Origin of the sequence: Pseudomonas sp. HMSC057H01 (assembly GCF_001836405.1) — a bacterium.
Lineage (GTDB): Bacteria > Pseudomonadota > Gammaproteobacteria > Pseudomonadales > Pseudomonadaceae > Pseudomonas > Pseudomonas aeruginosa.
In genome coordinates this window covers 1-56360 of record NZ_KV828426.1, presented here as the reverse complement: position 1 = coordinate 56360, position 56360 = coordinate 1, and the positions used below count along the sequence as shown (strand labels likewise).

At 66.4% G+C, this 56360-nt stretch carries 51 protein-coding genes and 3 pseudogenes (1 of these 54 running past the window's edge); 27 read left to right on the top strand and 27 right to left on the bottom strand.

The genetic code is table 11. The annotated features are described in order from the left end of the window. From HMPREF2581_RS08665 to HMPREF2581_RS08590, 16 genes are all read left to right on the top strand, one after another. Nucleotides 1-1698, top strand: partial view of a PhoX family protein gene (locus HMPREF2581_RS08665; protein ID WP_003108746.1) — the 3' portion only. It extends 321 nt beyond the left edge of the window; 1698 of the gene's 2019 nt are visible here — the last part of the coding sequence; the start codon falls outside the window, past its left edge; the stop codon is at nt 1696-1698. Between the two features lie 78 nt (nt 1699-1776). After that, nucleotides 1777-2331 (top strand): DUF4442 domain-containing protein, encoded by a 555-nt coding sequence (locus tag HMPREF2581_RS08660; protein WP_003119967.1) that lies wholly within the window; start codon nt 1777-1779, stop codon nt 2329-2331. Between the two features lie 599 nt (nt 2332-2930). After that, complete coding sequence (locus HMPREF2581_RS08655) at nt 2931-3344, top strand: NADH-quinone oxidoreductase subunit A (protein WP_003090452.1); 414 nt, start codon at nt 2931-2933, stop codon at nt 3342-3344. A 10-nt stretch (nt 3345-3354) separates the two neighbouring features. Then, on the top strand, nt 3355-4032 hold the full coding sequence (locus HMPREF2581_RS08650; RefSeq protein ID WP_003090455.1) for a NuoB/complex I 20 kDa subunit family protein: 678 nt from the start codon (nt 3355-3357) through the stop codon (nt 4030-4032). Nucleotides 4033-4112: 80 nt separating this feature from the next. Continuing rightward, the gene (gene nuoC / locus HMPREF2581_RS08645) at nt 4113-5894 is read left to right on the top strand and encodes an NADH-quinone oxidoreductase subunit C/D (RefSeq protein ID WP_003090458.1); all 1782 of its coding nucleotides are present in this window, start codon (nt 4113-4115) and stop codon (nt 5892-5894) included. A 1-nt stretch (nt 5895) separates the two neighbouring features. Further along, nucleotides 5896-6396, top strand: a complete 501-nt coding sequence (gene nuoE / locus HMPREF2581_RS08640) for an NADH-quinone oxidoreductase subunit NuoE (protein WP_003090460.1) — start codon at nt 5896-5898, stop codon at nt 6394-6396. Beyond that, nucleotides 6393-7739, top strand: coding sequence for an NADH-quinone oxidoreductase subunit NuoF (nuoF, locus tag HMPREF2581_RS08635; protein ID WP_003138934.1), 1347 nt, complete (start codon nt 6393-6395; stop codon nt 7737-7739). The genes nuoE and nuoF overlap by 4 nt, the downstream gene beginning before the upstream one ends. Before the next feature lie 131 nt (nt 7740-7870). After that, the gene (gene nuoG / locus HMPREF2581_RS08630) at nt 7871-10588 is read left to right on the top strand and encodes an NADH-quinone oxidoreductase subunit NuoG (RefSeq protein WP_003138932.1); all 2718 of its coding nucleotides are present in this window, start codon (nt 7871-7873) and stop codon (nt 10586-10588) included. Then, a complete protein-coding gene (gene nuoH, locus HMPREF2581_RS08625) occupies nt 10585-11580 on the top strand; it encodes an NADH-quinone oxidoreductase subunit NuoH (RefSeq protein ID WP_003090465.1) in 996 nt (331 codons plus the stop codon). Before nuoG ends, nuoH begins: the two co-directional genes overlap by 4 nt. 11 nt (nt 11581-11591) lie before the next feature. Further along, complete coding sequence (gene nuoI / locus HMPREF2581_RS08620; protein ID WP_003090467.1) at nt 11592-12140, top strand: NADH-quinone oxidoreductase subunit NuoI; 549 nt, start codon at nt 11592-11594, stop codon at nt 12138-12140. An 11-nt stretch (nt 12141-12151) separates the two neighbouring features. Beyond that, a complete protein-coding gene (gene nuoJ / locus HMPREF2581_RS08615) occupies nt 12152-12652 on the top strand; it encodes an NADH-quinone oxidoreductase subunit J (protein ID WP_003090473.1) in 501 nt (166 codons plus the stop codon). 45 nt (nt 12653-12697) lie between these two features. Beyond that, nucleotides 12698-13006 (top strand): NADH-quinone oxidoreductase subunit NuoK, encoded by a 309-nt coding sequence (nuoK, locus tag HMPREF2581_RS08610; RefSeq protein WP_003090475.1) that lies wholly within the window; start codon nt 12698-12700, stop codon nt 13004-13006. Continuing rightward, on the top strand, nt 13003-14850 hold the full coding sequence (gene nuoL, locus HMPREF2581_RS08605) for an NADH-quinone oxidoreductase subunit L (protein ID WP_003138929.1): 1848 nt from the start codon (nt 13003-13005) through the stop codon (nt 14848-14850). The genes nuoK and nuoL overlap by 4 nt, the downstream gene beginning before the upstream one ends. A 27-nt stretch (nt 14851-14877) precedes the next feature. Next, entirely contained in the window at nt 14878-16407 is a 1530-nt protein-coding gene (gene nuoM, locus HMPREF2581_RS08600) for an NADH-quinone oxidoreductase subunit M (RefSeq protein WP_003090479.1), read from the top strand. A gap of 7 nt (nt 16408-16414) precedes the next feature. After that, on the top strand, nt 16415-17875 hold the full coding sequence (nuoN, locus tag HMPREF2581_RS08595; RefSeq protein ID WP_003090482.1) for an NADH-quinone oxidoreductase subunit NuoN: 1461 nt from the start codon (nt 16415-16417) through the stop codon (nt 17873-17875). Nucleotides 17876-17989: 114 nt separating this feature from the next. Next, nucleotides 17990-18799, top strand: coding sequence for a class I SAM-dependent methyltransferase (locus HMPREF2581_RS08590; RefSeq protein WP_003138925.1), 810 nt, complete (start codon nt 17990-17992; stop codon nt 18797-18799). 206 nt (nt 18800-19005) lie between these two features. Here the strand turns inward: HMPREF2581_RS08590 and HMPREF2581_RS08585 are convergent, their stop codons facing one another. The 3 genes from HMPREF2581_RS08585 to HMPREF2581_RS08575 form a co-directional block, all read right to left on the bottom strand. Further along, nucleotides 19006-20064 carry an AI-2E family transporter gene (locus tag HMPREF2581_RS08585; protein WP_003090487.1) on the bottom strand — a complete coding sequence of 353 codons (1059 nt, stop codon included), beginning with the start codon at nt 20062-20064 and terminating at the stop codon, nt 19006-19008. A gap of 159 nt (nt 20065-20223) precedes the next feature. Then, complete coding sequence (locus tag HMPREF2581_RS08580; protein WP_003138923.1) at nt 20224-21909, bottom strand: methyl-accepting chemotaxis protein; 1686 nt, start codon at nt 21907-21909, stop codon at nt 20224-20226. A gap of 113 nt (nt 21910-22022) precedes the next feature. Next, the gene (locus tag HMPREF2581_RS08575; RefSeq protein ID WP_003108736.1) at nt 22023-23348 is read right to left on the bottom strand and encodes a Na+/H+ antiporter family protein; all 1326 of its coding nucleotides are present in this window, start codon (nt 23346-23348) and stop codon (nt 22023-22025) included. 258 nt (nt 23349-23606) lie between these two features. On the opposite strand from HMPREF2581_RS08575, the pseudogene HMPREF2581_RS33805 reads away from it, so the two are divergent. Next, a pseudogene (locus tag HMPREF2581_RS33805) lies at nt 23607-24893 on the top strand (HAMP domain-containing protein); the annotation flags it as partial. 321 nt (nt 24894-25214) lie between these two features. Next, a pseudogene (locus HMPREF2581_RS33800) lies at nt 25215-25751 on the top strand (methyl-accepting chemotaxis protein); the annotation flags it as partial. Nucleotides 25752-25755: 4 nt separating this feature from the next. Here HMPREF2581_RS33800 and HMPREF2581_RS08565 read toward each other — a convergent pair. The 5 genes from HMPREF2581_RS08565 to HMPREF2581_RS08545 all read right to left on the bottom strand — a co-directional run bounded on the left by HMPREF2581_RS08565 (nt 25756) and on the right by HMPREF2581_RS08545 (nt 28782). After that, a complete protein-coding gene (locus HMPREF2581_RS08565; protein WP_003097699.1) occupies nt 25756-26064 on the bottom strand; it encodes a hypothetical protein in 309 nt (102 codons plus the stop codon). Nucleotides 26065-26154: 90 nt separating this feature from the next. Then, a complete protein-coding gene (gene carS, locus HMPREF2581_RS08560; RefSeq protein ID WP_003097701.1) occupies nt 26155-27492 on the bottom strand; it encodes a two-component system sensor histidine kinase CarS in 1338 nt (445 codons plus the stop codon). Then, nucleotides 27489-28160, bottom strand: coding sequence for a two-component system response regulator CarR (carR, locus tag HMPREF2581_RS08555; protein ID WP_003090494.1), 672 nt, complete (start codon nt 28158-28160; stop codon nt 27489-27491). The genes carS and carR overlap by 4 nt, the downstream gene beginning before the upstream one ends. Beyond that, on the bottom strand, nt 28160-28474 hold the full coding sequence (locus HMPREF2581_RS08550; RefSeq protein WP_003097704.1) for a PepSY domain-containing protein: 315 nt from the start codon (nt 28472-28474) through the stop codon (nt 28160-28162). The genes carR and HMPREF2581_RS08550 overlap by 1 nt, the downstream gene beginning before the upstream one ends. After that, complete coding sequence (locus HMPREF2581_RS08545) at nt 28474-28782, bottom strand: PepSY domain-containing protein (RefSeq protein WP_003090497.1); 309 nt, start codon at nt 28780-28782, stop codon at nt 28474-28476. Before HMPREF2581_RS08545 ends, HMPREF2581_RS08550 begins: the two co-directional genes overlap by 1 nt. A 214-nt stretch (nt 28783-28996) precedes the next feature. On the opposite strand from HMPREF2581_RS08545, the gene HMPREF2581_RS08540 reads away from it, so the two are divergent. From HMPREF2581_RS08540 to HMPREF2581_RS08530, 3 genes are read left to right on the top strand one after another with little or no spacing between them, the layout of a single operon-like run. Next, on the top strand, nt 28997-30079 hold the full coding sequence (locus HMPREF2581_RS08540) for a patatin-like phospholipase domain-containing protein (RefSeq protein WP_003138917.1): 1083 nt from the start codon (nt 28997-28999) through the stop codon (nt 30077-30079). A gap of 26 nt (nt 30080-30105) precedes the next feature. Continuing rightward, the gene (locus HMPREF2581_RS08535; protein ID WP_003131077.1) at nt 30106-30999 is read left to right on the top strand and encodes a hypothetical protein; all 894 of its coding nucleotides are present in this window, start codon (nt 30106-30108) and stop codon (nt 30997-30999) included. Next, the gene (locus HMPREF2581_RS08530) at nt 30983-31249 is read left to right on the top strand and encodes a YfeK family protein (protein WP_003090500.1); all 267 of its coding nucleotides are present in this window, start codon (nt 30983-30985) and stop codon (nt 31247-31249) included. The genes HMPREF2581_RS08535 and HMPREF2581_RS08530 overlap by 17 nt, the downstream gene beginning before the upstream one ends. On the opposite strand, the gene HMPREF2581_RS08525 is transcribed toward HMPREF2581_RS08530, so the two are convergent. Genes HMPREF2581_RS08525 through hmpA form a run of 3 tightly spaced genes read right to left on the bottom strand, consistent with a single transcriptional unit; the run spans nt 31250 to nt 33922 of the window. Then, nucleotides 31250-32443, bottom strand: coding sequence for an NnrS family protein (locus tag HMPREF2581_RS08525; RefSeq protein WP_003138915.1), 1194 nt, complete (start codon nt 32441-32443; stop codon nt 31250-31252). Beyond that, a complete protein-coding gene (gene ppyR, locus HMPREF2581_RS08520) occupies nt 32430-32687 on the bottom strand; it encodes a psl/pyoverdine operon transcriptional regulator PpyR (RefSeq protein ID WP_003090502.1) in 258 nt (85 codons plus the stop codon). The genes HMPREF2581_RS08525 and ppyR overlap by 14 nt, the downstream gene beginning before the upstream one ends. A gap of 53 nt (nt 32688-32740) precedes the next feature. After that, on the bottom strand, nt 32741-33922 hold the full coding sequence (gene hmpA, locus HMPREF2581_RS08515; protein WP_003138913.1) for an NO-inducible flavohemoprotein: 1182 nt from the start codon (nt 33920-33922) through the stop codon (nt 32741-32743). Nucleotides 33923-34076: 154 nt separating this feature from the next. Between hmpA and norR the strand changes: the two genes are divergently transcribed. From norR to mvaU, 3 genes are all read left to right on the top strand, one after another. After that, nucleotides 34077-35630, top strand: coding sequence for a nitric oxide reductase transcriptional regulator NorR (gene norR / locus HMPREF2581_RS08510; RefSeq protein ID WP_003090504.1), 1554 nt, complete (start codon nt 34077-34079; stop codon nt 35628-35630). A gap of 100 nt (nt 35631-35730) precedes the next feature. Beyond that, a complete protein-coding gene (gene queD / locus HMPREF2581_RS08505) occupies nt 35731-36087 on the top strand; it encodes a 6-carboxytetrahydropterin synthase QueD (protein ID WP_003090505.1) in 357 nt (118 codons plus the stop codon). A gap of 307 nt (nt 36088-36394) precedes the next feature. After that, a complete protein-coding gene (gene mvaU / locus HMPREF2581_RS08500) occupies nt 36395-36748 on the top strand; it encodes a histone-like nucleoid-structuring protein MvaU (RefSeq protein ID WP_003090506.1) in 354 nt (117 codons plus the stop codon). Nucleotides 36749-36823: 75 nt separating this feature from the next. Here the strand turns inward: mvaU and HMPREF2581_RS08495 are convergent, their stop codons facing one another. The 12 genes from HMPREF2581_RS08495 to HMPREF2581_RS08440 all read right to left on the bottom strand — a co-directional run bounded on the left by HMPREF2581_RS08495 (nt 36824) and on the right by HMPREF2581_RS08440 (nt 47003). Beyond that, complete coding sequence (locus HMPREF2581_RS08495) at nt 36824-37120, bottom strand: VF_A0006 family four-cysteine protein (RefSeq protein WP_003097713.1); 297 nt, start codon at nt 37118-37120, stop codon at nt 36824-36826. A gap of 263 nt (nt 37121-37383) precedes the next feature. Next, nucleotides 37384-37968, bottom strand: coding sequence for a GspMb/PilO family protein (locus HMPREF2581_RS08490; RefSeq protein ID WP_003138910.1), 585 nt, complete (start codon nt 37966-37968; stop codon nt 37384-37386). Then, a complete protein-coding gene (locus tag HMPREF2581_RS33295; RefSeq protein WP_003162130.1) occupies nt 37968-38351 on the bottom strand; it encodes a hypothetical protein in 384 nt (127 codons plus the stop codon). Before HMPREF2581_RS33295 ends, HMPREF2581_RS08490 begins: the two co-directional genes overlap by 1 nt. 646 nt (nt 38352-38997) lie before the next feature. Then, a complete protein-coding gene (locus HMPREF2581_RS08480; RefSeq protein ID WP_003138906.1) occupies nt 38998-40077 on the bottom strand; it encodes a type II secretion system minor pseudopilin in 1080 nt (359 codons plus the stop codon). Beyond that, the gene (locus HMPREF2581_RS08475; RefSeq protein WP_003138903.1) at nt 40067-40657 is read right to left on the bottom strand and encodes a PulJ/GspJ family protein; all 591 of its coding nucleotides are present in this window, start codon (nt 40655-40657) and stop codon (nt 40067-40069) included. The genes HMPREF2581_RS08480 and HMPREF2581_RS08475 overlap by 11 nt, the downstream gene beginning before the upstream one ends. Then, nucleotides 40654-41079, bottom strand: a complete 426-nt coding sequence (locus HMPREF2581_RS08470) for a PulJ/GspJ family protein (RefSeq protein ID WP_003138901.1) — start codon at nt 41077-41079, stop codon at nt 40654-40656. Before HMPREF2581_RS08470 ends, HMPREF2581_RS08475 begins: the two co-directional genes overlap by 4 nt. Further along, nucleotides 41079-41489 carry a prepilin-type N-terminal cleavage/methylation domain-containing protein gene (locus HMPREF2581_RS08465; protein ID WP_003110088.1) on the bottom strand — a complete coding sequence of 137 codons (411 nt, stop codon included), beginning with the start codon at nt 41487-41489 and terminating at the stop codon, nt 41079-41081. The genes HMPREF2581_RS08470 and HMPREF2581_RS08465 overlap by 1 nt, the downstream gene beginning before the upstream one ends. Next, nucleotides 41458-41892 (bottom strand): type II secretion system major pseudopilin GspG, encoded by a 435-nt coding sequence (gspG, locus tag HMPREF2581_RS08460; RefSeq protein ID WP_003090519.1) that lies wholly within the window; start codon nt 41890-41892, stop codon nt 41458-41460. The genes HMPREF2581_RS08465 and gspG overlap by 32 nt, the downstream gene beginning before the upstream one ends. A gap of 53 nt (nt 41893-41945) precedes the next feature. Next, nucleotides 41946-43133, bottom strand: a complete 1188-nt coding sequence (locus HMPREF2581_RS08455; protein WP_003138899.1) for a type II secretion system F family protein — start codon at nt 43131-43133, stop codon at nt 41946-41948. Between the two features lie 4 nt (nt 43134-43137). Then, on the bottom strand, nt 43138-44865 hold the full coding sequence (locus tag HMPREF2581_RS08450; RefSeq protein ID WP_003090521.1) for a GspE/PulE family protein: 1728 nt from the start codon (nt 44863-44865) through the stop codon (nt 43138-43140). Beyond that, complete coding sequence (locus tag HMPREF2581_RS08445) at nt 44855-45658, bottom strand: ABC transporter permease (RefSeq protein ID WP_003131067.1); 804 nt, start codon at nt 45656-45658, stop codon at nt 44855-44857. The genes HMPREF2581_RS08450 and HMPREF2581_RS08445 overlap by 11 nt, the downstream gene beginning before the upstream one ends. A 592-nt stretch (nt 45659-46250) precedes the next feature. Further along, nucleotides 46251-47003: a class I SAM-dependent methyltransferase gene (locus HMPREF2581_RS08440; protein ID WP_003138896.1), complete on the bottom strand. Its 753-nt coding sequence runs from the start codon at nt 47001-47003 to the stop codon at nt 46251-46253. 225 nt (nt 47004-47228) lie between these two features. Between HMPREF2581_RS08440 and HMPREF2581_RS08435 the strand changes: the two genes are divergently transcribed. The 3 genes from HMPREF2581_RS08435 (at nt 47229) to HMPREF2581_RS08425 (ending at nt 50579) form a co-directional block, all read left to right on the top strand. Continuing rightward, entirely contained in the window at nt 47229-48203 is a 975-nt protein-coding gene (locus HMPREF2581_RS08435) for a quinone oxidoreductase family protein (protein WP_003110096.1), read from the top strand. A gap of 22 nt (nt 48204-48225) precedes the next feature. Next, on the top strand, nt 48226-49155 hold the full coding sequence (locus HMPREF2581_RS08430) for a LysR family transcriptional regulator (protein ID WP_003090525.1): 930 nt from the start codon (nt 48226-48228) through the stop codon (nt 49153-49155). Between the two features lie 182 nt (nt 49156-49337). After that, the gene (locus HMPREF2581_RS08425) at nt 49338-50579 is read left to right on the top strand and encodes a dienelactone hydrolase family protein (RefSeq protein ID WP_003113399.1); all 1242 of its coding nucleotides are present in this window, start codon (nt 49338-49340) and stop codon (nt 50577-50579) included. A 7-nt stretch (nt 50580-50586) separates the two neighbouring features. Here HMPREF2581_RS08425 and HMPREF2581_RS08420 read toward each other — a convergent pair whose 3' ends face one another. From HMPREF2581_RS08420 to HMPREF2581_RS08405, 4 genes and pseudogenes are all read right to left on the bottom strand, one after another. Continuing rightward, nucleotides 50587-51549 (bottom strand): threo-3-hydroxy-L-aspartate ammonia-lyase, encoded by a 963-nt coding sequence (locus HMPREF2581_RS08420; protein WP_003090528.1) that lies wholly within the window; start codon nt 51547-51549, stop codon nt 50587-50589. Nucleotides 51550-51711: 162 nt separating this feature from the next. Next, nucleotides 51712-51903, bottom strand: a complete 192-nt coding sequence (locus HMPREF2581_RS08415; protein WP_003090543.1) for a hypothetical protein — start codon at nt 51901-51903, stop codon at nt 51712-51714. Continuing rightward, complete coding sequence (tse5, locus tag HMPREF2581_RS08410; protein ID WP_003138894.1) at nt 51900-55853, bottom strand: type VI secretion system effector Tse5; 3954 nt, start codon at nt 55851-55853, stop codon at nt 51900-51902. Before tse5 ends, HMPREF2581_RS08415 begins: the two co-directional genes overlap by 4 nt. Before the next feature lie 49 nt (nt 55854-55902). Continuing rightward, nucleotides 55903-56360 (bottom strand): annotated as a pseudogene (locus tag HMPREF2581_RS08405) (type VI secretion system tip protein VgrG); the annotation flags it as partial.

The following is a 56360-nucleotide window of genomic DNA, read 5'->3' as shown; positions in this document are numbered from 1 at the left end:
TTCATACCCTGGGGCACCCCGATCAGCGGCAGTTATCCGGGCTTCCTCGACGACGCCAGCAACAGCGCCCAGGACCAGGCCGAACAGATCGGCATGCACCACGACGGCATGCACTTCTTCCCGATCGACGCGCAGTTCGGCTTCGGCGGCGGACACATCAGCAACCATGGCCTGCTGGTGCTCAACCATGAATACATCGACGCGCCGCTGCTGCACACCAATGGCCCGACCGTGGTCGATGGCAAGCGCACCGTCGCCGATGAAGTGCGCAAGGAAATCAACGCCCATGGCGTTTCCGTCGTGGAGATCCGTCGCAACGTGCGTGGCGAGTGGAATGTCGTGCCGTCGCAACGAAATCGCCGGATCACCGCCGCCACGCCGATGCGTATCGCCGGCCCGGCGCGCGGCCACGAACTGCTGCGCACCCGCCACAGTCCGGACGGCACCCGCACCCGCGGCACCCATAACAACTGTTCCAACGGTTTCACCCCCTGGGGCACGTACCTCACCTGCGAGGAGAACTGGGTCGGCTATTTCTCCACCCAGGACAGCGAACTGCCGCGCGAACTGACCCGCTACGGCATTCGCAATACCAGCCGTTTCGGCTGGGAGACCCTGGCGGGCGACGAGTTCGAGCGCTTCGACGCCACCCGCAAGGGCAAACAGGCTCAGGACGACTACCGCAACGAACCGAACAACTTCGGCTGGATCGTCGAGATCGACCCGTTCGACCCGCAATCGGTACCGGTCAAGCGCACCGCTCTCGGCCGCTTCGCCCACGAAGGCCTGGTCTTCGCCCCGGTCAAGCCGGGCCGCCAGGTAGTCTGCTACTCTGGCGACGACTCGCAGAACGAGTACATCTACAAGTACGTCAGCCGCGACAAGTTCCGTCCGGGTCGCAGCAACGCTCGCCTGCTCGACGAAGGCACCCTCTACGTCGCCCGCTTCAACGCCGATGGCAGCGGCCAGTGGCTGCCGCTGGACATCGCCGACGGCAACTTCCGCGCGGCCTGTCGCAAGGCCGGGGTGAGCTTCGCCGACCAGGGCGAAGTGCTGATCAACACCCGCCTGGCCGCCGATGTCCTCGGCGCGACCAAGATGGATCGCCCGGAGTGGGGCGCGGTCAACCCGGACAACGGTGACGTCTACTTCACCCTCACCAACAACACGTCGCGCACCGTCGCCGACGCGGCCAACCCACGGGTGAAGAACGCCTACGGCCATATCATCCGCTGGCGCGAACGCAGCCGCGACTATGCCGGGCAACGCTTCACCTGGGACCTGTTCATGCTCGCCGGTCCCGGCGAAGACAGCCGCGGCCCGGACGGCAAGCCGCTGAACCAGGACAATATCCTGGCCAGCCCCGACGGCCTCTGGTTCGACCCGGAAGGCCGCCTGTGGATCCAGACCGACATGAGCGGCAGCCAGTTGAGCAGCGGCCCGTTCGGCAACAACCAGATGCTGGTGGCCGACCCGCGCACCGGCGAACTGAAGCGCTTCCTCACCGGTCCGCTGGGTTGCGAGGTGACCGGCATTGCCGCGACGCCGGACTTCCGTACGCTGTTCATCAACATCCAGCACCCGGGGGAAGGCTCGACCGCCGATAACCTCCTCAGCACCTGGCCGGACGGGCCGGGCCGCCGGCCACGCTCGGCCACCGTGGTGATCACCCGCGAAGACGGCCGACGCCTGCTCTGACGCGCCACGACGACCTGCGTTGGCCGGAATGCCGGCGCAGGTCGCCGCTACAGCCGTGGGCAAGCCCGGGCAAAGCGGGTGGAATGCAGGCTCCCCTCTCTATGGAAGGACGCCAGCATGCCCAAGCGCAATCGTCTCAGCCGCGCCGTCGGCGCCATCAACCTCCTCCCCCGCCGCCTGCGCAGCCGCAGCCTGACGCTGCTGCTGGGCTCCCAGGTGCGCTTCGCCGGCACGGCGAGGGTGCGCATCCATGAACTGGGGCAGGAGCGCGCCATCCTCAGCCTGAAGAACCGTCGACCGGTGCAGAACCACATAAAAGGTATCCATGCCGCAGCGATGGCCTTGCTCGCCGAGTCGGCCAGCGGCTTCCTGGTCGGAATGAACGTACCGGACGACAAGCTGCCGCTGATCAAGACCATGAAGATCGACTATCTCAAGCGCGCCCAGGGCGACCTGACCGCCATCGCGACGCTGGAGGCCGGACAGATCGAGCAGATCCGGCAACAGGACAAGGGCGAGGTCCGCGTGGCGGTGCTGGTCAGCGACGAGAACGGCAACCAGCCGATCGCCTGCGAGATGGTCTGGGCCTGGGTCGGCAAGAAACCCCGGGACGCTACCGCAGCCCCTAGGTAGCGCACCTCCAGAGCGACTACATCTGCGCTGCGAAGCTAACCGCCGCAAACCTTGCCCAGCGCCTTCGCATCCGTCACGAAGAACCGCGGGCGCAGCCCCAGGCGGCGCCATAGCCGGGTTGTCATGGTGCGGAAAGAAGAAAAACCGCCATGCGCCCGGCCCGGAAAATATTCCCGGTTTAATGCAATAACGGATTGATCGCGAGTAATTACCAATAAAAGGGTAAACAATAGTAACGCGGCGAAGAATATATGTAGCGAAGTTATACGAATGCGACATTGCAAACGATATTCATTATCGTTTGAGGTCTTGCAAAGAGCCCTCCCCCACGCTTCGCGGCAATACGACCAAAAGCCAGCCAGGCCGCGCCATTTCTCGCAGAGACAGCATTCACGAGGCTTTCGGGGATTAACCAAAGCGCTGGAAAAAGCAGAGAAGCGTCTGTTTGTGTTAGAAAAATTTACTTGTCCGGCGCTTTGGGCATAAAATCGGAAAGATACATACAACCCTTAGCTCACTACGCAGCGGGTTGCACAAGAAGTCGGGCATTGCGCCCAGAACCCACGATCTTATATATCCGGTACAGAAGGAGTATCAGCATGCCAAACCCAGCTGAACTTGCAGCTCATCACTGGGGATTCGCTGCCTTCCTTCTAGGGGTCGTTGGCCTTCTCGCCTTCATGCTAGGGGTTTCGTCCCTGCTTGGCAGCAAGGCATTTGGTCGCAGCAAGAACGAACCCTTCGAATCCGGGATCGTCCCCACCGGAGGCGCACGCCTGCGTCTCTCGGCAAAATTCTATCTGGTCGCGATGCTCTTCGTGATCTTCGACGTCGAAGCCCTCTTCCTCTTCGCCTGGTCGGTGTCGGTTCGCGAAAGCGGCTGGGCCGGCCTGATCGAGGCAACCATTTTCATAGCAATTCTGTTGGCGGGTCTTGTCTATCTTTGGCGGATCGGTGCGCTCGATTGGGCTCCCGAAAGCCGTCGCAAGCGGCAGGCGAAGCTAAAACAATGAGGCTTTGGCGATGCAATACAAACTTACCCGGATCGATCCCGATGCGGCCAACGACCAATACCCGATAGGCGAACGGGAAACCGTAGCCGACCCGCTGGTCGAGGGCCAGGTTCACAAGAACATCTTCATGGGCAAGCTCGAGGATGTGCTGAACTCCACCGTCAACTGGGGTCGCAAGAACTCGCTCTGGCCCTATAACTTCGGGCTGTCGTGCTGCTACGTGGAGATGACCACCGCCTTCACCGCGCCGCACGATATCGCCCGCTTCGGCGCCGAAGTGATCCGGGCGTCGCCGCGCCAGGCCGACTTCATGGTCATCGCCGGCACCTGCTTCATCAAGATGGCCCCGGTCATCCAGCGCCTCTACGAGCAGATGCTCGAACCCAAGTGGGTCATCTCCATGGGCTCGTGCGCCAATTCCGGCGGCATGTACGACATCTATTCGGTGGTCCAGGGGGTCGACAAGTTCCTCCCCGTGGACGTCTACATCCCCGGCTGCCCGCCCCGTCCGGAGGCGTTCCTGCAAGGCCTGATGCTGCTGCAGGAATCCATCGGCCAGGAGCGCCGCCCGTTGTCCTGGGTCGTTGGCGACCAGGGGGTCTACCGCGCCGAAATGCCGGCCCAGAAAGACCTGAAACGCGAGCAGCGCATCCAGGTGACCAACCTGCGCAGCCCCGACGAAGTGTGATCCGGAACTCCCGGCCAGCCCCGCTGGCCGGCCGAGACCAGCCGCGTTCACCCCACCGTTGACCGAAAGCGACCGAGACCATGACTGCAGACTCCGCTCTGTACATCCCGCCTTACAAGGCAGACGACCAGGATATCGTCGTCGAACTGAATTCCCGCTTTGGCGCCGAGACCTTCACCGTCCAGCCCACCCGTACCGGCATGCCGGTGCTCTGGGTCCCGCGCGAAAGACTGATCGAAGTCCTGACCTTCCTCCGTCAGGTACCCAAGCCCTACGTGATGCTCTACGACCTGCACGGCGTCGACGAGCGGCTGCGCACCCATCGCCGCGGCCTGCCGAGCGCCGACTTCAGCGTGTTCTACCACCTGATGTCGCTGGAGCGTAATAGTGACGTGATGATCAAGGTCGCCTTGTCCGAGCGCGACCTCAACCTGCCCACCGCCACCCGTATCTGGCCCAACGCCAACTGGTACGAGCGCGAAGTGTGGGACATGTACGGCATCACCTTCACCGGCCACCCGCACCTGACCCGCATGCTGATGCCGCCGACCTGGCAGGGCCATCCGCTGCGCAAGGACTACCCGGCGCGCGCCACCGAGTTCGATCCCTACTCCCTGTCCGCCGCCAAGCAGGACCTGGAGCAGGAGGCCCTGCGCTTCAAGCCGGAAGACTGGGGCATGAAGCGCCACGGCGAGAACGAGGACTACATGTTCCTCAACCTCGGCCCGAACCACCCGTCCGCCCACGGCGCGTTCCGCATCATCCTGCAACTGGACGGCGAGGAGATCATCGACTGCGTCCCGGAGATCGGCTACCACCACCGCGGCGCCGAGAAGATGGCCGAGCGCCAGTCCTGGCACAGTTTCATCCCCTACACCGACCGCATCGACTACCTCGGCGGGGTGATGAACAACCTGCCCTACGTACTCTCGGTGGAGAAGCTCGCCGGGATCAAGGTGCCGCAGCGGGTCGACGTGATCCGGATCATGATGGCGGAGTTCTTCCGTATCCTGAACCACCTGCTGTACCTGGGCACCTATATCCAGGACGTCGGCGCCATGACCCCGGTGTTCTTCACCTTCACCGACCGCCAGCGCGCCTACAAGGTGGTCGAGGCCATCACCGGCTTCCGCCTGCACCCGGCCTGGTACCGCATCGGCGGCGTCGCCCACGACCTGCCGCGCGGCTGGGACAAGCTGGTCCGCGAGTTCCTCGACTGGATGCCCAAGCGCCTCGACGAGTACGAGACCGCGGCCCTGAAGAACAGCATCCTGCGCGGCCGGACCATCGGCGTCGCCCAGTACAACACCAAGGAAGCCCTCGAGTGGGGCACCACCGGCGCCGGCCTGCGCGCCACCGGTTGCGACTTCGACCTGCGCAAGGCCCGCCCCTACTCCGGCTACGAGAACTTCGAGTTCGAGGTACCGCTGGCCCACAACGGCGACGCCTACGACCGCTGCATGGTCAAGATGGGCGAGATGCGCCAGAGCCTGCGGATCATCGAACAGTGCCTGAAGAACATGCCGGAAGGCCCGTACAAGGCCGACCATCCGCTGACCACGCCGCCGCCGAAAGAACGCACGCTGCAACACATCGAAACCCTGATCACCCACTTCCTGCAGGTTTCCTGGGGCCCGGTCATGCCGGCCAACGAAGCCTTCCAGATGATCGAGGCGACCAAGGGTATCAACAGCTACTACCTGACCAGCGACGGCAGCACCATGAGCTACCGCACGCGTATCCGGACGCCCAGCTTCGCGCACCTGCAACAGATCCCCTCGGTGATCAACGGCAGCATGATCGCGGACCTGATCGCCTACCTGGGTAGCATCGATTTCGTTATGGCTGACGTGGACCGCTGACATGAGCCAGAGCAACCTGATTCAGACCGACCGTTTCGTCCTCAGCGAAACCGAGCGCTCGTCCATCGAGCATGAAATGCATCACTACGAGGACCCGCGCGCGGCGTCCATCGAAGCCCTGAAGATCGTCCAGAAGCAGCGCGGCTGGGTGCCGGACGGCGCCATCCCGGCGATCGGCGAGGTGCTGGGGATCCCGGCCAGCGACGTCGAAGGCGTCGCCACCTTCTATAGTCAGATATTCCGCCAGCCGGTGGGCCGCCACATCATTCGCGTCTGCGACAGCATGGTCTGCTACATCGGCGGCCACGAGTCGGTGGTCGGCGAGATCCAGAAGCAACTCGGCATCGGTCTCGGCCAGACTACCGCCGACGGACGCTTCACCCTGCTCCCGGTCTGCTGCCTGGGCAACTGCGACAAGGCCCCGGCGCTGATGATCGACGACGACACCCATGGCGACGTGCGTCCCGACGGTGTCGCCAAACTGCTGGAGGCCTACGTATGACCCTTACCTCCATTGGTCCGGCCAACCGCATGGCGCGTTCGGCGGAAACCCATCCGCTGACCTGGCGCCTGCGCGAAGACGCCCAGCCCGTCTGGCTCGAGGAATATCAGAGCAAGGACGGCTATGCCGCGGCGCGCAAGGCGCTGACCCAGATGGCCCAGGACGACATCGTCCAGACCGTCAAGGACTCCGGCCTCAAGGGCCGCGGCGGCGCGGGCTTCCCCACCGGCGTGAAGTGGGGCCTGATGCCGAAGGACGAGTCGCTGAACATCCGCTACCTGCTGTGCAACGCGGACGAGATGGAGCCGAACACCTGGAAGGACCGCATGCTCATGGAGCAGCTGCCGCACCTGCTGGTGGAAGGCATGCTGATTTCCGCGCGTGCGCTGAAGGCCTACCGCGGCTACATCTTCCTGCGCGGCGAATACGTCGACGCGGCGCGCAACCTCAACCGCGCCATCGACGAAGCCAAGGCCGCCGGCCTGCTCGGCAAGAACATCCTCGGCAGCGGCTTCGATTTCGAGCTGTTCGTCCACACCGGTGCCGGCCGCTACATCTGCGGCGAAGAGACCGCGCTGATCAACTCGCTGGAAGGCCGCCGCGCCAACCCGCGTTCCAAACCGCCCTTCCCTGCCGCCGTCGGCGTCTGGGGCAAGCCGACCTGCGTGAACAACGTGGAGACGCTGTGCAACGTGCCGGCCATCGTCGGCAACGGCGTGGACTGGTACAAGACCCTGGCCCGCCCCGGCAGCGAAGACATGGGCACCAAGCTGATGGGCTTCTCCGGCAAGGTGAAGAACCCCGGCCTGTGGGAACTGCCGTTCGGCGTCAGCGCCCGCGAGCTGTTCGAGGACTACGCCGGCGGCATGCGCGACGGCTTCCAGCTCAAGGCCTGGCAGCCCGGCGGCGCCGGTACCGGCTTCCTGCTCCCGGAGCACCTGGATGCGCAGATGTTCGCCGGCGGCATCGCCAAGGTCGGCACCCGGATGGGCACCGGCCTGGCCATGGCGGTGGACGACAGCATCAACATGGTTTCCCTGCTGCGCAACATGGAAGAGTTCTTCGCCCGCGAGTCCTGCGGCTGGTGCACCCCCTGCCGCGACGGCCTGCCGTGGAGCGTGAAGCTGCTGCGCGCCCTAGAGCGTGGCGAAGGCCAGCCCGGCGACCTCGAGACCCTCAAGCAACTGGTCAACTTCCTCGGCCCAGGCAAGACCTTCTGCGCCCATGCGCCGGGAGCCGTCGAGCCGCTGGGCAGCGCCCTCAAGTATTTCCGTGCCGAATTCGAGGCGGGCATCTCCCGCCAGCCTTCGGCCGCGCCGCGCCCGGCAACGGTCGGCGCCTGATGCTTTGCAGCCGGACGGCCAGCCGTCCGGCGATGTTTCGTCGTCGTGCCGCGGCCCGGCCGCAGGCCCGACGGAACCGTGAGTTTCTATTAGCCACGCCCGCTGACAACGGGCCAACGAAGACTTGAACCATGGCCACTATCCACGTAGACGGCAAGACGCTCGAAGTCGATGGTGCAGACAACCTCCTGCAGGCCTGTCTGTCCCTCGGTCTCGACATTCCCTACTTCTGCTGGCACCCGGCGCTCGGTAGCGTCGGCGCCTGCCGCCAGTGCGCGGTGAAGCAGTACACCGACGAGAACGACAAGCGTGGTCGCCTCGTCATGTCCTGCATGACCCCCGCCACCGACAACACCTGGATCTCCATCGAAGACGAAGAGGCCAAGCAGTTCCGCGCCAGCGTCGTCGAATGGCTGATGACCAACCACCCGCACGACTGCCCGGTGTGCGAGGAAGGCGGTCACTGCCACCTGCAGGACATGACGGTGATGACCGGCCACAACGAGCGCCGGTACCGCTTCACCAAGCGCACCCACCAGAACCAGGAACTCGGCCCGTTCATCGCCCACGAGATGAACCGCTGCATCGCCTGCTACCGCTGCGTGCGCTACTACAAGGACTACGCCGGCGGCACCGACCTCGGCGTCTACGGCGCCCACGACAACGTCTACTTCGGACGGGTCGAGGACGGCGTGCTGGAAAGCGAGTTCTCCGGCAACCTCACCGAGGTCTGCCCCACCGGCGTGTTCACCGACAAGACCCACTCCGAGCGCTACAACCGCAAGTGGGACATGCAGTTCGCCCCGAGCATCTGCCACGGCTGCTCCAGCGGCTGCAACATCAGCCCCGGCGAGCGCTACGGCGAGATCCGCCGCATCGAGAACCGCTACAACGGCTCGGTCAACCACTACTTCCTCTGCGACCGCGGTCGCTTCGGCTACGGCTACGTCAACCGCGAAGACCGTCCGCGCCAGCCGCTGCTGGTGCTGAGCAAGCAGAAGCTGAGCCTGGACGGCGCCCTCGACCAGGCCGCCGCCCTGCTGAAGGAGCGCAAGGTGGTCGGCATCGGTTCGCCGCGCGCCAGCCTGGAAAGCAACTTCGCCCTGCGCGAGCTGGTTGGCGAAGGCAACTTCTACAGCGGCATCAACGAAGGCGAGCTCGACCGCCTGCGCCTGATCCTGCAGGTCATGCAGGAAGGCCCGCTGCCGGTGCCGAGCATCCGCGACATCGAGGACCACGACGCGGTCTTCGTCCTCGGCGAGGACCTGACCCAGACCGCCGCCCGCATCGCCCTGGCCCTGCGCCAGTCGGTGAAGGGCAAGGCCGTCGAGATGGCCGCCGACATGAAGGTCCAGCCGTGGCTCGACGCCGCGGTGAAGAACATCGCCCAGCACGCGCAGAACCCGCTGTTCATCGCCAGCGTCAGCGCGACCCGCCTCGACGACGTGGCCGAGGAAACCGTCCACGCCGCACCGGACGACCTCGCCCGCCTCGGCTTCGCCGTGGCCCACGCGATCGACCCGAGCGCTCCAGCCGTGGCCGACCTCGACCCGCAGGCCCAGGCCTTCGCCCAGCGCATCGCCGATGCCCTGCTGGTGGCCAAGCGTCCGTTGGTGGTGTCCGGCAACTCGCTGGGCAACAAGGCACTGATCGAAGCCGCGGCGAACATCGCCAAGGCCCTCAAGCAGCGCGAGAAGAACGGTTCCATCAGCCTGGTGGTCGGCGAAGCCAACAGCCTCGGCCTGGCGCTCTTCGGCGGCGACTCCGTGGAAGCCGCGCTCGAGCGACTGACCTCCGGACAGGCCGACGCCGTGGTGGTGCTGGAGAACGATCTCTACCGCCGCACCGACGCCGCCCGTGTCGACGCAGCCCTGGCGGCGGCCAGGGTGGTGATCGTCGCCGATCACCAGCAGACCGCCACCACCGCCAAGGCGCACCTGGTGCTGCCGGCGGCCAGCTTCGCCGAAGGCGACGGCACCCTGGTCAGCCAGGAAGGCCGCGCCCAGCGCTTCTTCCAGGTGTTCGACCCGACCTACTACGACGCCAAGAACATGGTCCGCGAGGGCTGGCGCTGGCTGCATGCGATCCACAGCACCCTGCAAGGCAAGCGCGTCGACTGGACCCAGCTGGACCACGTCACCGAAGCCGTGGCCGAGGCCAAGCCGATCCTGGCCGGTATCCGCGACGCCGCACCGGCCGCCTCGTTCCGCATCAAGGGCCTCAAGCTGGCCCGCGAACCGCACCGCTACAGCGGGCGCACCGCCATGCGCGCCAACATCAGCGTGCACGAGCCGCGCACCCCGCAGGACATCGACTCGGCGTTCGCCTTCTCCATGGAAGGCTACTCCGGCAGCCAGGAAGACCGTCAGCAGATCCCGTTCGCCTGGTCGCCGGGCTGGAACTCGCCGCAGGCCTGGAACAAGTTCCAGGACGAGGTCGGCGGCCACCTGCGCGCCGGCGACCCCGGCGTGCGCCTGATCGAACCGAAGGGCGAAGGCCTCGACTGGTTCCAGGCCGTGCCGGTGCCGTTCAGCGCCAAGGCCGACAGCTGGAAGGTAGTGCCTCTGTACCACCTGTTCGGTAGCGAGGAAAACAGCTCGCGGGCCGCGCCGATCCAGCAGCGCATCCCGGAGACCTACGTCGCCCTGTCCAAGGAAGACGCGGACCGCCTCGGCGTCAACGACGGCGCGACCCTCGGCTTCCAGCTCAAGGGCCAGGCCCTGCGCCTGCCGCTGCGCATCGATGAACAACTCGGCGCCGGCCTGATCGGCCTGCCGGTCGGCTTCGCCGGCATCCCGGCGGCGATCGCCGGCTGCTCCGTGGAAGGTCTGCAGGAGGCTGCACAATGAGTTGGCTGACTCCCGCTCTGGTCACCATCATCCTCACCGTGGTCAAGGCCATCGTGGTGCTGCTCGCCGTGGTCATCTGCGGCGCCCTGCTCAGCTGGGTCGAGCGCCGCCTGCTCGGCCTCTGGCAGGACCGCTACGGCCCCAACCGGGTCGGTCCGTTCGGTGCGTTCCAGCTCGGCGCGGACATGGTCAAGATGTTCTTCAAGGAGGACTGGACCCCGCCGTTCGCCGACAAGATGATCTTCACCCTGGCCCCGGTGATCGCGATGGGCGCCCTGCTCGTCGCCTTCGCCATCGTGCCGATCACCCCCACCTGGGGCGTGGCGGACCTGAACATCGGCATCCTGTTCTTCTTCGCCATGGCCGGCCTGACGGTGTACGCCGTGCTGTTCGCCGGCTGGTCGAGCAACAACAAGTTCGCCCTGCTCGGCAGCCTGCGCGCCTCGGCCCAGACCATCTCCTACGAGGTGTTCCTGGCCCTGTCGCTGATGGGCATCGTCGCCCAGGTCGGCTCGTTCAACATGCGCGACATCGTCCAGTACCAGATCGACAACGTCTGGTTCATCATTCCGCAGTTCTTCGGCTTCTGCACCTTCATCATCGCCGGCGTCGCCGTGACCCACCGTCACCCGTTCGACCAGCCGGAAGCGGAGCAGGAACTGGCGGACGGCTACCACATCGAGTACGCCGGGATGAAATGGGGCATGTTCTTCGTCGGCGAGTACATCGGCATCGTGCTGGTCTCGGCGCTGCTGGCGACCCTGTTCTTCGGCGGCTGGCACGGTCCGTTCCTGGACACCCTGCCCTGGCTGTCGTTCTTCTACTTCGCCGCCAAGACCGGCTTCTTCATCATGCTCTTCATCCTGATCCGCGCCTCGCTGCCGCGTCCGCGCTATGACCAGGTGATGGCGTTCAGCTGGAAGGTGTGCCTGCCGCTGACCCTGATCAACCTGCTGGTGACCGGCGCGCTCGTGCTGGCCGCGGCCCAGTAAGGAGAACCACCGTGATCAAAGAAATCATCAACGTCGTGCATGGCACCTTCACCCAGCTTCGCAGCCTGGTGATGATCTTCGGCCATGCCTTCCGCAAGCGCGATACCCTGCAATACCCCGAAGAGCCGGTCTACCTGCCGCCGCGCTATCGTGGCCGGATCGTCCTGACCCGCGACCCCGACGGCGAGGAACGCTGCGTAGCCTGCAACCTGTGCGCCGTGGCCTGTCCGGTTGGCTGCATCTCCCTGCAGAAGGCCGAGACCGAGGACGGTCGCTGGTATCCGGAGTTCTTCCGCATCAACTTCTCGCGCTGCATCTTCTGCGGCCTGTGCGAGGAAGCCTGCCCGACCACCGCGATCCAGCTCACCCCGGACTTCGAGATGGGCGAGTTCAAGCGCCAGGACCTGGTCTACGAGAAGCACGACCTGCTGATCTCCGGCCCGGGCAAGAACCCGGACTACAACTACTACCGCGTTGCGGGGATGGCGATCGCCGGCAAGCCGAAAGGCGCCGCGCAGAACGAAGCCGAACCGATCAACGTGAAAAGCCTGCTGCCATAAGGAGACGTCGCGTGGAATTCGCTTTCTATTTCGCTGCCGGCGTCGCCGTACTGGCCACGCTGCGGGTCATCACCAACAGCAACCCGGTGCATGCCCTGCTCTACCTGATCATTTCCCTGCTGGCCATCTCGATGACCTTCTTCAGCCTCGGCGCACCCTTCGCCGGCGCCCTGGAGATCATCGTCTACGCTGGCGCCATCATGGTTCTGTTCGTCTTCGTGGTGATGATGCTCAACCTCGGCCCGGCCGTGGTCGAGCAGGAGCGCAAGTGGCTCACGCCCGGCATCTGGGTCGGGCCTTCGGCCCTGGCCCTGGTCCTGCTGGTGGAACTGCTGGTGGTCCTCGCCCGCACCCCGAGCGGTGCCGGCATCGGCCATACCACGGTAGACGCCAAGGCGGTCGGCATCAGCCTCTACGGCCCGTACCTGCTGGTGGTCGAACTGGCCTCCATGCTGTTGCTCGCGGCCCTGGTCGCTGCCTATCACCTGGGTCGTCAAGACGCCAAACAATAAAGGTTCGGCGGGCGCCCTGCGCCCGCCCCAAGGGAACGTAACGCTATGAACGCAATACCACTGGAACACGGCCTGGCCCTCGCCAGCGTCCTGTTCGCCCTCGGACTGGTCGGCTTGATGGTGCGACGCAACATCCTGTTCGTACTGATGAGCCTGGAAGTGATGATGAACGCCGCCGCCCTCGCCTTCGTGGTCGCCGGCAGCCGCTGGGGCCAACCCGACGGCCAGGTGATGTTCATCCTGGTGCTGAGCCTCGCGGCCGCCGAAGCGAGCATCGGCCTGGCGATCCTGCTGCAACTGTATCGCCGCTTCCACACCCTCGATATCGACGCTGCCAGCGAGATGCGCGGATGAACCTTCTACCTCTTACCTTCCTGTTCCCCCTGGTCGGCTTCCTGCTGCTGTCGTTCTCCCGCGGCAGGTGGTCGGAAAACCTTTCGGCGCTGGTCGGCGTCGGCTCGGTCGGCCTCTCCGCCCTGAGCGCGGCCTGGGCCATCTTCAGCTTCCACAGCAGTCCGCCGGAAGGCGGCGCCTACAGCCTGGTGCTGTGGCAGTGGATGGCGGCCGGCGACTTCAGCAGCAACTTCACCCTGTACCTGGACGGCCTCTCGGTAACCATGCTCGGCGTGGTTACCGGCGTCGGCTTCCTGATCCACCTGTTCGCCTCCTGGTACATGCGTGGCGAAACCGGCTATTCGCGCTTCTTCGCCTACACCAACCTGTTCATTGCCAGCATGCTGTTCCTGGTGCTGGGCGACAACCTGCTGTTCCTCTACTTCGGCTGGGAAGGCGTGGGCCTGTGCAGCTACCTGCTGATCGGCTTCTACTACAGCAATCGCAACAACGGTAACGCGGCGCTCAAGGCATTCATCGTCACCCGCGTCGGCGACGTGTTCATGGCTTTCGGCCTGTTCATCCTGTTCCAGCAGTTCGGCACCCTGAACATCCAGGAGCTGCTGGTGCTGGCGCCGCAGAAGTTCCCGGAAGGCAACCTCTGGCTGACCCTGGCGACCCTGGCCCTGCTCGGCGGCGCGGTCGGCAAGTCCGCCCAACTGCCGCTGCAGACCTGGCTGGCCGACGCCATGGCCGGCCCGACCCCGGTCTCCGCGCTGATCCACGCCGCCACCATGGTGACCGCCGGCGTCTACCTGATCGCCCGTTGCCACGGCCTGTTCACCCTGGCCCCGGACATCCTCGAACTGGTCGGCATCGTCGGCGCGGTGACCCTGGTCCTGGCCGGCTTCGCCGCCCTGGTGCAGACCGATATCAAGCGCATCCTCGCCTACTCGACCATGAGCCAGATCGGCTACATGTTCCTCGCCCTCGGCGTCGGCGCCTGGGACGCGGCGATCTTCCACCTGATGACCCACGCCTTCTTCAAGGCCCTGCTGTTCCTCGCCTCGGGCGCGGTGATCATCGCCTGCCACCACGAGCAGAACATCTTCAAGATGGGCGGCTTGTGGAAGAAGCTGCCGCTGGCCTACGCCAGCTTCGTGGTCGGCGGTGCGGCGCTGGCCGCCCTGCCCTTCCTCACCGCGGGCTTCTACTCCAAGGACGAGATCCTCTGGGAGGCCTTCGCCAGCGGCCATCGCGAGTTGCTGATCGCCGGCCTGGTGGGTGCGTTCCTGACCTCGATCTACACCTTCCGCCTGATCTTCGTCGCCTTCCACGGCGAGCCGAAGACCGAAGCCCACGCCGGCCACGGGATTTCCCACTGGCTGCCGCTCAGCGTGCTGATCGTCCTGTCGACCTTCGTCGGCGCCCTGATCACCCCGCCGCTGGCCGGCGTCCTGCCGGAAAGCGTCGGCCACGCCGGTGGCGAAGCCAAGCACAGCCTGGAACTGGCCTCGGGCGCCATCGCCATCGCCGGCATCCTGCTGGCCGGCCTGCTGTTCCTCGGCCAGCGCCGCTTCGTCAGCGCCCTGGCGAAGAGCGCCCCGGGTCGCTTCTTCGGTACCTGGTGGTACCACGCCTGGGGCTTCGACTGGCTGTACGACAAGCTGTTCGTGAAACCCTACCTGCTGCTCTGCCAACTGCTGGGGCGCGACCCCATCGACCGTACCCTGGGCGTCGTTCCGTTCAGCGTGCGCGGCGGACACAACCTCCTCAGCCTCACCGAGAACGGCCGCCTGCGCTGGTACGCCGCTTCCCTGGTGGGTGGCGCCGCCATCCTGCTCGGCGCGCTGCTGCTGGCCTAACGAATTCACGGAGAGACTGAGCCTGTCATGATTCTGCCCTGGCTAATCCTGATCCCCTTCATCGGCGGTTTCCTCTGCTGGATCGCCGAACACAGCAGCAAGACCCTACCCCGCTGGATCGCGCTGCTTTCGATGACCCTGGTCCTGATCCTGAGCCTGTGGATCTGGGCCACCGGCGACTTCCAGCTGGCGCCCGCGCCCGGCGGCGAGCCGGAATGGACCCTGCAATTCAAGGTGCTGTGGATCGAGCGTCTCGGCATCAGCGTCCACCTGGCGATGGATGGCCTGTCGCTGCTGATGGTCGCCCTCACCGGCCTGCTCGGCGTGCTCTCGGTCCTCTGCTCCTGGAACGAGATCCAGCGCCGCATCGGCTTCTTCCATCTGAACCTGCTGTGGATCCTGGGCGGTGTGATCGGCGTGTTCCTCGCCATCGACCTGTTCCTGTTCTTCTTCTTCTGGGAAATGATGCTGGTGCCGATGTACTTCCTCATCGCGCTGTGGGGACACAGCTCCGATGACGGCAAGAAGACCCGCATCTACGCCGCCACCAAGTTCTTCATCTTCACCCAGGCCAGCGGCCTGGTGATGCTGGTGGCGATCCTCGGCCTGGTGTTCGTCAACTTCAATGCCACCGGCGTGATCACCTTCGACTACGCCACCCTGCTGAAGACCCAGCTAAGCCCCCACGTGGAATGGCTGCTGATGCTCGGCTTCTTCGTCGCCTTCGCGGTGAAGATGCCAGTGGTGCCGGTGCATTCCTGGCTGCCGGACGCCCACGCCCAGGCGCCCACCGCCGGCTCCGTGGACCTCGCCGGCATCCTCCTGAAGACCGCCGCCTACGGCCTGATCCGCTTCGCCCTGCCGCTGTTCCCCAACGCCTCGGCGGAATTCGCGCCGATCGCCATGTGGCTCGGCATCATCGGCATCTTCTACGGTGCCCTGCTGTCCTTCGCGCAGACCGACATCAAGCGCCTGGTCGCCTACTCCAGCGTTTCGCACATGGGCTTCGTGATGATCGGCATCTACTCCGGCAGCCAGGTCGCGCTGCAGGGCGTGGTGGTACAGATGATCGCCCACGGCCTCTCCGCCGCGGCGCTGTTCATCCTCTGCGGCCAGCTCTACGAGCGCCTGCATACCCGCGACATGCGCAAGATGGGCGGCCTGTGGTCGCGCATGCCCTACCTGCCGGCGATCAGCCTGTTCTTCGCCTCGGCGTCGCTGGGCCTGCCCGGCACCGGCAACTTCGTCGGCGAGTTCCTGATCCTGATCGGCGCCTTCAAGGTGGTCCCGGTGATCATCGTGATCGCCACCTTCGGCCTGGTCTTCGCCTCGGTCTACTCGCTGATCATGATCCACCGCGCCTACTTCGGACCCAGCCAGTCCGACGAGCCGATCCTCGGCCTCGACGCCCGCGAACTGAGCATGGTGCTCGGCCTGGCGGTCCTGCTGGTCCTGCTCGGGGTCTACCCGCAGCCGGTGCTGGACATCTCCGCGGCCAGCATGCACGGCGTGCAGCAATGGCTGGGCGCAGCCCTTTCCACCCTTGCAGGACGGTAGTCGCGAAATGACCTTTACGATCCAACACTTCATCGCGCTCCTGCCACTGCTGATCACCAGCGCCACCCTGGTGGTGGTGATGCTGGCGGTAGCCTGGAAACGCAATCACTCGTTCACCGCCACTCTCTCGGTGATCGGCCTCAACCTGGCCCTGCTGTCGCTGCTGCCGGTCCTCGGCGTCACCCCGATCGAGGTGACCCCGCTGGTGCTGGTGGACAACTACGCCTGCTTCTACATGGCCCTGGTGCTGGTCTCCGCCCTGGCCTGCGTGACCCTCGCCCACGCCTACATGGAAAGCTATCCGGGTAACCGCGAAGAGCTGTACCTGCTCCTGCTGCTGGCCACGGCCGGCGGCCTGGTGCTGGTCAGCGCGCAGCACCTGGCCAGCCTGTTCATCGGCCTGGAGCTGCTCTCGGTCCCGGTCTACGGGATGGTCGCCTACGCCTTCTTCAACAAGCGCTCGCTGGAAGCCGGCATCAAGTACACCGTGCTCTCGGCCGCCGGCTCCGCCTTCCTGCTGTTCGGCATGGCCCTGCTCTACGCCGAGTCCGGTACCCTGGGCTTCGCCGGCCTTGGCGCCAAGGTCGCCGAGCACGTGCTGAGCGGTCCGCTGGTCAGCGTTGGCGTCGGCATGATGCTGGTCGGCCTGGGCTTCAAGCTGTCGCTGGTGCCCTTCCACCTGTGGACCCCGGACGTCTACGAAGGCGCCCCGGCGCCCGTCTCGGCGTTCCTCGCCACCGCCAGCAAGGTCGCGGTGTTCGCCGTGCTGCTGCGGCTGTTCCAGATCGCCCCGGCGGCCCTGGACAACCAACTGCTGAACATCTCCCTGAGCGTCATCGCGGTCGCCTCGATCCTCTTCGGCAACCTGCTGGCACTGACCCAGAGCAACATCAAGCGCCTGCTCGGCTACTCGTCCATCGCCCACCTGGGCTACCTGCTGGTCGCCCTGATCGCCAGCAAGGGCATGGCCGTGGAAGCGGTCGGCGTCTACCTGGCCACCTACGTACTGACCTCCCTCGGCGCGTTCGGCGTGATCACCCTGATGTCCACCCCGTACAGCGGCCGCGACGCCGATGCGCTGTTCGAGTACCGCGGCCTGTTCTGGCGCCGGCCGGTGCTGACCGCGGTGATGACCGTGATGATGCTGTCGCTGGCAGGCATCCCGCTGACCGCCGGCTTCATCGGCAAGTTCTACGTGATCGCGGTCGGCGTCGAGTCGCACCTGTGGTGGCTGATCGGCGCCCTGGTGCTGGGCAGCGCCATCGGCCTGTACTACTACCTGCGGGTCATGGTCACCCTGTTCCTGGTCGAGCCCGGCATCCGCCAGCACGACGCACCGTTCAACTGGGGCCAGCGCGCCGGCGGCATCATGCTGGTGGCCATCGCCCTGCTGGCGTTCTTCCTCGGCGTCTACCCGCAGCCGCTGCTGGAAATCCTCCAGCATTCCGGCCTGGCCCTCGCCGGCTGAGTCGCCCGCTCCACGAAAACCCCGCCTCGGCGGGGTTTTTCTTTGGCCCGCCCCACGCACCCTGCCCCGCTGCCGTGGCATGCTCCGCGCTCCATGGATGAACCCGGAGGCCTCATGCCCACCTTCCACGATATCGACGTCCTGCGACACAACAGCGCCAGTTGGGACGCCCAGGCCGCCCGTGACTGCGAATGGTCGCGACCGGTCAGCGCCGAAGAGGTCGCCGCCGCACGCCGCGGCGACTGGGCGGTGAAGCTAACCCCGGGCGCGTTACCCGCTCACTGGCTGGGCGACGTACGCGGCCGCGAGATCCTCTGCCTGGCCTCGGCCGGCGGCCAGCAGGCGCCGATCCTTGCCGCCGCCGGCGCACGGGTCACGCTGTTCGACGCCTCGGCGGGACAGCTGGACAAGGACCGCCAGGTCGCCGCCCGCGACCGCCTCGAACTGGCCTGCGTGCAGGGCGACATGCGCGACCTCTCGACCTTCGCCGATGCCTCCTTCGACCTGGTCTTCAATCCCATCTCCAATCTCTACGTCGACGATGTCCTGCCGGTCTGGCGCGAATGCGCGCGGGTGCTGCGGCCGGGCGGCAAGCTGCTGGCGAGCTTCTACAACCCGGCGCTGTTCATCGAGGACCGCTCGCCGGAACTGGCAGAGCAGGGCCTGATCCGGCCGCGACATCGCCTGCCCTACTCCGACCTGGAAAGCCTCTCCGCCGAAGCCCTCGCGGCGAAGCGCGAGAAAGGCGAAGCCCTGGTGTTCGGCCATAGCCTGACCCAGCAAATCGCCGGCCAGCTCGCCGCCGGCCTGCTGCTGCAGGATTTCTACGAAGACTGGCAACCGCACCCGCGCTTCGTCATCGACCGCTTCATGCCGACCTTCCTCGCCACCTGCGCGCTCAAGCCGAGGTCCGCCGCCGGTTGACAGCGGCGAGCCCTGAGGAGTGCCGGCAAGCGCTGCTCCATGTCCGGTTGCGCAACGGTCGCGATGTACCGGGTTCGACGCACTGTTAGCCGAAGGCCCCAGGCACTGCCTGGAGCGGCTCAGCCACGACAGCGCCGTCCATGATGCTTCAAGGCCTGAAACGAACAAGCCCCGCATTCGCGGGGCTTGTCTGCCACGGGCGCGACTCAGGCCTGTGGTTCTTCCTCGCGACCAGTGAACAGGTCCCAACTGGCCATGAACAGCGCGGCGATCAGCGGGCCGATGACGAAGCCGTTGAGGCCGAACAAGGCCATACCGCCGAGGGTGGAGATCAGCACCACGTAGTCCGGCATCTTGGTGTCCTTGCCGACCAGGATCGGGCGCAGGATGTTGTCCACCAGGCCGATCACCACCACGCAGAACAGGATCAGCACTACGCCCTGCCAGATCGCCCCGGTGAGCAGGAAATAGGCCGCCACCGGCGCCCAGATCAGCGCCGCGCCGATGGCCGGCAGCAGCGACAGGAAGGCCATCAGGGTGCCCCAGAGCAAGGCGCCCTCGATGCCCAGCACCCAGAAGATCAGGCCGCCGAGAGCGCCCTGGGTGGCAGCCACGGCGATGTTGCCCTTCACCGTGGCGCGGATCACCGTGGTGAACTTGGCGAACAGGTGGTGCTTGTGTTCCTGGCTCAGCGGCACCGCCTGCTTGATCCGCCGGCCGAGCACGCGACCGTCGCGAAGGAGGAAGAACAGCAGGTAGAGCATGATGCCGAAGCTGATGACGAAGTCGAGGGTGTTCTGGCCGATGCTGAACGCCTTGGTCGCCACCACCTGGCTGGCCTGCATCGCCACCGAGGAGAGCTTCTCCTGCAGGCTCGAGAGATTGGCCAGGTCGAAGCGCTCCAGCCACTGGTGCACCGATGGCGGCAAGGCGGCCACCGCCTGCTGCAGGTAGGCGGCGAAGTTCAGTTCGCCGGACTTGACCCGCTGGTAGACGCTCGCGCCTTCCTGCACCAGCGAACCGGCGATGAAGATCACCGGGATGATCACGATCAGCACGCAGATCAGCAGGGTGATCAGCGCGGCGAGGTTCTTCCGATCCCTCAGACGCACCTGCAGGCGGCGTTGCACCGGGGCGAAGATGATCGCCAGGATGGTGCCCCAGAACACCGCGCCGTAGAACGGCAGCAAGAGCCAGCCGAAGGCGAGCGTGACCACCGCCAGCAACAGGAGAAAAGTCCGGGATTCCAGTTTCGTGTCGAGCATGTCCAATCCATCTGGCAGTGGGAAGCAAAGCATTAGTCAGCCGGCGGAGGTGGATCGTTCACGACTGCCGGCCGACTCCGCCGAATAATGACAGGAAGGCTCTGTGGCGCACCACTGCCGGCTGGCTCTTTTGCCGGCAGCGGTCGCGCGGGGGAAGGGTCAGATGCGGAACTGACCGACCAGCCGGCCCAGGCCCTGGCCCAGTTGCGCCAGGCTGCGGGCGGTCTGCGCGCCCTGCTGGGCCTCGTCGGCGACGCTGTCCACCGCGCCGGCGATCTGGTGCACGCTGCGGTTGATCTCCTCGGCCACCGCGGTCTGTTCCTCGGCGGCGCTGGCGATCTGCGCGTTCATCGCGTTGATGGTGGCAATCAACTGGGCGATGGCGTCCAGCGAATCGCCGGCCTGGTTGGCCTGGTTGCTGGTGCCCTCGCCGGCCTCGCCGGAACGGCGCATGGCGTCGACCGCGGCGTTGGTGCCCTGCTGCAGGCGATCGATCATGCCCTGGATTTCCTGGGTGCTCTGCTGGGTGCGGCTGGCCAGCGCCCGCACTTCGTCGGCGACCACCGCGAAGCCACGTCCGGCCTCGCCGGCACGGGCCGCCTCGATGGCCGCGTTGAGCGCCAGCAGGTTAGTCTGTTCGGCAATGGAGCGGATCACCCCGAGCACGCTGACGATCGACTGCACGTCCTGTTGCAGGCTGTCCAGCGAGGAACCGCTGTCGCGGATCTCGTCCACCAGCGCGTGGATGCGCTCGATGCTGCCGTCCACCACGCGCTTGGCCGCCTGGCCTTCGTGGTCGGTCTGCTGCGCGGCCTCGGCGGCGCGCTGGGCGCTCTGCGCCACTTCATGGGCGGCGGCGGACATCTCGTTGATCGCGGTGGCGACCTGATCGGTCTCGTGGCGCTGGCGCTCCATGGCCTGCTCGGAACGCTCGGCCTGGGCCGACATCTGCTCCACCAGTTGCTTGAGGTCGCCGGTCATCCCGGCGATCTGCCGCACCAGACCGTGGATCTTCTCGACGAAGCGGTTGAAGGAACCGGCCAGCTCGCCCAGCTCGTCGTGGCTGGTCACCGGCAGGCGGCGGGTCAGGTCGCCCTCGCCGGCGGCGATGTCGTCGAGGTTCTGGCGGATCTGGTGCAGCGGACGCAGCATCGCGTTGGCCACCGCCAGGCCGATCACCAGCAGGACCACCAGGAGGACCCCGGCGATCGCCACGATGCTGGCGATCAGGGTGCCGATACGCTCGTCGATGGCTTGCTTGATCTCCACCAGTTGGGCCTCGACGCCGTCGAGGTTGATCGCCGAGCCGATCACCATGTCCCACTTCGGCAGGTACAGGGTGTACGACAGCTTCGGCACCATGACGCTTTCGTTACCTGGCAGCGGCGAGGTATAGGTCACGTAGTGGCTGCCGTTCTTGCCTGCCTCCACCAGTTCGCGGTTGAGGTAGACGCCGCTGGGATCGCGGCGGTCGCGGAAGCTCTTGCCGACGTCCACCGGGCTGTCGCCACGGAACAGGCGCACCACCTGGGAGTCGTAGCCGAAGATATAGCCGTCCTTGCCGTACTTGACCTTCGACAGGCGCGCAATGGCCTCGGCGCGGGCGTTCAGGTCGCCGTTGGCCGAGCGGTCGTACTCGGCCTGGATACTGCCCATGGCGATCTGCACATAGTGCTCGAGTTCGGCACGACGGTCGCCGAGCAGGCGCTCGCGGGTATCCTTGACTTCGGTATCAGCCTGTTTTTTCAGGATCAGCACCGCTCCGCCGCTGAGCACCAGGGCGAAGAGCAGCACCGGCACCATGGCCAGCAGGAGGACTTTGGATTTCAGGGTCAGACGCATCATCAACTCCTAGCATGACGCCCAATAAAAAACGGGATTCCCGTTTCATCGGCAATCCCGTCGGAAGCTTAAGCGGCCGGCCCGACATTCCGTCAGGCGACCGCCCGAAATGGGACTCAGAGCAACATCGCGGCGGCCCAGCCGAACACCAGCAACGGCAGGTTGTAGTGCAGGAAGGTCGGCACCACGGTGTCCCAGATGTGATTGTGCTGGCCGTCGACGTTGAGCCCGGAGGTCGGCCCGAGGGTCGAGTCCGACGCCGGAGAACCTGCATCCCCCAGCGCGCCGGCGGTGCCGACGATGCTGACGATGGCCAGCGGGCTGAAGCCCAGTTGCACCGCCAGCGGGACGAAGATCGCGGCGATGATCGGCACGGTGGAGAACGACGAGCCGATGCCCATGGTGACCAGCAGGCCGACCAGCAGCATCAGCATGGCGCCGACCGCCTTGCTGTTGCCGATCCAGGCCACCGAGGCGTCGACCAGGCTCTGCACCTCGCCGGTGGCCTTCATCACCTCGGCGAAACCGGCCGCGGCGATCATGATGAAACCGATGGTGGCCATCATCTTCATGCCTTCGGTGAACAGGTCGTCGGTCTCCTTCCAGCGCACCACGCCGGACAGCGAGAAGACCACGAAACCGACCAGCGCGCCGATGATCATCGAGTCCAGCCACAGCTGCACGACGAACGCGGCGACGATGGAGACCCCGGCCACCGCCAGGCTTTTCGGGCTATAGCTGACATCGACGCGTTCGGCCTGCTCGATCCGCTGCAAGTCGTAGACGCGCTTGCGGCGGTAGCTGAACAGCACCGCGATGAGCAACCCGGCGAGCATGCCCAGGGCCGGGATGAACATGGCGTGGGTGACGTTGATCCCGCTGACGTCGACGCCGTTGCGCGCCACGTTGGCCAGCAGGATTTCATTGAGGAAGATGTTGCCGAAGCCCACCGGCAGGAACATGTACGGGGTGATGAGGCCGAAGGTGATGACGCAGGCGATCAATCGCCGGTCGATCTGCAGCTTGCTCAGCACATAGAGCAGCGGCGGCACCAGCAGCGGGATGAAGGCGATGTGGATCGGCAGGATATTCTGCGAGGATACCGCCACGCAGAGCAGCAGGCCGACCAGGATCCACTTGAACGCACCGGCGCCCTTGCCCTGCTCGTCGTGCCGGCCGAGCAGCACCAGGACCTTGTCGGCCAGCGCATGGGCCACGCCGGAGCGAGCGATGGCCACGGCGAAGGCGCCGAGCATGGCGTACGACAGGGCCACCGTGGCGCCGCCGCCGAGGCCGCCGTTGAAGGCCTTGAGAGTCCCCTCCAGGCCTAGGCCACCGAACAGTCCGCCGACCACCGCGCCGATGATCAGCGCCAGCACGACATGCACACGGCAAAGGCTGAGGACGAGCATCAGTGCGACCGCCAGCACCACTGCGTTCATCGTTGAACTCCTTGCAAATGAAACGAACCCGGCCGCCTGCGACCGAAAAAAGGGGCGTACTCTGCTACAGCCATCCCCGCCTGTCAAAGCCGCGCATGGGCGAATGTCGCCTGGCTATAAACCGTTGTGCACGGTTCTTGCGTGCGATTCGCCGCACGACGGCAATCCGGCGCCAGCGAACGCACCGTCGTCAAGAATGGGCGAGCCCTGCCGATAAGCCTTGGGCCCCCGCAGTTTCTTCGTACAAGGACCCCTCCCATGTTCCTTCGCCGCCTGTCCATCCAATGGAAGATCACCCTGCTGGCAGGCCTCTGCCTGCTCGGCGTGGTCGCCTTGCTGGTCGGCCTTTCGGTCTACCGCATGCAGCACAGCAGCGTACTGGTGAAAAGCGCCAGTACGCAGATGCTCGACGAATCGGCGCGCCTGCGCCTGGAAGCCCGCGGGGAATTGCAGGCGTTGCGCATCCAGCGCTATTTCATGGATGCCTTCCAGTACGGCAAGGGTTTCTCCCGGCAGATCCTGTTCCTCCGCGACCAGGCGCAGAAGCGCTTCCTCGACGCCTACGACCTGCGCGAAGACCTGACCCGCCAGGTGCGTACCGCGCTCGCCGCCAATCCCGAGGTGCTCGGCCTGTACGTGGTCTTCGAACCCAACGCACTGGACGGCAAGGACGAACTGTTCGTCGACCAGCCCGCCCTGGGCAGCAACGACAAGGGACGCTTCTCCCTGTACTGGGCGCAGGCCACGCCGGGACAGCTGGAGTCCGAGTCGATGGTCGAGTCCGAACTCGCCGACACCAGCAGCGGGCCTAGCGGCGCGGCCTACAACGCCTGGTACACCTGCCCGAAGGAAAGCGCTCAACCCTGCGTGCTCGATCCCTACTTCGACAAGGTCGGCGAGCGCCAACTGCTGATGACCAGCATCGCCTTCCCCCTCGAACTGGATGGCAAGGTGATCGGCGTGATGGGCCTGGACATCAACCTGAGCAATCTGCAGGCGCTCAGCGAACAGGGCAACCGCGAACTCTACGACGGCGTTGGCCAGGTCGGCATCCTCAGCCCGGCCGGGCTGTTCGCCGGCAACAGCCGCGACGCTGGCCTGCTCGGCAAGAACCTGGCCAAGGCGGATCCGCAGCACGCCGACGAACTCCTGCAACTGCTGGCCGCCGGCAAGAGCCAATTGTTCAACGAGAACGACGACCTCAAGGTGCTGCAACCGTTGCAGCCGATTCCCGGCGCCAAGCCCTGGGGCGTGCTCCTCGAAGTGCCGAAGAGCGCCCTGCTCGGCCCGGCCCTGGCGCTGGAGCGGCAACTGGACGACATGCGCCGCGAAGGCACCTGGGTCGAACTGGGCCTCGGCCTCGGCGCCGCGGTGCTCGGCCTGCTGGTGCTGTGGCTGAGCGCCCGCGGCGTGACCCGGCCGATCCTCGGCGTCGCCCACATGCTGCGCGACATCGCCAGCGGCGAAGGCGACCTGACCCAGCGTCTGCCGCACACCGGGCGCGACGAGCTGGGCGAACTGGCCGGTTGGTTCAACCGTTTCCTCGACAAGCTGCAGCCGATCATCCGCGACGTGAAGGTCTCGGTGCGCGATGCGCGCAGTACCGCCGACCAGTCGGCGGCGATTTCCAGCCAGACCAGCGCCGGCATGCAGCAGCAGTTCCGCGAGATCGATCAGGTCGCCACCGCATCCCACGAGATGACCGCCACTGCCCAGGACGTCGCCCGTAGCGCCGCCCAGGCCGCCGACGCCGCGCGCGGTGCCGACCAGGCGACCCGCGACGGTCTGGCGCTGATCGACCGCACCACCCAGAGCATCGACAGCCTGGCCGCCAACCTGACCAGCGCCATGGGCCAGGTCGAGCAACTGGCCAGCAGCAGCGAGGAAATCGGTTCGGTGCTGGAAGTGATCCGCGCCATCGCCGAGCAGACCAACCTGCTGGCGCTCAACGCGGCCATCGAGGCGGCCCGCGCCGGCGACGCCGGCCGCGGCTTCGCGGTGGTCGCCGACGAAGTGCGCAACCTCGCCCGGCGCACCCAGGACTCGGTGGAACAGATCCGCGGGGTGATCGAAGGCCTGCAACAGGGCACCCGCGACGTGGTCGACGCCATGCACGGCAGCCATCGCCAGGCCCAGGGCAGCGTCGAGCAGGTGGATGAAGCGGTGGCCGCGCTGCAACGGATCGGCGAGGCGGTGACGGTGATCAACGACATGAATCTACAGATTGCCAGCGCCGCCGAGGAACAGAGCTCGGTAGCCGAGGAGATCAACCGCAATGTCGCGGCGATCCGTGACGTCACCGAGTCGCTGTCGAGCCAGGCCGAGGAATCGGCCCAGGTCAGTCAGTCGCTGAACCGCCTGGCCAACCACCAGCAGGGCCTGATGGAACAGTTCAAGGCCTGACCGTTCACGGCCTGAATAGCGCCGGGGGGCCGTAGGTCCCCCAGATCGCCAGGCGGGCCAGCGAGCGCAGCCAGCCACGCAGACGCGCCGGGGCTCCCGCCTCGGCCACCTTCGCTGCCGCTGTCCCGGCCTGTCGCGGCTCGCCGCGCTCGCTGCGCAACGCGTTTTCCACGGCCTGCTCGTAGCGAGCCTGCGCGGGTAACCGCGGCGACCGCCCCTCCTCTCGCTGTCCACTGGACTCGCCCAACAGGAACACCAGCACCGGCAGCATCAGCGCCCAGCGCCAGCGGCCCGTACCCGTCCGCCGTTTCATCGTCCAAGACCTCCTTGCAAGAAGCCCGGGATGCTAGGGAAAGCGCAGGAGGAAATCTTGCCGGGACTGTCGGCAAATGGTGAAGAACTGTTAAGCCCTGGCGGCGCGGCCGCTCTTCTGCAACGACAACTCGATGCTCACTCGCAGGCCGCCCAGCGGGCTGTCTTCGAGACTCAGGCGGCCACCGCAGGCCTCGGCGATGTCGCGCGCGATGCCCAGGCCCAGGCCATGGCCGCTGACCTGCTCGTCGAGCCGGGTACCCCGCTCGAGCACCGCCTGGCGCTGGTCGGGGAGGATGCCGGGGCCGTCATCGTCGACCTTCAGGCGGACCATGCCCTCGCCCTGCGCGACAGTCAGGCGGACTTCGCTATCGGCCCACTTGCAGGCGTTGTCCAGCAGATTGCCGAGCATCTCCAGCAGGTCCTCGCGGTCCCATGGCAGGCGCAGCCCCGGTGGCGCGCTCCAGCTCACCTGCAGGTGCGGGCCGTGGATCAGGCGCAGGGTGTCGCACAGCGACGGCAACTCCTCGGCGCAATCGAAATGTGCGCCAGGCAGCGCTTCGCCGACCAGGCGCGCCTTGCCCAACTCGCGACCGAGGCGCTGCTGGATCTGTTCCAGCTGCTCGCGCAGGACCTGTTGCAACTCCGGCTGGCGCGCCATCTCCTCGCGCTCGGCGAGGCTGACCAGCACCGCCAGCGGCGTCTTCAGGGCGTGACCGAGGTTGCCCAGGGCGTTGCGCGAACGCTTCAGGGTCTCCTCGGTGTGTGCCAGCAGGTGGTTGATCTGCTCCACCAGCGGCTCCAGCTCCTCGGGAGCCTGGTTGTCCAGTTGGCTGCGCTGACCCTGCTGCAGCTGGGCGATCTGCAGGCGCACCTCCTCCAGCGGACGCAGCGAACGACGCACGGTCAGGCGCTGCAACAGCAATACCAGGAGCAGCGCCAGGGCGCCGGCGCCCAGACCCATCCACTGCACGCGGGCGAAGCTTTCCAGGATCGGCGTATAGTCCTGCGCCACCACGATCCGCAGCTTCTGGCCCATGCGCTTGTAGTGGCCGCGGAACACCAGCAGTCGCTGCTCCTCGGGCCCATCGACCAGGCCCTGCACCAGCCCTTTCTTGTGCGGCACCTCCAGCTCGCTGTCCCACAGGGAGCGTGAGCGCCAGGTGTCCTTTTCCAGCTCGATGACGAAATAGCGCCCGGAATACGGGCGCTGGAACGCCGGGTTGAGGCGTTGCTCGTCCAGTTGCATGCCGTTCGGCCCGCGCACCATGGCCACCAGCAGGTTCTCCGCCTCCTCGCGCAGGTTGCCGGCGAAATAGCGCCGCAGGCCCTGGTCGAACAGCCACAGGCCGGTCTGCGCGAGGACCAGCCCGACCACCAGCAGCACCGCGAACAGGCCGACGCTCAAGCGCCGCTGGATCGACCTCATCCGGCGGCCACCCCGGCGTAGCGGTAGCCCTGGCCACGGCGGGTCTCGATCACCTCGCGGCCGAGCTTGCGCCGCAGGTGGTTGACGTGGACCTCGATGACGTTGGAATCGCGTTCGGTCTCGCCGTCGTACAGATGCTCGGCCAGGTGCCCCTTGGACAGGACCTGGCCGGGGTGCAGCATGAAATAGCGCAGCAGGCGGAATTCGGCGGCGGTCAGGTCGACGTCGGCGCCGTTCAGGCACACGCACTGACGCTGCTCGTCCAGGCGCAGCCCGGCGGCCTCCAGCTGGCTCTGGTTGGCCAGCCCATGGGCGCGGCGCAACAGGGCCTGGATGCGCAAGGCCAACTCTTCCGGATGGAACGGCTTGGTCAGATAGTCGTCGGCACCGGCCTTGAGCCCATCGATGCGTTCGGCCCAGGAACCGCGCGCGGTGAGGATCAGCACCGGAGTCGCGAGTCCCAGGCCACGCCACTCCTGGAGTATCTCCAGGCCGGGACGCCCGGGCAGGCCGAGGTCGAGAATGATCAGGTCGTAGGGCTCGCTGGCGCCCTGCACCGCCGCGTCGCGGCCGTCGGCCAGCCAGTCCACCGCGTAGCCCTGGCGGGTCAGGCTGGCCATCAGTTCGTCGGCCAGGGGAACGTGATCCTCAACCAGCAGCAACCGCATCAGTCGTCTTCCTCGTCCTTCAGGATGCGGCCGTTGCGGGCATCCAGTTCCAGTTCACGCACGACGCCGTCGCGGGTGAGCAGTTCCACCTCGTAGACATAGACGTCGTCTTCCTCTTCCAGCTCGACCTCCAGCAGGCGCGCCCCGGGGTAACGCCCCAGGGCTTCCTGCATGAGGGATTCGAGCGGCTGTATCACACCGTCCTGGCGCAGGCGCAGGACCTCGTCCTGGTCCAGGTCGCGCGCCATCGCCTCGAGGCTGATGACCGCCAGGACCAGTGCGACGATCCCGGCGTAGCGCATGAGCCACTTCATCAGTCGTCCTGGTGGTCCTTGAGCACGGCGCCGGTAGCGGCATCCAGCTCCAGGTCCCACTTCACGCCCTGCGGGTCGCGCAACTCGACCTGGTAGATGTAGCGGCCGTATTCCTCTTCCAGCTCGGTATCGTGGACGCTCGAGCCGGGATGCTTGGCGATGGCGTTCTTGTTCAGCTCTTCGAAGGACTTGATGGTCCCGGCGTCACGCAGCTTCAGCGCCTCGTCCGGGCCGAGGTCGCGGGCCTGGGCCAGGCCGGCAGTCAGGGCGATGGCGGTGGCGGCGAACAGGGCAGTCAGTTTCTTCATGGGAATCTCTCCGTGGGAATCAATCGTGTTGCTTTCGACGGTTTGCAGATTAACCGGGCGCTCTTAATTGAAGCTGAATTTGCCGCAAGGACATGGCCGGGGCGCGCCATAGGGTAACGGAAAGCCTCTGCGATGGGGCTCGCCGGCGTTCGAAAGCGCTTGGTCCTGCGACAACTCGTCCTATAATCGCCGGTCCGCAAGGGAGAAGACCAGCATGCCAGCCATCCAGATCAAGTCCCCCGCACTGACCCTCAAGGCCGGTCGCCGCGCCCTCGCCCGCATCCGCGAGCGCGGACTGCAGCCGGCCGACGTCGGCATCGTCCCCGGTGCCGCCGGCGGGCCAAAGGCGCTGGGCATCCAGGGACTGGACCTGGCGATCTTCGGCGAGTGGCTGCCGCGCGCCCCGCGCGAACGCTCGCTGATCGGCGCCTCCATCGGTTCCTGGCGCTTCGCCAGCGCCTGCCTGCCCGACGCCGTGGCCGGCCTCACCCGCCTCGGCGAGCTGTACACCCGGCAGCGTTTTCCCAAAGGCGTGAGCATCGCCGAAGTCTCGCGCAAGTGCGCGGCGATGCTCGACGACCTGCTCGCCGGCCAGGACGCGCGGATCCTCGACAACCCGCTGTACCGCCTCAACGTGGTGGTGGTGAAGAGCCACGGGCGCCTCGCCCACGACCACAAGGCCAGCCTCGGCCTGGGGCTGTCCTCGGTGATCCGCGACAACCTGATCGGCCGCCGCCACCTGCACCGCCACTTCGAACGGGTGATCCTGCATGACGCCCGCCAGGCGCCGCCGCTGGCCGCGCTGACCGACTTCCCGTCGCGCTACCTGCACCTGGACGGCGGCAACCTGCGCCAGGCGCTGCTCGCCTCCGGCTCGATCCCGATGGTCATGGAAGGCGTCCGCAACCTGCCTGGCGCCGGCCCCGGCACCTACCGCGACGGCGGCCTGCTCGACTACCATCTCGACCTGCCCTACGAGGACCGCGGCGTGGTGCTCTACCCGCACTTCACCGACAAGGTGATCCCCGGCTGGTTCGACAAGGGCTTGCCCTGGCGCCGTGGCGACGCCGGGCGCCTGCAGGACGTGCTGCTGCTGGCGCCGTCGCGCGAGTACCTGGCGCGCCTGCCGCACGCCAAGCTGCCGGACCGCAAGGACTTCACCCGCTACCTCGGCGACGACGACGGCCGCGAGCGCTACTGGCGCCAGGCGATGGCGGAAAGCCGCAGGCTCGGCGACGAATTCCTCGAACTGGTCGACGGCGGCCGGCTCGGCGAACGCCTGCAAGCGCTGGACTGAGCCGCCACCGACGAGAAGGATCCTGCATGAAACTGGCCGTAGCGCTGATCCACGGCATCGGCGACCAGCCCGATAGCCGCGACGAGGACGGTCTGCACAGCTACGCCCGCGAACTGGTGGCGGCGCTGCGCCGACGTCTCGGCGCGGAAGCCGGCGAGGTGGCCTTCCAGAGCCTGTACTGGGCCAGCGTGCTGGACGCCCGCGAGCTGGACTACCTCAAGCGCATCGAGCGCGAGCCGCTGGGCTGGCGCTGGCTGCGCCGGGCGGTGACGCTGTTCCTCGGCGACGCCAGCGGCTACCGCAAGGTCAGCGCCGCCTACGACACCACCTACCAGCAGGTCCACCAGCACGTGCGCAGCGGGATCATGGCCCTGCGCGCGAAGGTCGGGCCGCAGACGCCGCTGGTGATCCTCGCCCACTCCCTGGGCGGGCACATCGTATCCAACTTCATCTGGGACCAGCAGAAACTCAACCGCACGCCGAGTTGCTCGATCGACCCCTTCCTCGGCCTGGAAACCCTGGCCGGGCTGGTCACCTTCGGTTGCAACATCCCGCTGTTCACCTTCGCCTACGAGAAGGTCTGTCCGATCCGCTTTCCCGGCCACTGCCTGACCCCGGCGATCCGCCAGCAGGCACGCTGGCTGAACGTCTACGCGCCGGCCGATCCGCTCGGCTATCCGCTGCGGCCGTTGCAGAACTACGCCGCGGTCGTCCACGAGGACCTCGCCCTGCCGGTCGGTCCCTGGTACAAGCGGCACACCCCGTTGAGCCACATGGAGTACTGGAACGATGCGCGCTTTCACGATTACCTGGCGGACTACCTGCGCCGCCTGTTGGCTGCTGGCCTCGAGCCTGCCGGCGCTGGCCGCGCCCTCCCCGCAGGCGAGCCAGGAGATCGGCCGCTTGCTGAGCTTTGTTGAAGACAGCGGCTGCACCTTCATCCGCAACGGCAGCGAATACCCGGCCGCGGAAGCCCGCGCCCACCTGCAGAAGAAGCTCGACTACCTGGAGCGCAAGGATCTGGTCGCCAGCAGCGAGGACTTCATCGAGCGCGCCGCGACCCAGAGCAGCCTCAGCGGCAAGCCCTACCAGGTGCGCTGCGCCGGGCAGACGCGCAACTCCGCCGACTGGCTGAACCAGGAGCTGCGGCGTCTGCGGCAAGCCCCCTGATCAACCGGGATGGCCGTCGACCCGCGGACGACACAGCATCGGCGCGTAGCACCAGGCGAATAGCAGGAACGCCAAAGCCCACAGTCCGCCTGCCAGGGGCAGCGCCCAGTTCGCCGGCAACAGGCTGGGCAGGAACACCCGCGCCGCGCAGCCGAGATTGAGCAGGGCGAAAGCCCAGGGCATCGCTGCCGGCGGTTGCAGCGCGCGACCGGTATGGCCGAGAGTGACCCGTGCCAGCATCGCCAGGATCAACCCGCCCATGCCGCCCACCGCCAGCGCGTGCAGCGCCTGGCTCGGCGCCAGCGCCAGGCCCAGGCTCCAGAGCGCTATGCCGAGCGGCGCCACGGCGATCCAGAAATACGCCAGGTGCAGCGACCAGAGCAGCGGCACCTGCCAGATGCCGCGATCGCGCCAACGCCACAGGCGCCACAGTTGCGCACCGCCGAGGGCGGCGAACAGTCCTGCAAGCCAGGGCGTCGGCTGCGCCGTGACGCCCGCGGCGGTGAGCAGCGCCACCAGCACGCAGCCCAGCAGGATGCCATTGTCCAGCCAGGCGATCGCCGGCACCTGCTGCTGACGGCCGAGACCGCGCTGGGTGAAGAACGGGATCACCCGCCCGCCGATGAGGTTCATCATCCCGGCGATCAGCCATAGCGCGGCGATGGAGGCACGCCGTTGCCAGTCGTCGTTGCCCTCGAACAGGCCGAGCAGGACCAGGGCGTCGGCCAGGGTCAACAGCAGCAACAGGCCCACCACCGGGTAATTGCGCTTCTGCCGCACCCGCCACAGGCTGCGACCGATAGCCCAGGCCAATAGCGGCAGGAAGCTCAGTTGCAGCACCAGCAGCAGCGCCAGCGGCGCATCGAATAGCCAGGCCAGGCGCGCCGCCAGCCAGAGCCCGGCGAGCAGGGCCAGGGGTTTGCCCTGCAGGCCGGGTACGCCGGTCCAGGTCTGCACGGCGGTCAACAGGAAGCCGGCGATGATCGCCACGCCGAAACCGAAGAGCATTTCGTGACGATGCCAGGCCAGCCAGCCACCGACCGGTTGCCAGCCGCTCCAGAGCCCGGCCAGCGCCGCCAGCCAGAGCGCGATGGCGAGGACCGCGAACAGCGCGCCGCCGAGGAAGAACGGGCGGAAGCCCAGGCGCCAGATCGGCGGTATGGCCATCAGCCTGGAACGATCAAGCACTTGCACAGCAGACCTCCCAACCGGGTCGACGCATGCGGAACAGCGCGCTCAGGCGCATCACGTAGCCAATCTTCAACAGGGTCGGGCCGAGGATCACCAGCGCATGGGAAAACACCAGCGCCGGCATGTTCAGGTAGCGGTCGAGGAAATAGGCGGCGATCACGCCGGCGACGAGCAGCGCCAGGCCGGCCGCCAGCAGCCCGTGACCGATCCGCAGCACCCGCCGTGGACAATCGAACAGAGCGTTCATCTCGATCTCCTTTTTCCGAAAAGGGCCGACGCACCTCGCGCCGGCCCGTCGCTTCAGGCGTCCAGCGCGGCGGCCGGACCGAAGAACTCGTAGTGGCATTGCTGCGAGGGTACGCCGAGGTCGGCCAGGTGGCGCTTGACCTGCGCCATGAAAGGCCGGGGTCCGAGGAAGTAGGCGTCCAGGTCGCGCTCCTGCGGCAACCAGTCGGCCAGTTTCTCGCGGCTCAGCACTCCCTCGGCGTCGGGACTGTCGCCGACGCGCGGTTCGCTGTAGCAGAAGAAGTGCTCGACCTGCTCGTGCTGCGCCGACACATCTTCGATCCAGTCGCGGAAGGCATGCACGCCGCCATGCCGGGCGCAATGGATGAAGCGGATCGGCCGCGCCTGCGGCAGCGCTTCCTGCAACATGGCCAGGGCCGGGGTGATGCCGACGCCGGCGGTGATCAGCACCAGCGGCTTGTCGCTGTCACGCAGGACGAAATCGCCAGCCGGCGGAAACAGATCCAGCTCGTCGCCCTCGGCGACCCGGTCATGCAGGTGATTGGAGACCCGTCCACCCGCCTCGCGCTTGACGCTGATGCGGTATTCGCGGCCGTTGCTGGCAGCGGAAAGCGAATAGTTGCGGCGCACTTCCTCGCCGTCGATGTCCAGCCGCAGGCCGATGTACTGTCCCGGCTGGAACGCCAGCAGCGGCTGGCCGTCCACCGGCTCCAGGTAGAACGAGGTGATTTCCTCGCTCTCCGCCTGCTTGCGTGCCACGTGAAAGCGCCGCACGCCGCGCCAGCCGCCATCGGCCTGGGCGCTGGCGGCATACACCGACTCCTCGGCCTCGATCAGCAGGTCGGCCAGTTGCTGGTAGGCCGCGCCCCAGGCTTCGAGGACTTCGTCGGTGGCGATCTGTTCGCCGAGGACCTCGCGGATCGCCCGCAACAGGCAAGTGCCGACGATCGGATAGTGTTCGGGCAACACCTGCAGGGAGACATGCTTGTTCACCACCTTGGCCACCAGCGGGCCGAGTTCCTGCAACTGGTCGATGTGCCTGGCGTACATCAGCACGCCATTGGCCAGCGCCCGCGGCTGGTCGCCGCTGGCCTGGTGGGCCTGGTTGAACAGCGGGCGAACCTCGGGGTACTCGCCGAGCATGGTGCGGTAGAAATGGGTGATCAGCGCTTCACCGCCGGTCTCCAGCAGCGGTACGGTGGCTTTGATGAGGGCACGTTGGGCATTGGACAACATAGATGACTCCTGACGCATGCAAGGTTTTGTTTCACCTCGAAGCATTTCAGGAAGCGTGCCAAGGCAAACTACCAGAATTCACGGGCCTTGCAGGCCGGCATAGGTCATAATGACTGCAACCATTCAGAGTCATTAGGACTGCAAAGAGGTCGAAATGACCACCAATCCCTTGCTTGCCACCCTGATCCCGCTGGTTGCCGACCTGTCCCGCGACCTGCCGGAAGACGAACGCTACCGCCGCCTGCTCCAGGCCCTGCGCGACCTGCTGCCCTGCGACGCCACCGCGCTGCTGCGCCTGGACGGCGAATACCTGATCCCGCTGGCGGTGGACGGCCTCAGCCCGGACACCCTCGGCCGGCGCTTCCGGGTCGGCGAACATCCGCGCCTCGAGGCTCTCCTGGAGCGCCGCGGGCCGACCCGCTTCCCCGCCGACTGCGGCCTGCCCGATCCCTACGACGGTCTGGTGGAAGGCCTCCACGGCCACCTGGAAATCCATGATTGCCTGGGCTGTCCGCTGTACCTCGACGACCAGCCCTGGGGCTTGCTGACCCTGGATACCCTCGATCCGTCGCGCTTCGCCAGCGCCGACCTGGATACCCTGGAGGCCTTCGCCAGCCTCGCCGCCGCCACGGTCAAGGCCAGCGAGCGGATGCGCGACCTGACCCGCCGCGCCGAGGACGAGCACCAGCGCGCCGAGGCCTATCTCGAAGCCGCTGGCGAGCGGCCACGGGAAATGATCGGCCAGAGCGCCGCGCACAAGGCGCTGCTGGAAGAAATCCGCCTGGTCGCCAACAGCGACCTGAGCGTACTGATCACCGGCGAGACCGGGGTCGGCAAGGAACTGGTGGCGCAATCCATCCACCGGCATTCCATGCGCAGCGGCAAGCCGATGATCAGTCTCAACTGCGCCGCGCTGCCCGAGACCCTGGTGGAAAGCGAATTGTTCGGCCATGTGCGCGGCGCCTTCTCCGGCGCGGTCAACGAACGGCGCGGCAAGTTCGAACTGGCCGACGGCGGCAGCCTGTTCCTCGACGAGGTCGGCGAGTTGCCGCTGGCGGTGCAGGCCAAGCTGCTCCGCGTGCTGCAGAGCGGGCAGTTGCAGCGGGTCGGCTCCGATCGCGAGCACCGCGTCGACGTACGCCTGATCGCAGCCACCAACCGCGACCTGGCCGAGGAAGTACGTGCCGGGCGCTTCCGCGCCGATCTCTACCATCGCCTCAGCGTCTATCCCTTGCGCGTGCCGCCGCTGCGCGAGCGCGGCCGCGATATCCTCCTGCTGGCCGGCTACTTCCTCGAGGAAAACCGACCGCGCCTGGGACTGCGCAGCCTGCGCCTGGACCACGAGGCCCAGGCCGCGCTCCTCGACTATCGCTGGCCGGGCAACGTGCGCGAACTCGAGCACCTGGTCGGCCGCGCCTCGCTCAAGGCCCTCGGCCACAATCCGGAGCGGTCGCGGATCGTCACCCTGCATCGGCAGGATCTCGACCTGCCCGCGGAAACCCCCGCGCCACCTCGCAGCGTGGTCGAGCCCGCGCCCGCCGCGCCAACGACCGGTCACTCGTTGCGCGCGGCCACCGACGCCTACCAACGCCACCTGATCCAGGACTGCCTGGCCCGTCACCAGGGAAGCTGGGCCTCGGCTGCACGCGAGCTGGGCCTGGATCGCGCCAACCTGGCGCGCCTGGCGCGCCGCCTGCAACTCAGGTGAACGACCGCCCGGTCGGAGCAGACCGGGTCCGGCGCGCAAACCTGCTACCATGGCGCCCCCATTCCGGTTGTCCGATAACCCCGATCCAGAGCGCACTACAGTGGAACTCTTCAAAGAATTCACCTTCGAATCCGCCCATCGCCTGCCCCACGTCCCCGAAGGCCACAAATGCGGGCGCCTGCACGGCCACTCGTTCCGTGTCGCCATCCACATCGAAGGCGAGGTCGATCCGCATACCGGCTGGATCCGCGACTTCGCGGAAATCAAGGCGATCTTCAAGCCGATCTACGAGCAACTCGACCACAATTATCTGAACGATATTCCAGGCTTGGAAAACCCCACCAGCGAAAACCTCTGCCGCTGGATCTGGCAACAACTCAAGCCGCTGTTGCCGGAACTCTCCAAGGTCCGCGTCCACGAAACTTGCACCAGCGGTTGCGAATATCGGGGCGATTGATTCGCCCGACTCTCCCCTGGCGCTTCGCCATCTGCTCTAAAACGGGCTTCCACACAACGGGCCCGTTCTGCCATCTCTCTCCCATGGGTTGTACGAAGCATTATCCCCACGGACATAAAGGTTTCATATTCTTCCGGGAAACATCCGGCAAGCTGTCCCCACAGTCCGTTAGTCAATAAAACCGTGCAACTATATTGTTCTTCCAGTAGATAAAGACTTATCCTTTGCCGCGGACACGGAAAGTCCGTAAAGCCACTATAAATGCACCAAAACCCAGCACCATATTTTTAGAACGGGAGTGAAACGAATGTCCAAACTTGCCGAGTTCCGCGAGGCAGAGCGCAAACTTCAGGAGCAACTGGCCCTGCTGGAAAAGCTGAAAAGCGACAGCAGCCTGAAGCAGGAACTGGAATTCAAGGACAAGTTGCAGGCGTTGATGGACAAGTACGGCATGACCCTGCACAACATCATCGCCATCCTCGACCCCAAGGCTCCGGTCACCGTCAGCGCCGCTCCGCAGCGCCGTGCCCGCGCCCTGAAAGTCTACAAGAACCCGAACAACGGTGAAGTCGTCGAAACCAAGGGCGGCAACCACAAGGTTCTGAAAGCCTGGAAAGAACAGTACGGTTCCGAAACCGTCGAATCCTGGCTGCAACGCTAAGCCGGTTTTCCCGACGGCATCCTGCCGATGCCGTCGGAAACCCCACTGGCTACTTTCGCTCCCCTCCTCGCCAGATCAATTCTGCGACTTCGATTCGCAAGCGCTCCTGATCTTCTGCGCCGCCAGGTTGTTCTCCACCCCCGGCAGGTTCTCCAGCAGACACTCGTAATAAGCCTTTTCCCGCGACAGCAGGAAGGAGCCGTCGTTATACAACTTGTCGCAGGCCTGGGTGATGAAGTGAACCGCCACCCCGCTCTTCGCCGTGCGTTGGTAGTCGAGTATGCATTGGTCGTAGTCCTTGTCGTCGGCGAGAGCGGAAAGCGGGAATAACAGCAGCAGGGGCAGCAGGAACTTCATGGCAATGGTATCCATGGGAAAGTTGTGCTCCAGCATGGACGAGCCGGCTCGGAGTGCCAAGCCGACCATGAAGTAAAATTTTGCACTTGTTTACAGGCCGGACCAGACTGGCCGTTCTTCGCTGCGCGAATGCGACAATGGCGGGCCGGAGAGCCGAATCGCAGGCGTCCCGAGCGGATTCGGTTTCCCGGCCGCCTGGCGGCAACTCGCTCCATCGAAGGGCACCGCCCTCCGCCGAACTCTTCCAGCAAACGGGTGCTGCCCGATCCGCATCCGCTTCAATAGGCCGCTACGAACAGGAACGACAATTGTAGATTGAGCATGGGCGACGACATATTGTTCAGTTCCAGAAACTCCACCGATACTTGCCGCTGCTCCGCTTCTATATCCTGCAACAACCGACTGAACGAGGCTGGCTGCAACTGCCCGCGAACCTGGGCCTCGATACGCGCGATCGTCCCTTGCTTCTCGAAGCCGCGAGGAAGCAGTACGCTCACTTCCGCGTCAGGGACGCCCGCCAGGCGAACCCGCTCGGTCAGCCAGGCCTGCACATCGGCCCTCGCCTGCGACGCATTCGGCGCCTGCCAGAAGCGCTCTCGCTGAAGGTTCAGTACCTGCTCCGCCTGCATCGCCCGCTCCGGCCAGGCGGTCTGCCGGGAAACGTCCTGGAGCTTGAGCCATTCCCCGGCCAGACGACGATATTCCTCCCCTCGTTCCTCCCTCCAATCCATGCTGAGCATGACCAGATGCACAACCAGCAGCAGGCACAGGCTCCAGATGGCCATGCGCAAGAGTGGTTTTTCCTGCCATTGTCGTTGCAGGTTCCGCCCCTGGAACTGCAGTGATCGCTGGAAGTCCGACATCAGGCACCCTCCCCCGGCGTACGCAGGACCAGGCTCAGCGATAGCCCCTCGCTCTGCGAAGGTTCCACCCTGACATCTTCGAAACTCCCCGACTCCATGAAACGCCTCACATAGAGACGCGGGTCGACACTGTCGGTGCCAATCCGCAACTCCAGCTCGGAGCCTCGATAGCGCCAGGCGAGCAACCGACTGTCCTTCGGCAACAGTTCCGCTACCTGTCCCAGCAGCGCCACCTGCGAGCGATGCTGCAAAGCGCGCCCCAGCTCCGTGGCCATCCGATTGGTCTGCAAGGCCTGGTTGCGTGCGCTGAGGATCGGCGAGACCTGGCCGCTCAGCTGGTCGTACTGCGTTCGCAGCGCACGCTCGGCCCACCACCAGGACAAACCTTCCCCCAGATTGAATCCGCATCCCAGCAACAGGGTGGCTATGAGCCCATGCGGCAACCAACGCTCCCATCGCAGCAGCGTTGCTTCCGCCGCCGGAACGGCCCAGGGACGGCCCAGCGCTTCCCCAGGCTCGGCAACCAGGCTCTCCGGAATGCGTATTCCCGCCAGCCCCCGGAGCAACCGAACCCATTGTTCTGGCTGGGGTGGGCTGGGAAAGAAATGGCTCAGGACAAGGCAGTCATCTCTCCAGACCTGCAGATCCAGCCCGGAGCGAACCCGAAGCAGCCGAACCGTCTCGCCTTCCGCGACCGACCGAGGGGGAGCCTGCAGGAGGGATTCGGGGATACAGCGATAACGCCGAGGTTGGTCGACGCAGTCTTCGGCAACGGCCTCCCGGACCTCCTCATCCCAGAACCAGACCAGAGCATGGCCACCCCGCCAGGCTACGTAATGGCCTGCGCGGCGAAAAGGCGCCAGGGCGGCAAGCTTCAACGCCAGTGCCTGATACCGGTCAGAGCGCGGCACATGATTGAGATCGAGACAGCGATAGACACACCACGCCCGATCCACGATCCACTGCGCTGGGGCGCGCCGCGCCAACCCTGTACCTCTACGTACCCACTCAAGCTGCGCCCGGCCATCCTTACCACGGCCTTGCCACAAGCGGGGCGGCAAGAACCCCGGGGGCGATATCGGGATGCAGCGGAGGATTCGAGTAGCGATCATTTATCTTCACGGACCTCTTCGAGAGAAGCTGCCAGGGTGGCAGCAGGCGGTGCTCTGAGTTGAAGCGGACCTCGTATTCCGTCCCCTGCTCGGCTCCTGGCGGGTAGAGCCGAATCGACAGGACCGGACTGGCCAGGCGCGCCCATCCATCCTCGGGAACCAGCCTCGCATGACCCCCGAGGACGTCATGCAGGTCCGACATCCGGGTGAACGGACGCTGCCAGCGGGCTTGCAGCAGTCGGCCGACAGCGTCCTCCGGTAATCCCCAGGCAAGAGACAGGATTCGGGCATCCGCGGTGTTGATGTTCAGCGCCGCCTCGTCCGCCGCAACCAGATCGCGCCAACCGGCGTCGAGCAAATGCGCTTCCCAGGGGCGCCAGGCCTCCAGCCGGAAGACTTCCATCACCGAGCGCAACGGACGGCGCCGGGCCTGGCCCGGAGAGGACCTGTCGCTGGCTTGCGCGGCGCTACCCAGTCGTGGAGCGGCGCCGGGATAGAGATAGCTGAACCATTGGGCGACCATGACCTGCACCTGCTCGGCGGGAACCCCCAACCCCGCCAGCAGCCTGGACAGTACCCGCGGATCGATGCCGGAAAGACTGAGGCGCGCGGAGCGATCGAGCAGCGCAATGCACCAGCCATTGGCCATGCAGAACTCCCGGCCATCCAGAGGCAGCTCCCCGCCAATGGGCAGGATCGAAGTGTCCATGTCCACCTTGCTCGGCGCGGCGCCAGCATTTCCCGGTACGCTCAGGCCCGCGACGGTATAGCGCTGGGTAGCCACCAGCCATTGGACCCGCGCCAGCAAGGCATGCTCCTCCAGCTCACGAAGCAGCGCCTTGCGCCGGTTTTCCGTGGCATCCAGCGAGCGCCCGACCCAGAGTACAGCGGCACTGGCCAGCAGGGTCATGATGGCCAGGAACCAGACCACTCCGACCAGAACGAAGCCAGACGAGCGGGCAGACGCCGCATGTCGGCATGCGCCATCAGAAATCATGTTCGGCGGGCCTCGCTCTGGGCAGCGCGACCGCGACAAGGACAAACAGGCGCTCCTCGGGAGCCGTCAGTGCCATCGCCTCGGGAAGGGTATCGGCCAGTTGCGCGCTCGGCGGCCAGTCCCGGTGCCACTGGCCGTGACCGTCCAGATAGCGGAAGCGAGCTTCGCCGCGCAGATGCAGGAGGGGCCAGCGACTGTCCTCCAGCCTTCGCACATAGATCAACTCGGTCCTGTCCTCTCCTGCCCGCCGCTCGAGCCGGAAGGCCAAGGGCGTCGGGATGCCCGCACGGCGATCCAGGGCCGCGGCAGACATGGCCTCGAAACTGAGTTCGTCCCCTCGCAGACGCCAGCGGACCTCGCCAGCCTCGGGAGCGACCAGGTTCTCCACCGCATCACGGAACCAATCGAAGGTCAGCGCCCGGACCTGTCCGCGCCCCAGGTTCTGGTGCAAGGACTGGTTGGCCTTGCTGGCATAGCTCAACCCTTGCATGAGCAACGTGCCGATGAAGGAAACGACCAGCAGCACCACGATCATCTCGAGCAGGGTGAATGCATCCTGTTTTCGTCGCGAGCGGATCATGGTCCATCACCCAGTCGCGCTGGGATGACCACGTAACCGGGAAGCTCCAGTTGCAGCGCCTGCGGCGTTCCATCGCCGGCCTGGATGCTGGCGACGACCCTGAACAAGGTCACGTCGTAGATGCCCGGACTGCCGCTATGGCGGCCCACCGCCGCTTTCGATGCGGACAGCGGCGAACTTCGCCACTCCAGCCGGTAGTGCCCCAGCCGGACCCTGCCTGCGGGTTCGAGCGCAGGGTTCATGCGCTCCAGATAGGCCATCGCCACCCGGGCCGTCTCGATGCGCAGCTCGGCCGCCTCGACCCGCTGCATGCTCCGAAAGGCACTGTTGAGCCAGGCGAATAGCGCACCGCCGACCACTGCCAGGAGCGTCAGCGCAACCACCGCCTCCAGGAGCGTGAAGCCTTCCTGCCGCGCCGGCATCAGCGGATCGTCCCGGGCGCGCAGAGGGGGGGCTGAAGCAGCAGCGTATGTGTCGCGCGCCCATGATGGACCTGCAACTTTCCGCCCAGGCAAACTCCGTTTGCCATGTAACGTATCGGCGGCCGAGCAGTAACCGTCCAGCCATCGGGCAGTCGCAGCAACTGCTCGGGAACCGCCCCGCTCTCATCAATGAGCAGCTCCCGCCCGTCGCTGCGCACGCGATAGCCCAGGGTCTGCAATTGATTGAACAGATCGTCCAGCGCGGTCCTGCGCGCCCAGGTCTCCTGCATCCTCACCAGGCCGGGCAACGCCACCGCAGCAATGGCCCCGACGATCACCAGCACCACCAGCAGTTCGAGCAAGGTGAACGCGGCCTGGTCAACGTTTGGGCGCGTAACCGACATCGGCATCCAGGCCTTTCCCACCGGGCTGCCCATCCGCGCCCTGGCTGTAGAGAGTGAAGGGTTGTTCGGCACTCGGCCTGTCGCTGTACAGGTAAGGCCGGTTCCAGGGGTCCAGCGGTACGCCGCCCTCGAGGTAGGGCCCGTGCCAGAAGGCCCCGAGACGTTCATCGGAAGGCGGCGTGTTGAGTAGCGCCAGGCCTTCTTCTTCGGTCGGCAGCCGGCCGATGTCCAGGCGCATGGTGAGCAACGCGCCCTTGAGCATCTTCACCTGGGTATCCGCCGTCTGCGCCTTCGCCTTGTCGGCCTGACTGAACAGTCGCGGCCCGACGAGCCCCATCAGCATGCCGATAATCACCAACACCACAATCATCTCGAGCAGGGTGAAGCCCTGTTGTGCAGCTCTGTTCATACGGTTTCCACTTCACGTCTCATCCAACCAGCCGCGGCATCGATACCCGGCATTCAAAGCACCATGTCGTTGGCGCTGGTAATCGCCAGTACCACGCCGGTAATGATCAGGCCGAACACAGAGCCGATCAGCAGGATCGCCAGAGGCTCGATCAGCACCAGGGCCTTTTTCATTCGCGCCTGCCCGGCCTCTCCATAGAGCGTCGCCAGGCTCTGCAGCATCTCCGCGAGCTGCCCGGAGGCCTCTCCAACCCGCACCAGGCTCGAACCGATGGACGTGACCGCCTGGCGCTCCTCCAACGCTGCCGACAAGGCGATGCCGGCCCGCACATCCTGGGTGACTCGCTCCAGGGTCCGGCGCTGCCGGGCAATGCGGACGCCAGCGGCGGAAAGCGCCAGGGCCTCCACCAGCGGCACACGATTTCCCAGCAGGGTTCCAAGCACCTTCGACCATTGCGCTATTTCCGCCTGCATCAACCATTCCCCGACTACGGGCAGGCGCACCAACTGGTCGAGCGCATGGGCGCGGAGCGCCGGATTGCGCAGCGCCACGGCAATGCCGCCAGCAAGCAGCAGGACGGCGAACGCCAGCAAGCCGGAACTCTCGTTGCTCCATACCCCGATGCTCAGCACTGCCCAGGCAAGCCACGGAAGCTGGGCGGTCTCGTTCAGGAGATTGGCGAATTTCGGAACGACGAAGACGAACAGGGTCGCCACGGCGAGCACCCCGCTGAGCACCAGAATCGCAGGGTAGATCAGCGCCCCTTGCAACTCGGCGCGGGTTCGCCGTTCGTATTCCATCTGCGTGGCACAGTCCCTCAGGGCTCCTGCGAGGTTTCCGGTCATCTCGCCGGCCGCCACCAGTTGATATACATAGCGCGGCAGGTCGAGGCCGGCGCTCTCCAGCACCACGGGAAAGGACTGCCCCTGGCGCAGACCATTGGCCATCGCCTGCAGGGCGGAAATCAACTTCGGGTGGCGCGCGCCTCGCTCCTGGGCCTCCACCGCGTCGGCCATGCTCACTCCCGCCGCGAGCATGGTGGCCAGCTCGTGGATGGCCATGTTCAATTCCTCGGCCTTGAGCCGACGTCGCGAGCCCAGGTTGCGGCGTTTCACCTCCAGGCTGAGCGGGGTGAGCCCCTGGCGCTGCAACTGCCGCAGCGCATCCTGGCGCGTGGGGAGGCAGAGTTCGCCACGAACGCGCCTGCCCTTGCGATCGACGGCTTGGTAGATGAAATTCATGGACTTAGCCGCTGGTCACGCGATGCACCTCGTCAAGACTGGTCATACCCAACCAGGCCTTGATCAAGCCATCTTCACGCAGATTGCGCTGTCCCTGGCTGGCGGCAAGCCGATGCATCTGTTCGAGGGAAGCTCTCTGCACGATCAGGTCGCGCATCTCGGAAGACAGATCGACGAGTTCGTAGATGCCCACACGGCCGCTGTAGCCGGTACCTTCGCAGCGGCCGCAGCCTCGCGCCACGCGCCATTGCGCTGCCTGCCCCGGGAACAGCCGCGCGGTGGCCGCCTCGGTCGCTGCCAGATCGGCCGCAGCAAGGGTTGGCTCGCAAGGTTCCGCGCAGTGGGCGCACAACCTGCGCACCAGTCGCTGGGCCTGGACACCGCGCACCGGCGAAGCCACCAGGAAGGGTTCCACGCCCATGTCGATCAAGCGCGTGAAGGCACTCACCGCATCGTTGGTATGCAGGGTCGAAAGCACCAGGTGACCGGTGAGCGAGGACTGTACGGCGATCTCCGCCGTCTCCAGGTCGCGTATCTCCCCGATCATGATCACATCGGGATCCTGCCGCAGGATCGAGCGCAAGGCGGCAGCGAAGGTCAGGCCGATGTCGGCATGGACCTGGACCTGGGTGATGTTGGGCACCTGGTACTCCACGGGATCTTCCACGCTGATGAGCTTGCGCACGCCATCATTGATTTCCTCCAGCGCGCCATAGAGCGTGGTGGACTTGCCCGATCCGGTGGGGCCGGTCACCAGGATGATGCCGTGGGGTTCCGCTACCCATGCACGCATCCTCCGCAAGTGGTCCGGGAGCATCCCGAGCCGGTCCAGGCGCAACCCCTCGCGCTCCTTCGGCAACAGGCGCATGACCACCGATTCGCCATGCACCCCTGGCAAGGTGGAGACCCGCACGTCGAGCTCCGTACCGCTGACCCGGATGCTCATGCGTCCATCCTGCGGCAACCGTCGCTCCGCGATGTCGATGGCGGAGATCAGCTTGATCCGCGAGACAACCGCCGCGAATCGCTCGCGGGGAAGGCTCAGTTGGTCGTGCAGGACGCCGTCGACGCGGAAGCGGATACGGAAGTCGAACTCCCGGGGTTCGATGTGAATATCCGAAGAGCGCTTTTCCATGGCCTGGCTCATCACGTTGTTGACGAGTTCGACTACCGGCGCCTCCTCCGCCAGCTCCCGCAGGTAGCGGATGTCTTCGCTGCCGTAGGCGTGCCGATCCGCACCTTGCCGGGCCAGGTCCAGGGAATGCTCCAACCAGCCGTCCAGATCCTGGGAGCGGCACAGCACTGCTTGAATCGAGCGCTCCGGATAGAAATAGCCCAGGGTTTCGCGTATCGAAGGAGATAACGGATCACGCGCCGCGAACAGCAGTTGCTCGCCCTCCTCCCAGACCACCAGTTGCTCTTCGACGAACCAGTCGGTATTGATCGGGGTGCTGAGCAGGAATGCGGCGATGGACTCTTCGCTCGGCTTCCGCAGGTCGTCCCCCACCAGCGGCAACCGCAGTTGCTCCGCCAGCACCTGCATGAGGGTATTTTCCGAGATGGCTCCGGAACGCACGAGAATACCTCCCAGGCGGCCGCCAAGCCGGCGTTGCAGGTCGAGCGCCCGCTCGAGTTCCTGGCCGCTCACCAACCCGCGTTCGAGCAAACGCTGCCCCAGCGGTATCCACTCGGCCGTCACCTGCGGGCCCGGGGAAACGGCCTCAGAGGACATCTGCAAAACCTTCCTGTACCCGACGGAACCAGAGGAAGCCCGATGAACAGACCAGCAGCGACGCAACGCAATAAACGCTGAAGACCTCAAGGGTCGGATAGGGAGCATCGAAAAGGATCGCCCTGACCATTTCCACCGGGATCGTCAGCGGATTGAGGTACAGGTAGGGCTGCATTACCGGTGGCAAGGATGACAGCGGATAGAACACCGGGCTGATGAATAGCAGAAGCACCAGGAGAAACTGGACGAACTGCCCTATGTCGCGAACATAGACCCCGAGCCCCGCGAGGAACCACGCCAGCCCCGTCACGCAGAGCAGGAAGGGGAGCAGGGCAAGCGGTAGCAGAACCAGTTGCCAGCCCGGCTCGACGCCGCTGAAGAGAAGAAAGATACAGAGCACCAGGTAGCCGAGCATGGCGTTGAAGAATGCGGCCAGCAGCGGTGTGAGGGGGAGTATCTCCAGGGGAAAAACCAGCTTCTTCACGTAGTTGGCGTTGGCCTGGATGATAGTCGGGGCCCTGGACAGGCTTTCAGCGAGGATCCCGTTCAGCAGGAGTCCGGAAAACAGGGTCAAGGCGAAGGAAAGCGTGCTCTGGCTTCCACCCCAGCGCGACTTCAGCACAAAGCCGAAGACAAACGTATAGATCAGCAAGAGCAGGAACGGCGAGACGATGATCCAGATGCGGCCCAACATGGCGTCGCGATAACGCAGTTCGACCTCGCGCCGGGTCATGACCAGCAGGAGCCTGATGCGACTGGCGAGACTGGCCGGTACCAAGAGGGAACCACTCACAGAAAAACTCTCCACGGCGAAGAAGAACAGAACCCGCTAACCATGAAGGATCGAAGCGAGCAGGGCCATCAGCCCCCACTACTTCTGGCGTAAGGTTTTTCTGATTCAAGAAGAGTCTTCAGAAGGCCGGAGCAAGCCGGCACTCTCGCCAACTCGATCTCCCATCGGCTCCGTACCTGCTGGAAAGCACGTGGGTAACCCCGGCAATGGCAACGACTCTCAAGGTGTGGGGCCGGACTGCGCGGAGTGCACCCTCGATTCAGCAGCCAGCGGCAGTGAAACCGGGACGAAAGCAAGACTCATCCTGCAATCGGGGCGATTTCTTCATAGCGCTGGAAAACCTGGCTCAGTGAAACGAAAGCACGCACTGAGCGCCCCGTACGCCAGGGACTGGCAACCTGCACGCCGACCCGCCCTGGGGCGGCATGGCGAGTTCGACGAATACGACTCGGCGCACCACCTGCCCCCTGTGCCCGCGCTCAAGCGACGCCGCGGCTGCCAAGGGGGTTGCAGCGACCTGCGTAGACGGCAGGCGGACGCGATCGGCGCTCTCCCCGCCGTCATGGTTGAGTTTCGGATTGCGTCCGATGGCTCAGCGGATCACCCCGGCGCGCACCGTCAGCGGCCAACTGACCCGATAGCGCGTCTGCGGGTCGCCCCAGGCTTCGCGCAGCTCATCGACGAACGCGGCGCCCGGATCCTGGCCAAGGGCCTTGCCGGCCTCCTTCACCGCCGACCAGGTACCGACATAGCCCAGCAGTTCGTCCAGGGTCCAGGCCACCTCGATAGCCAGGTCCGGCAGGCGGCGCTCCTCGAAGGGGAACGGCAGATTGCGATAGCCCTCCTCCACGTGGCGCCGCTCGGCAGGCCAGTAGGGGCCGACGACCTGGTGGTAGAAGTGCTGGACCAGCGGTTCCATGGGTCCGTCGACATGCAATACGCCATAGGTAACCAGAGCCAGGATGGCGTCCGCGCGGGCCACACGCCGGACTTCCTCGTAGAAGCGCGGCAGGTCCAGCCAGTGGGCGGCCTGGGCGACCGTCACCAGGTCGGCGCTGGCCGCCGCCAGCCCGCTGTCCTCGGCCAGGGACACGCGATACTCGACCCGCTCGCGAGCCTGCGCCTTGTCGATCTGCGCGGCGCTGGCGTCGGTACCGACCACCCGTTCGAAACGCTCGGCCAACAGCACCGTGAGCTGTCCGGTGCCGCAGCCGCAGTCCAGGGCCAGGCGGGTGCCGGGGCAGAGCGCGGCCAGCTCGTCGACCAGCCGCGCCGGGTAGGTCGGACGATGTGCTGCGTAGTTCGCCGAACCGGTGGAGAAATGATCCTTGAAAGGTGCCGTCATGGGACTCTCCCGAAATGATCCCGGCGACCACAGGGACCATGGCCGTCCAGGCTGCCGCCTTACACTAGGCGAATCCTGTTGATACGGAAACACGACTTTCGGTCACCTTGGAGCACCGTCTCACTACTGCATGCGGTGCAGCAATCAACTGCAAAGAACCTACCTGGTCATCCCCGGATGCTTCATTAGACTGCCGGAACGACGAACGCAGCCAAGGAGACCGCCATGCCCAGTCGCATCACCCTCAACGCAAACGGAGGCCCCGAGGTCCTGCGCCTGGAGCAAGTCCAGGCGCAGCAACCGGGCCCCGGCGAGGTCTGGCTGGAGCAGGCCGCCATCGGCGTCAATCCGCTGGACCTCGGCCAGCGCTCGGGAGCGGTACCGATTCCGCTGCCGTCCGGCCTCGGCCTGGAAGGCGCCGGAGTGGTCGCCGCTCTGGGTCCGGGAGTCTCCGGACTGGCGCCGGGCGACCGCGTCGCCTATGCCACCGGCCCGCTGGGCGCCTATGCCAGCGCCCGGCTCTACCCCGCCGAGCGCTTGCTGAAGCTGCCCGACACACTCGCTTTCGAGGACGCGGCGGCGCTGCTGTTCAAGGGCATCACCGCGCACTACCTGCTGCACGCCACCTACCCCGTCGGGCCCGGCACACGCATCCTGCTGTACGGCGCGGCGGGCGCCGTCGGCCAGTTGATGGCGGCCTGGGCCCGGCACCTGGGCGCCTGGGTGATCGGCGTGGTGTCGAAGGCGGAAAGCGTCGAGCGGGCCAGGGCTGCCGGCTGCGACGAGGTGCTGGTGTTCGACGCGGCCAGTCTCGCCGCCCAGGTCGCCGAGCTGACCGCCGGGCGCAAGGTCGATGTGGTCTACGACCCCATCGGTCGCGCTACCTTCGAGGCGTCCCTGGACAGCTTGCGTCCGCGCGGCCTGCTGGTGTCCTTCGGCGCTACCTCCGGCGTGCCGCCAGCCGTCGAAGTCGCCACCCTCAACGCCAAGGGTTCGCTGTTCCTCACCCGTCCCTCGCTCGCCGCCCACACCGCCAACCCGGAAGAATACCGGCTACGCGCGCAGGCTGTGCTGCGCGCCCATGCAGACGGTGTCATCCAGCCCCGGGTCTGGCGGCGCTACCCGCTGGCCGAGGCGGCCGTGGCGCATACCGATCTGCTGGAGGGACGCTCGCAAGGCGCGCTGGTACTCTTGCCCTGACCCACCCGCAAGAGGCGCATGCATGCAACCGTTCGACAGCCGGCAGGCCGATGAAGTCGCCACGCTCCTGGCCCTGGCCGAGCACGGTTCGTTCGCCGCCGCCGGCCGCGCCCTGCAACGACATCCCTCGGTGCTCTCGAAGCGGCTCGGCGCACTGGAGCGCCGCCTCGGCATCCGCCTGGTCGAACGCACCACCCGGCAACTGCGCTTCACCGATGAAGGCGAGCGCCTGGCGAGCCGCTTCCGCCAGGCCGTCGACCTGCTCGACGAGGCCGAGCACGAAGCCAGCCTGGGCGCCGCGCAACTGCGCGGACGCCTGCGCATCGCCCTGCCATCGGCGATGGGCCGGCTCTGGCTCGGTCCGCTGCTGGCGGAGTTCGCCCTGGCGCATCCGCAGGTGGTGCTGGAAACCGACTATTCGGAGCGCTTCGTCGACATCATCGCGGAAGGCTTCGACCTCGCGATCCGGGTCGGCGAACTGGCCGACAGCCGCCTGGTGGCCAGGCGGCTGTGCGCCCACCGGCGCATCCTCGGCGCCGCTCCCGACTACCTGGAGCGGCATGGGGTACCGCGTATCCCGGCCGACCTGGCGGCACACAATTGCCTCGGCTTCAGCGGACTGCACTCGTACCCGGAATGGAAGCTGACCCGCCAGGACGAACAGCAGCCCGTGCGGGTACGCGGCTCGATGGTCAGCAACGACAACGAGGCCCTGCTCTGCGCCGCACGCCAGGGCCTGGGCATCTTCGCCGCCGGCGAGTGGCTGATGAGCCGCGACCTCGAAGCCGGCAGGCTGGTACGGGTGCTGCCGGAGTGGCAACTGGACGCCGACGCCGGCGTCTACCTGGTGCGCCCCTCGGCGCGCTACGCCACGGCGGCGGCCAGCGCGTTCCGCCAATGGGTGGAAGCGCGGTTCGCCGCGGGCCCGCCCTGGCAGCGCCAGCGGGACTGAGCGGTATCCGCGAGCGGCTCGCCGAGGATCGCGCCGCCTCCCGCCCCTCGCTCCCGGACAATCCGGATACCCTCCCGCCAGCATGCGGATAGCCAATGACCCGCCGGCCGGTTCCTACTAGGCTGGTTCGCTTCGCTTTCCCGTTTTCCCACTCCAACAACAACCCGATGAGGAATCCAGGCATGGGACAGTACGTCAGCATCGCCGCGTCCGACGGCAGCGGCCGGTTCGACGCGTATCTCGCGCTCCCCGCCAGCGGCAAGGGGCCGGGCGTGGTGATCGGTCAGGAAATCTTCGGCGTCAACGCGAACATGCGCGCGGTGGCCGACCTGTACGCCGAAGAGGGCTACGTGGCCCTGGTCCCCGACCTGTTCTGGCGGCTCCAGCCGGGGGTCGACCTGGGCTACGACGAAGCGGCCTTCGCCAAGGCCATCGAGCTGTTCCAGCGCATCGACCTGGACGCCGCGGTGGACGACATCGCCGCCTGTATCGAGCACCTGCGCCAACGCGAGGAGGTGGTCCACGCCGGGATCGGCTTCGTCGGCTTCTGCATGGGCGGCAAGCTGGCCTACCTCGCCGCGACGCGCACCGACGTCTCCTGCTCGGTGGGCTACTATGGCATGGGCATCGAGGCGCTGCTCGACGAGGCGAAACAGATCAAGGGCCGGCTGGTGCTGCATTTCGCCGAACAGGACGCCTACTGCCCGCAGCAGGCCCGCGACGCGATCCTGCCCTGCCTGCGCAACCTGCCCAAGACCGAGTTGTACCTCTACCCCGGCGTCGATCACGCCTTCGCCCGCGTCGGCGGCATGCACTTCGACAAACCGGCCTACCTGATGGCCCACGAACGCAGCATCGCCGCCCTGAAGCGGGAGATCGGGCCGAACTTCGACCTCTCCGCGCTGTGGGACGAGCATGTGCGCCACGAGTTCGATACCCGCGACGTCGCCGCGACCATGGCGACCATGGTCGCCGAGCCCTACGTCAACCATGTCCCGACCCTCACCGGCGGCGTCGGCCAGCGCGAACTGAGCCGCTTCTACCGCCATCACTTCATCCACGGCAACCCGCCGGACATGACCCTCACGCCGATTTCGCGGACGGTGGGGGCGCTGCAGGTGGTCGACGAGTTCGTCATGCGCTTCACCCACAGCTGCGAGATCGACTGGCTGCTGCCCGGCGTCCCGCCCACCGGGCGCTTCGTGGAAATCCCCATGCTCGGCGTGGTGCGCTTTCGCGGCGACCGCCTTTACCACGAGCACATCTATTGGGACCAGGCCGGCGTGCTGGTGCAGATCGGCCTGCTCGACCCGCAGGGCCTGCCGGTCGCGGGGGTGGAAAGCGCGCGCAAGCTGCTCGACGAAAGCCTGCCGTCGAACCGCCTGATGGCGCGCTGGGCAGCCAGCGAAGGACTCGGCCTCTAGCGGCCGGCTAGCCGCCGAGCAAGGCGCAGAAACGCGCCAGGTCGACGTTACCGCCGCTGAGCAGGATCCCGACCCGCTTGCCGCGCAATTCGTCCTTGCGCTGGCGGGCGGCGGCCAGGCCGAGGCAACCGGTGGGCTCGACCAGCAGCTTCATCCGCGCGGCGAGGAAGCGCATGCCATCCACCAGTTCGGCGTCGCTGGCGGTGAGGATGTCATCGACGTTGCGCTGGATCAGCGGGAAGGTGAGATTGCCCAAATGCTGGGTCTGGGCGCCATCGGCGAGGGTCTGCGGCGTATCGATATGCACGATGGCGCCGCTGCGCAGCGAACGCTGGCCATCGTTGCCGGCCTCCGGCTCCACCCCGTAGATCCGGCAGGCCGGCGCCAGCGCGCGGATCGCCAGGGCGCAGCCGGAGAGCAAGCCGCCGCCGCCGAGGGGCGCGAAGAAGGCGTCCAGCGGACCGACTTCTTCGAACAGTTCCTTGGCCGCGGTGCCCTGCCCGGCCAGCACGTCGGGGTGATCGTAGGGCGGGATCAGGGTCAGGCCATGGCGCTGCGCCAGGTCGCGGCCGATCTGCTCGCGATCTTCCGTATAGCGGTCATAGAGCACTACCTGCCCGCCGTAGCCACGGGTCGCCTCGATCTTCACCGCCGGCGCGTCGGCCGGCATCACGATGGTCGCCGGGATCCCCAGCAAGCGCGCCGAGAGGGCGATGGCCTGGGCGTGGTTGCCGGAGGAGAACGCCACCACCCCGGCGGCACGCTGCTCGGCGGAAAACCGCGACAGCGCGTTGAAGGCGCCGCGGAACTTGAACGCTCCCATGCGCTGCAGGTTTTCGCATTTGAAGAAGACTTCCGCGCCGAGTTCTTCGTCGAGGGTACGCGAGGACATCACCGGCGTGCGGTTGGCATGCCCGGCGATCCGCGCGGCGGCGGCGATCACATCGTCGTAGGTAGGCAGGTCGTGCATGGTCGGTTCCTCGGACCTTGGCAAAGAAGACAGGCAGGTCGCCAGGTTAGCAGGCGAACGCCGCCAGCAGCGCCTGCGCGACAGCATCGGCGGCGGAAGACTGGCGGAGCCATTGACGAAGAGGCCCTGCATGGGTCGATGCTCCGCGATGCCGGGTCGGCCTCACTCGTCCAGGTAGCCGTCCCTGATGCCCTTCGAGCGGCGGTAGAGGTAGAGCCCGAGGCGCAGCACGACGAGCACGCCGAAGAACACCCCGACGGTCACCCAGGTGTTGCCGAAGAACCATTCCAGGCAGACGTAGAGCAACGCCAGCGGTATGCAGACGAGGGTCATCAGCAGGTAATGCTTGATCATTGCGGCGGGCACTCCTCTTCTTCGTCCTTCAGCGGGCATTTGACGATCTGCTTGCCCGTCTGCCAGGCGGCCTGGGTGGCCACGGCCTTCTTGATGGTATCGGCATGGGCGGCCTTGCGCGCGGCCAGCTTGGCCGCGCGGTTGGCGGTGTTGGCCGCCTGTCCGGAAAGGGTCCTGATCGCCTTGGCGGACTGCACCACGGTCTTGCCGGTGCTGAGCATGCCCGGCGCCACGGTGCCGATGGCCGCCGAGGCGCCGACGTGTTTCCAGTTGATGTCGATGCACTTCCACTTGATATCGGTGAGGTCGCGATCGCTGTCCCAGTTGTCCTTCATCTGCCCCAGCACCTGCTTGCCGGTTTGCATCCCCAGCTCGATGCCGGCGCCCAGCGCCGCTCCGATCGCGGCGCGGGCGGCGAAGGCGCCGATCACCACCAGCGGGATGATCAGGCCGGTGGGATCGTAGGCCAGCGTGGGCGCGTTCAGCGCGTAGGCATAGGGGTTGGGGCCACCGCCCAGGCCGAGCGGGTCCTGGCTGGCATAGCGCCCGGCTTCCGGCAGGTAGTAACGGTAGCGGTTGTAGTAGAGGCCGCTTTCCTCATCGTGGTACTGCCCCTGGAAGCGGATCGGCTGCGCACCCGGCTGTCGTTCCGGCGCTACCGCCCGCCAGTCGTCCGGAACGCCCTGCCAACGCAGTTGGCCACGTTCGTCGCTCAGCTGCAGGGGGGTACCGAGGTGATCGGTGTGGAAGAAAGCGATCCGCGCCTCGCCCAGCGCCGGCACGCATTGCGCCGGCAGCGGCTGGCCTTCGGCGGCGAACGCCTGGCGCAGTTGCAGCAGCTCCGGGGGATCGGGCTCGCAGGCCTGCTCCAGGCGCAGCAACGGGACGAAACCGCCCGGTTCGTGAACGGTGGTGCGCAGTTCCCGCGCAAAGGCTTCGGCGCATTGGCGATCGCCGTCCCAGCCGAAGCGCACCTGCTGCTCGACACCGTCGCGCAGCACCACCTTGGCGATCCGTCGCGACAGCGCGTCGTAGCGGTAGCGCGCCTCCAGCCGCGTGCCGTCGGCGTAATCGCGCGTCAGATGGACCAGGCGCTGCGCGCCGTCGTAGGCCAGGCGCAGGCGCTCGCCGTCGGCGCCGATACGCTCGACCAGGTTGCCCAGCGCATCGAAGCGATAGCGGTTGCCGGCGATCCTCTCCACGCGGTTGCCGGCCCAGCGCGCCGGGCCTTCGCCGGCCTGGCTCGCGCGCGTCTCGGAGCGACTGAAACCGGAGCGGTACAGTTCGTTCTCGGCGAATGCCTGGCGAGCGTCCTCGCGCGCGTACTCGCCGACGCCCTCCAGGCGGTTGCCGGCGGCGTCGTAGCGGTAGGTGCTGGCCGCCGCGCCAGCGCGCCGGCTGGCCAGCAGGCGACCGCCGAGGTCGTATTCGTAGCGCACCGACGGATACTGGTTGTCGTCGATGCCGACCAGTTGTCCAAGTCCGTCGTAGCGATAGCCGCGCTGCCAGTCGAAACCGCCGGCCAGACGCAGGCGGCTGCGCTGCAGGCGTCCCAGCGGCGCGTGCTGGCGCTCCTGGGTGAACAACGCGTCATCCTGCCCGTCGCGGCGGGCGTCGCGACGCACCTCGCGGTGCAGGGCATCGCGCTCGAAGGCCAGCTCGACCGCACCGACCAGCGCGCCGTGCAGATGACCCGGGCCATAGGTCAGCCAGGCGACCGGCGGCGCGTCGCCGTAGCGGCTGGTCTGGCGCACGCCTAGCGCGTCGTGGCTGTGCTCGACGCTGTAGACCCAACCGTCGGCATGTACCTGGCTTTCCAGGCGCAGGTTACCGACCTCGTCGTACGTGTAGCGCACCTCGCAATCCGCCCCGCCGGCGCTGGCCAGGCGGCCGTCGGCCAACCAGCGGTAACGCTCGACCAGGGCCGGTGCGTGCTCGGTGGCGGGAACCCGGATGCTCGCCAGGCGGCCGTCGCGGTCGTAGGCATAGGTGGTCTCGCGACCGTCGGCATCCTCGCGGGCGATCAGTTCGTCAGCGGCGTTGTAGCGATAGCGTTGGCGACGACCGTCGAAGCCGGTCTCTTCCACCAGACGGTCCAGCAGGTCGTAGCGGAACTGCGCCTGGACGCCGTTCTCGTTGGTCAGGGCGACCAGCCTGCCGGCTTCGTCGTGCAGGTAGGACAATTCGCCGCCGCCGGCGTCGGAAACCCGCGCCAGCAGATCGCCGTGCCCCCAGGAAAACAGCGTGGCGTGCCCCTTGGCATCGGCGATACGGATCTGCCGCCCAAGGGCGTCGTATTCATAGCTCAGGGCGCTGCCGTCGGCCAATTCCAGGCCGATCAGTTGCCCCAGCGGGTCGTAGCGGCGCCGGGTCAGTTGTCCCAGCGGGTCGCTGCTGGCGACCAAACGTCCTTCGTTGTCGTAGTCGTAACGCCAGACCTGGCCGGAACAATCGGTCAACGCGGCCAACAGGCCGAAGCGGTTCCACTCCAGGCGCCGCTCGCCGCCGCGCGGGTCGACGATTCGCGTCGGCCGGTCGGGCAGGCGCGGGTCTTCGTAGGCGTAGCGGGTGCTGCCGGCCGGGCCGCGCACCGTCGTCGCATTGCCCCGTTCGTCGCGCTCGAAGGTCCAGCGGCGCTGCATCGCGTCCTCCAGCTCGACCAGCAGCCCGGTCTCTTCGTCGACGCGCTTGCGATAGCGCGCCTTGCCCGGCGACTCCTCCTCGAGCATCCGCCCCTGGCCATCGCGCCGGCGCCGCGTCTCCCGTCCCAGCGGATCGCGCATGGCGACCAGGCGGCCGAACAGGTCGTAGTCGAACTCGCTACGGCTGCCGTCGGCCCTGACCAGCGCGGTCCAGCGCCGCTGCCCGCCCTCGCCGGCGAACTCGTAGCGTTCGACGCGGCCGAGGCTGTCGCTGACCTCGGTGGCATCGCGCAGGTAGCGGAAGGTACGGGTCAGGCCGCCCGCCTCGATCTGCTTCACGACCCGCCCGTGCGGAGCATGGACATCCCACTCGTAGCGAACCTCCAGCCCGCCCGGTTCGCCGTGGGCGACCAGCATGTGCTCGCGCCAGGCGAATACCCGGACCACCTGGCCAAGACGGTCGCGCACGGCGATCAGATCGCCGCTGTCGCTGAACTGGTAGCGCACCAGCCAGTCGAGCCCCGGGCTCTGCGGATCGATGTAGTCCGGAGGCGGTCCGTCGTGGCTGGCCAGGATCACGCCGAACAGACGCAGGCCGTCGTCGCCCTCGCTCGGCTCGCAGGCTTGCTGGTAGACCAGCGCATAGCTGCGCCCGGCGCTGTCGCGCACGCCGGTGAGCAGGCCACGTCCGCTCCAGCGGAACTCGGTGCGGTAGCCGGCGCGGCCGAAGCTGGCCTGCAGGCGCCAGATACCGTCGGGGCAACGCTGGAAATGCAGGTAGCTGTGGCCGGACAGCACCAGCACGGAGCCCTCCTGCGTCTGCAGTTCGGCCGGCACCGCCGCCCAGCGCCCGCGCCAGGCCTGCGCTTCGCCGCCGCTCGAACCGCCGCGGCGCAGCCACAGCTCCTCGCTGCCGGAATAATGCTGGGCGCCGGGAGCCAGCGCAGGAAAGCCGATCCGGCGGCCCTGGGCGTCGACCAGCACGCAGGCGTCTTCGCTCAGTTCCAGGTGCATGCTCTCGCCCGGCAGCCACCAGCCCCGGCCGAGCCGGCCGATACGGGGGTTGCTCGACAGGTAGCCACGGGCGAAGGTGAAGGTGTCCGGCGCCGCCAGGGCGAAATCGACCTCTTCCGGCAGCAGCTTGCTGCCGAGCATCGGGTTGACCGGCTTGCCCACCAACGGCACGCAGGCGGACACCCGGTCGGCCAGGCCGACCGCGCTGCTGCCGACGTGCACGGTGGGCGAGCCGGTGGAGATAACCCCTCCCGAGACTTTCTCGCCGACATGGGAAACCGGTAGGCCGCTCATCTATCCATCCTTCCTTGGGAAAAGCCGCGACAGGACATCCGCCCGCCGCTCAACAGTTGATATCGACATTGGGCGAGAGGATCTCGATCTCCCCCGGCGTCAGGCGGATCGTGCTCTGGCCGCAGCGCAAGAGGATCTCGCGGTCGGCGGTCAGCTCGATGCGCTGGCTGCCGAGGGTGATGCTCTGACCGTCCAGGGTGATCTTAGAGCCATCGTCGCTGCCGCCCACGCTCACTTCGTAGCTATCGCCCACCGACAAGGTCTTCTTCTTCATCACCTGGGTGCTCTGGTTCAGCCCGACCACGGTGTTCATCATCATGCCGACGTTCAGGCTGTAGCCGAGCCCGACGTTTTCCATGCGCCCCATGCCGACGTTCTGCAACGAGGCCATGAGGATGGTTTCCGTCTTGTTCATGCCGATCCTGACCGTCTCGTTGCGGTCGACCGTCTTGCTGCGGTTGGCATGCACGGTGATGGTCTCGTTGTTGTCCACGGTCTCGGTGCGAT

Excerpts from the sequence above, each read along its gene's own strand:
- HMPREF2581_RS08490 (WP_003138910.1), bottom strand. The coding sequence starts at position 37,968 with ATGTCGGACTTCCAGCGATCACTGCAGTTCCAGGGGCGGAACCTGCAA.
- nuoF (WP_003138934.1), top strand. The coding sequence starts at position 6,393 with ATGACCCTTACCTCCATTGGTCCGGCCAACCGCATGGCGCGTTCGGCG.
- HMPREF2581_RS08545 (WP_003090497.1), bottom strand. The coding sequence starts at position 28,782 with ATGAAGAAACTGACTGCCCTGTTCGCCGCCACCGCCATCGCCCTGACT.
- nuoM (WP_003090479.1), top strand. The coding sequence starts at position 14,878 with ATGATTCTGCCCTGGCTAATCCTGATCCCCTTCATCGGCGGTTTCCTC.
- HMPREF2581_RS08440 (WP_003138896.1), bottom strand. The coding sequence starts at position 47,003 with ATGACGGCACCTTTCAAGGATCATTTCTCCACCGGTTCGGCGAACTAC.
- carS (WP_003097701.1), bottom strand. The coding sequence starts at position 27,492 with ATGAGGTCGATCCAGCGGCGCTTGAGCGTCGGCCTGTTCGCGGTGCTG.
- HMPREF2581_RS08580 (WP_003138923.1), bottom strand. The coding sequence starts at position 21,909 with ATGATGCGTCTGACCCTGAAATCCAAAGTCCTCCTGCTGGCCATGGTG.
- nuoL (WP_003138929.1), top strand. The coding sequence starts at position 13,003 with ATGAACCTTCTACCTCTTACCTTCCTGTTCCCCCTGGTCGGCTTCCTG.
- mvaU (WP_003090506.1), top strand. The coding sequence starts at position 36,395 with ATGTCCAAACTTGCCGAGTTCCGCGAGGCAGAGCGCAAACTTCAGGAG.
- carR (WP_003090494.1), bottom strand. The coding sequence starts at position 28,160 with ATGCGGTTGCTGCTGGTTGAGGATCACGTTCCCCTGGCCGACGAACTG.
- nuoG (WP_003138932.1), top strand. The coding sequence starts at position 7,871 with ATGGCCACTATCCACGTAGACGGCAAGACGCTCGAAGTCGATGGTGCA.
- HMPREF2581_RS08495 (WP_003097713.1), bottom strand. The coding sequence starts at position 37,120 with ATGGATACCATTGCCATGAAGTTCCTGCTGCCCCTGCTGCTGTTATTC.
- HMPREF2581_RS08650 (WP_003090455.1), top strand. The coding sequence starts at position 3,355 with ATGCAATACAAACTTACCCGGATCGATCCCGATGCGGCCAACGACCAA.
- HMPREF2581_RS08415 (WP_003090543.1), bottom strand. The coding sequence starts at position 51,903 with ATGATCAAGCATTACCTGCTGATGACCCTCGTCTGCATACCGCTGGCG.
- HMPREF2581_RS08590 (WP_003138925.1), top strand. The coding sequence starts at position 17,990 with ATGCCCACCTTCCACGATATCGACGTCCTGCGACACAACAGCGCCAGT.
- HMPREF2581_RS08480 (WP_003138906.1), bottom strand. The coding sequence starts at position 40,077 with ATGATTTCTGATGGCGCATGCCGACATGCGGCGTCTGCCCGCTCGTCT.
- HMPREF2581_RS08565 (WP_003097699.1), bottom strand. The coding sequence starts at position 26,064 with ATGAAACGGCGGACGGGTACGGGCCGCTGGCGCTGGGCGCTGATGCTG.
- nuoE (WP_003090460.1), top strand. The coding sequence starts at position 5,896 with ATGAGCCAGAGCAACCTGATTCAGACCGACCGTTTCGTCCTCAGCGAA.
- nuoN (WP_003090482.1), top strand. The coding sequence starts at position 16,415 with ATGACCTTTACGATCCAACACTTCATCGCGCTCCTGCCACTGCTGATC.
- HMPREF2581_RS08450 (WP_003090521.1), bottom strand. The coding sequence starts at position 44,865 with ATGTCCTCTGAGGCCGTTTCCCCGGGCCCGCAGGTGACGGCCGAGTGG.
- HMPREF2581_RS08575 (WP_003108736.1), bottom strand. The coding sequence starts at position 23,348 with ATGAACGCAGTGGTGCTGGCGGTCGCACTGATGCTCGTCCTCAGCCTT.
- gspG (WP_003090519.1), bottom strand. The coding sequence starts at position 41,892 with ATGAACAGAGCTGCACAACAGGGCTTCACCCTGCTCGAGATGATTGTG.
- HMPREF2581_RS08430 (WP_003090525.1), top strand. The coding sequence starts at position 48,226 with ATGCAACCGTTCGACAGCCGGCAGGCCGATGAAGTCGCCACGCTCCTG.
- nuoH (WP_003090465.1), top strand. The coding sequence starts at position 10,585 with ATGAGTTGGCTGACTCCCGCTCTGGTCACCATCATCCTCACCGTGGTC.
- nuoC (WP_003090458.1), top strand. The coding sequence starts at position 4,113 with ATGACTGCAGACTCCGCTCTGTACATCCCGCCTTACAAGGCAGACGAC.
- HMPREF2581_RS08420 (WP_003090528.1), bottom strand. The coding sequence starts at position 51,549 with ATGCACGACCTGCCTACCTACGACGATGTGATCGCCGCCGCCGCGCGG.
- HMPREF2581_RS08475 (WP_003138903.1), bottom strand. The coding sequence starts at position 40,657 with ATGATCCGCTCGCGACGAAAACAGGATGCATTCACCCTGCTCGAGATG.
- HMPREF2581_RS08655 (WP_003090452.1), top strand. The coding sequence starts at position 2,931 with ATGCCAAACCCAGCTGAACTTGCAGCTCATCACTGGGGATTCGCTGCC.
- HMPREF2581_RS08455 (WP_003138899.1), bottom strand. The coding sequence starts at position 43,133 with ATGAATTTCATCTACCAAGCCGTCGATCGCAAGGGCAGGCGCGTTCGT.
- HMPREF2581_RS08550 (WP_003097704.1), bottom strand. The coding sequence starts at position 28,474 with ATGAAGTGGCTCATGCGCTACGCCGGGATCGTCGCACTGGTCCTGGCG.
- norR (WP_003090504.1), top strand. The coding sequence starts at position 34,077 with ATGACCACCAATCCCTTGCTTGCCACCCTGATCCCGCTGGTTGCCGAC.
- nuoK (WP_003090475.1), top strand. The coding sequence starts at position 12,698 with ATGAACGCAATACCACTGGAACACGGCCTGGCCCTCGCCAGCGTCCTG.
- tse5 (WP_003138894.1), bottom strand. The coding sequence starts at position 55,853 with ATGAGCGGCCTACCGGTTTCCCATGTCGGCGAGAAAGTCTCGGGAGGG.
- HMPREF2581_RS08470 (WP_003138901.1), bottom strand. The coding sequence starts at position 41,079 with ATGCCGGCGCGGCAGGAAGGCTTCACGCTCCTGGAGGCGGTGGTTGCG.
- HMPREF2581_RS08585 (WP_003090487.1), bottom strand. The coding sequence starts at position 20,064 with ATGCTCGACACGAAACTGGAATCCCGGACTTTTCTCCTGTTGCTGGCG.
- ppyR (WP_003090502.1), bottom strand. The coding sequence starts at position 32,687 with ATGAACGCTCTGTTCGATTGTCCACGGCGGGTGCTGCGGATCGGTCAC.
- HMPREF2581_RS08540 (WP_003138917.1), top strand. The coding sequence starts at position 28,997 with ATGCCAGCCATCCAGATCAAGTCCCCCGCACTGACCCTCAAGGCCGGT.
- HMPREF2581_RS08425 (WP_003113399.1), top strand. The coding sequence starts at position 49,338 with ATGGGACAGTACGTCAGCATCGCCGCGTCCGACGGCAGCGGCCGGTTC.
- HMPREF2581_RS08435 (WP_003110096.1), top strand. The coding sequence starts at position 47,229 with ATGCCCAGTCGCATCACCCTCAACGCAAACGGAGGCCCCGAGGTCCTG.
- HMPREF2581_RS08465 (WP_003110088.1), bottom strand. The coding sequence starts at position 41,489 with ATGCCGATGTCGGTTACGCGCCCAAACGTTGACCAGGCCGCGTTCACC.
- hmpA (WP_003138913.1), bottom strand. The coding sequence starts at position 33,922 with ATGTTGTCCAATGCCCAACGTGCCCTCATCAAAGCCACCGTACCGCTG.
- HMPREF2581_RS08535 (WP_003131077.1), top strand. The coding sequence starts at position 30,106 with ATGAAACTGGCCGTAGCGCTGATCCACGGCATCGGCGACCAGCCCGAT.